Origin of the sequence: Neobacillus jeddahensis, assembly GCF_000612625.1 — a bacterium.
Lineage (GTDB): Bacteria > Bacillota > Bacilli > Bacillales > Cytobacillaceae > Neobacillus > Neobacillus jeddahensis.
Genome location: NZ_CCAS010000033.1, coordinates 1 through 50,616, shown reverse-complemented (window position 1 = coordinate 50,616; position 50,616 = coordinate 1). Strand labels below are relative to the sequence as shown.

The 50,616-nt window shown below is 39.6% G+C and carries 45 protein-coding genes and 1 pseudogene; 7 read left to right on the top strand and 39 right to left on the bottom strand.

The window, feature by feature from the left end:
• The 30 genes from TY15_RS14635 to TY15_RS14495 form a co-directional block, all read right to left on the bottom strand.
• A partial coding sequence (locus tag TY15_RS14635) for a hypothetical protein (RefSeq protein WP_042374910.1) occupies positions 1 to 297 on the bottom strand: 297 nt, incomplete at its 3' end.
• Complete coding sequence (locus TY15_RS14630) at positions 290 to 1,000, bottom strand: DUF5081 family protein (protein WP_040205551.1); 711 nt, start codon at positions 998 to 1,000, stop codon at positions 290 to 292. The genes TY15_RS14635 and TY15_RS14630, both read right to left, overlap by 8 nt.
• Complete coding sequence (locus tag TY15_RS14625; RefSeq protein WP_040205552.1) at positions 997 to 1,296, bottom strand: WXG100 family type VII secretion target; 300 nt, start codon at positions 1,294 to 1,296, stop codon at positions 997 to 999. Before TY15_RS14625 ends, TY15_RS14630 begins: the two co-directional genes overlap by 4 nt.
• Positions 1,283 to 1,687, bottom strand: coding sequence for a hypothetical protein (locus TY15_RS14620; protein ID WP_052353793.1), 405 nt, complete (start codon positions 1,685 to 1,687; stop codon positions 1,283 to 1,285). The genes TY15_RS14625 and TY15_RS14620 overlap by 14 nt, the downstream gene beginning before the upstream one ends.
• Positions 1,680 to 6,215 (bottom strand): type VII secretion protein EssC, encoded by a 4,536-nt coding sequence (gene essC, locus TY15_RS14615; RefSeq protein WP_040205556.1) that lies wholly within the window; start codon positions 6,213 to 6,215, stop codon positions 1,680 to 1,682. The genes TY15_RS14620 and essC overlap by 8 nt, the downstream gene beginning before the upstream one ends.
• 51 nt (positions 6,216 to 6,266) lie before the next feature.
• Positions 6,267 to 7,562 (bottom strand): type VII secretion protein EssB, encoded by a 1,296-nt coding sequence (gene essB, locus TY15_RS14610; protein ID WP_040205558.1) that lies wholly within the window; start codon positions 7,560 to 7,562, stop codon positions 6,267 to 6,269.
• 63 nt (positions 7,563 to 7,625) lie between these two features.
• Positions 7,626 to 7,877 carry an EsaB/YukD family protein gene (locus TY15_RS14605; RefSeq protein ID WP_040205560.1) on the bottom strand — a complete coding sequence of 84 codons (252 nt, stop codon included), beginning with the start codon at positions 7,875 to 7,877 and terminating at the stop codon, positions 7,626 to 7,628.
• 12 nt (positions 7,878 to 7,889) lie between these two features.
• The gene (essA, locus tag TY15_RS14600; protein ID WP_040205562.1) at positions 7,890 to 8,402 is read right to left on the bottom strand and encodes a type VII secretion protein EssA; all 513 of its coding nucleotides are present in this window, start codon (positions 8,400 to 8,402) and stop codon (positions 7,890 to 7,892) included.
• Entirely contained in the window at positions 8,377 to 11,709 is a 3,333-nt protein-coding gene (esaA, locus tag TY15_RS14595; RefSeq protein WP_052353792.1) for a type VII secretion protein EsaA, read from the bottom strand. The genes essA and esaA overlap by 26 nt, the downstream gene beginning before the upstream one ends.
• A gap of 189 nt (positions 11,710 to 11,898) precedes the next feature.
• Entirely contained in the window at positions 11,899 to 12,195 is a 297-nt protein-coding gene (locus TY15_RS14590; RefSeq protein WP_040205564.1) for a WXG100 family type VII secretion target, read from the bottom strand.
• Between the two features lie 600 nt (positions 12,196 to 12,795).
• Entirely contained in the window at positions 12,796 to 13,167 is a 372-nt protein-coding gene (locus TY15_RS23220) for a hypothetical protein (protein ID WP_052353791.1), read from the bottom strand.
• Positions 13,168 to 13,403: 236 nt separating this feature from the next.
• Positions 13,404 to 14,240 carry an ABC transporter ATP-binding protein gene (locus tag TY15_RS14580; protein WP_040205632.1) on the bottom strand — a complete coding sequence of 279 codons (837 nt, stop codon included), beginning with the start codon at positions 14,238 to 14,240 and terminating at the stop codon, positions 13,404 to 13,406.
• Between the two features lie 84 nt (positions 14,241 to 14,324).
• Positions 14,325 to 15,368, bottom strand: coding sequence for a FecCD family ABC transporter permease (locus TY15_RS14575; protein ID WP_040205565.1), 1,044 nt, complete (start codon positions 15,366 to 15,368; stop codon positions 14,325 to 14,327).
• 53 nt (positions 15,369 to 15,421) lie between these two features.
• Complete coding sequence (locus tag TY15_RS14570; protein WP_040205634.1) at positions 15,422 to 16,492, bottom strand: FecCD family ABC transporter permease; 1,071 nt, start codon at positions 16,490 to 16,492, stop codon at positions 15,422 to 15,424.
• Between the two features lie 5 nt (positions 16,493 to 16,497).
• Complete coding sequence (locus TY15_RS14565; RefSeq protein ID WP_040205566.1) at positions 16,498 to 17,502, bottom strand: iron-siderophore ABC transporter substrate-binding protein; 1,005 nt, start codon at positions 17,500 to 17,502, stop codon at positions 16,498 to 16,500.
• A gap of 420 nt (positions 17,503 to 17,922) precedes the next feature.
• On the bottom strand, positions 17,923 to 24,837 hold the full coding sequence (locus TY15_RS24940; RefSeq protein ID WP_052353790.1) for a 5'-nucleotidase C-terminal domain-containing protein: 6,915 nt from the start codon (positions 24,835 to 24,837) through the stop codon (positions 17,923 to 17,925).
• Between the two features lie 605 nt (positions 24,838 to 25,442).
• Positions 25,443 to 25,760, bottom strand: coding sequence for a PTS sugar transporter subunit IIA (locus TY15_RS14550; protein WP_040205568.1), 318 nt, complete (start codon positions 25,758 to 25,760; stop codon positions 25,443 to 25,445).
• Between the two features lie 30 nt (positions 25,761 to 25,790).
• Positions 25,791 to 26,108, bottom strand: coding sequence for a PTS sugar transporter subunit IIB (locus TY15_RS14545; RefSeq protein WP_040205570.1), 318 nt, complete (start codon positions 26,106 to 26,108; stop codon positions 25,791 to 25,793).
• A gap of 24 nt (positions 26,109 to 26,132) precedes the next feature.
• Positions 26,133 to 27,218, bottom strand: coding sequence for a DUF871 domain-containing protein (locus tag TY15_RS14540; protein ID WP_040205571.1), 1,086 nt, complete (start codon positions 27,216 to 27,218; stop codon positions 26,133 to 26,135).
• Between the two features lie 71 nt (positions 27,219 to 27,289).
• A complete protein-coding gene (locus TY15_RS14535; protein WP_040205574.1) occupies positions 27,290 to 27,724 on the bottom strand; it encodes a DUF3284 domain-containing protein in 435 nt (144 codons plus the stop codon).
• Between the two features lie 9 nt (positions 27,725 to 27,733).
• Positions 27,734 to 27,910: a DUF3188 domain-containing protein gene (locus TY15_RS24315; protein WP_096911852.1), complete on the bottom strand. Its 177-nt coding sequence runs from the start codon at positions 27,908 to 27,910 to the stop codon at positions 27,734 to 27,736.
• A 15-nt stretch (positions 27,911 to 27,925) separates the two neighbouring features.
• Positions 27,926 to 28,147 carry a hypothetical protein gene (locus tag TY15_RS14530; protein WP_040205575.1) on the bottom strand — a complete coding sequence of 74 codons (222 nt, stop codon included), beginning with the start codon at positions 28,145 to 28,147 and terminating at the stop codon, positions 27,926 to 27,928.
• Between the two features lie 77 nt (positions 28,148 to 28,224).
• Positions 28,225 to 29,664, bottom strand: coding sequence for a PTS sugar transporter subunit IIC (locus TY15_RS14525; protein ID WP_040205576.1), 1,440 nt, complete (start codon positions 29,662 to 29,664; stop codon positions 28,225 to 28,227).
• Positions 29,665 to 29,920: 256 nt separating this feature from the next.
• On the bottom strand, positions 29,921 to 30,085 hold the full coding sequence (locus TY15_RS24310; protein ID WP_157042263.1) for a hypothetical protein: 165 nt from the start codon (positions 30,083 to 30,085) through the stop codon (positions 29,921 to 29,923).
• Between the two features lie 399 nt (positions 30,086 to 30,484).
• The gene (locus tag TY15_RS14520) at positions 30,485 to 31,501 is read right to left on the bottom strand and encodes an oxidoreductase (RefSeq protein ID WP_040205578.1); all 1,017 of its coding nucleotides are present in this window, start codon (positions 31,499 to 31,501) and stop codon (positions 30,485 to 30,487) included.
• A gap of 85 nt (positions 31,502 to 31,586) precedes the next feature.
• The gene (locus tag TY15_RS14515; RefSeq protein ID WP_040205579.1) at positions 31,587 to 32,498 is read right to left on the bottom strand and encodes a PTS system mannose/fructose/sorbose family transporter subunit IID; all 912 of its coding nucleotides are present in this window, start codon (positions 32,496 to 32,498) and stop codon (positions 31,587 to 31,589) included.
• Positions 32,499 to 32,516: 18 nt separating this feature from the next.
• Entirely contained in the window at positions 32,517 to 33,317 is an 801-nt protein-coding gene (locus TY15_RS14510; protein WP_306454189.1) for a PTS mannose/fructose/sorbose transporter subunit IIC, read from the bottom strand.
• A gap of 39 nt (positions 33,318 to 33,356) precedes the next feature.
• Positions 33,357 to 34,328 (bottom strand): mannose/fructose/sorbose PTS transporter subunit IIA, encoded by a 972-nt coding sequence (locus tag TY15_RS14505; RefSeq protein ID WP_040205582.1) that lies wholly within the window; start codon positions 34,326 to 34,328, stop codon positions 33,357 to 33,359.
• Between the two features lie 434 nt (positions 34,329 to 34,762).
• Positions 34,763 to 35,137 (bottom strand): DUF956 family protein, encoded by a 375-nt coding sequence (locus TY15_RS14500; RefSeq protein WP_040205583.1) that lies wholly within the window; start codon positions 35,135 to 35,137, stop codon positions 34,763 to 34,765.
• A 434-nt stretch (positions 35,138 to 35,571) separates the two neighbouring features.
• Positions 35,572 to 35,898: a hypothetical protein gene (locus TY15_RS14495; protein WP_142305366.1), complete on the bottom strand. Its 327-nt coding sequence runs from the start codon at positions 35,896 to 35,898 to the stop codon at positions 35,572 to 35,574.
• Positions 35,899 to 36,166: 268 nt separating this feature from the next.
• On the opposite strand from TY15_RS14495, the gene TY15_RS14490 reads away from it, so the two are divergent.
• The 4 genes from TY15_RS14490 (at position 36,167) to TY15_RS14475 (ending at position 41,273) form a co-directional block, all read left to right on the top strand.
• The gene (locus tag TY15_RS14490) at positions 36,167 to 37,564 is read left to right on the top strand and encodes an alpha/beta fold hydrolase (protein WP_040205587.1); all 1,398 of its coding nucleotides are present in this window, start codon (positions 36,167 to 36,169) and stop codon (positions 37,562 to 37,564) included.
• Positions 37,565 to 38,063: 499 nt separating this feature from the next.
• Positions 38,064 to 39,332, top strand: coding sequence for an ABC transporter substrate-binding protein (locus TY15_RS14485; RefSeq protein WP_052353789.1), 1,269 nt, complete (start codon positions 38,064 to 38,066; stop codon positions 39,330 to 39,332).
• A gap of 233 nt (positions 39,333 to 39,565) precedes the next feature.
• The gene (locus tag TY15_RS14480; protein WP_040205588.1) at positions 39,566 to 40,450 is read left to right on the top strand and encodes a carbohydrate ABC transporter permease; all 885 of its coding nucleotides are present in this window, start codon (positions 39,566 to 39,568) and stop codon (positions 40,448 to 40,450) included.
• 13 nt (positions 40,451 to 40,463) lie between these two features.
• Complete coding sequence (locus TY15_RS14475; RefSeq protein ID WP_040205590.1) at positions 40,464 to 41,273, top strand: carbohydrate ABC transporter permease; 810 nt, start codon at positions 40,464 to 40,466, stop codon at positions 41,271 to 41,273.
• Between the two features lie 244 nt (positions 41,274 to 41,517).
• Here TY15_RS14475 and TY15_RS14470 read toward each other — a convergent pair whose 3' ends face one another.
• From TY15_RS14470 to TY15_RS14460, 5 genes are all read right to left on the bottom strand, one after another.
• Positions 41,518 to 41,868: a YecA family protein gene (locus tag TY15_RS14470; protein ID WP_244440937.1), complete on the bottom strand. Its 351-nt coding sequence runs from the start codon at positions 41,866 to 41,868 to the stop codon at positions 41,518 to 41,520.
• Between the two features lie 123 nt (positions 41,869 to 41,991).
• Positions 41,992 to 42,099: a DUF6398 domain-containing protein gene (locus TY15_RS24935; protein ID WP_244440936.1), complete on the bottom strand. Its 108-nt coding sequence runs from the start codon at positions 42,097 to 42,099 to the stop codon at positions 41,992 to 41,994.
• Positions 42,100 to 42,107: 8 nt separating this feature from the next.
• The gene (locus TY15_RS14465) at positions 42,108 to 42,380 is read right to left on the bottom strand and encodes a hypothetical protein (protein ID WP_074432816.1); all 273 of its coding nucleotides are present in this window, start codon (positions 42,378 to 42,380) and stop codon (positions 42,108 to 42,110) included.
• Between the two features lie 539 nt (positions 42,381 to 42,919).
• Positions 42,920 to 43,069: a conserved phage C-terminal domain-containing protein gene (locus TY15_RS23695; protein WP_082025075.1), complete on the bottom strand. Its 150-nt coding sequence runs from the start codon at positions 43,067 to 43,069 to the stop codon at positions 42,920 to 42,922.
• Positions 43,070 to 43,383: 314 nt separating this feature from the next.
• A complete protein-coding gene (locus tag TY15_RS14460) occupies positions 43,384 to 44,214 on the bottom strand; it encodes an SDR family oxidoreductase (protein ID WP_040205593.1) in 831 nt (276 codons plus the stop codon).
• 102 nt (positions 44,215 to 44,316) lie between these two features.
• Between TY15_RS14460 and TY15_RS14455 the strand changes: the two genes are divergently transcribed.
• Positions 44,317 to 44,721, top strand: a complete 405-nt coding sequence (locus tag TY15_RS14455; protein ID WP_040205595.1) for a MerR family transcriptional regulator — start codon at positions 44,317 to 44,319, stop codon at positions 44,719 to 44,721.
• Positions 44,722 to 44,803: 82 nt separating this feature from the next.
• Here TY15_RS14455 and TY15_RS14450 read toward each other — a convergent pair.
• A pseudogene (locus TY15_RS14450) lies at positions 44,804 to 44,956 on the bottom strand (zinc ribbon domain-containing protein); the annotation flags it as partial.
• Between the two features lie 215 nt (positions 44,957 to 45,171).
• On the opposite strand from TY15_RS14450, the gene TY15_RS23210 reads away from it, so the two are divergent.
• Both TY15_RS23210 and TY15_RS14440 read left to right on the top strand, forming a co-directional pair.
• Positions 45,172 to 45,615, top strand: a complete 444-nt coding sequence (locus tag TY15_RS23210; protein WP_052353788.1) for a MerR family transcriptional regulator — start codon at positions 45,172 to 45,174, stop codon at positions 45,613 to 45,615.
• Between the two features lie 161 nt (positions 45,616 to 45,776).
• Positions 45,777 to 46,433 carry an NAD(P)-dependent oxidoreductase gene (locus tag TY15_RS14440; protein ID WP_040205598.1) on the top strand — a complete coding sequence of 219 codons (657 nt, stop codon included), beginning with the start codon at positions 45,777 to 45,779 and terminating at the stop codon, positions 46,431 to 46,433.
• 309 nt (positions 46,434 to 46,742) lie between these two features.
• Here the strand turns inward: TY15_RS14440 and TY15_RS14435 are convergent, their stop codons facing one another.
• From TY15_RS14435 to TY15_RS14425, 3 genes are all read right to left on the bottom strand, one after another.
• Positions 46,743 to 47,498: an ABC transporter permease gene (locus TY15_RS14435; RefSeq protein WP_081799424.1), complete on the bottom strand. Its 756-nt coding sequence runs from the start codon at positions 47,496 to 47,498 to the stop codon at positions 46,743 to 46,745.
• Position 47,499: 1 nt separating this feature from the next.
• Positions 47,500 to 48,690, bottom strand: coding sequence for a quaternary amine ABC transporter ATP-binding protein (locus TY15_RS14430; protein WP_040205599.1), 1,191 nt, complete (start codon positions 48,688 to 48,690; stop codon positions 47,500 to 47,502).
• Between the two features lie 828 nt (positions 48,691 to 49,518).
• Positions 49,519 to 50,259: a Fic family protein gene (locus TY15_RS14425; RefSeq protein ID WP_040205601.1), complete on the bottom strand. Its 741-nt coding sequence runs from the start codon at positions 50,257 to 50,259 to the stop codon at positions 49,519 to 49,521.
• Between the last annotated feature and the right edge of the window lie 357 nt (positions 50,260 to 50,616).

Sequence of the window (50,616 nt, the reverse complement as noted above, 5' to 3'; positions counted from 1 at the left end):
AGCAATCGCTTCGTCTGCCTGCATCATCGTATTTAGGATATCTATTACTAACGTCGCCGCGCGGGAGTAATTGTCATATAAATCATTGACCTTTTGATTAGCCTCCGCGTATACTTCCATTGCTTTTTTGGCTTTTCCTTCTGTGTAATAATCAATGTTACCGAGCTTTTCTATATTTGGAGTGGCATTGGTCTCTAGCTCCGTAATAATTTCCTGTAAAAATTTAAAAATGGTTGTCATTTCATCAGGATCAATATTAATAAGCAGACTCGAACCGCCACCATCAGCTTTAAGCATAAGACTTCGCCTCCTTGTAAGGGAAATCCATTTCATCAAAAAGGACCTTCAAGAACCAATATTGGCTGGCATGATAGTATTTCTTATTTACGGTATCCACCATGATCAACTTTTCGTCCTTCGTAAAAATGAGCCATTGTTGATAATAGTGCCAATTAAATCGATCTCTATGTTCCTCTTTAAGATGAAAGAATTCTAGATTCATAAACATCTCTTCCGGTTCAAAATTCTCTGTTTCCCGTCTTTCCTGATGTGATAATTCTTTTTTTAAAAACGTTTTTTCCTTCTCCCCTGGTTCCCTTACAATCAAAGGAAATTGTCCAGATAACATTTTTAACACGGATGCTTTCGACACAACCCGTAACTGATAGCGGCCCATTTCTTTGAGTTCTACCAGTATAATTACTTCATCCCTATCCCGTTCACGAAAAGCAAACAGAAGATTATTGATACGAACATATTTTTCACTTTGATGATAAAATTCAATAACGCGGATGATCATGGCCCCAGCCTTTGTTATTTTTCCATCGGGTGTGATAATCTCCTTCTCAATCAACCGGTCATGCGCCTCTTTAAATACCTCTTCACCCTGTAGTTGGTAAACTTCTTTCTCAGGTAAGCCAAAAAGAACAGTCCCACCAAAGGCTGCCGCTAAAAGGTATAGTTCAGCCACGGAAAACGTATCTGTTGATGATTCGATCATAAATTCTTCACTTCCCTTACTGAACCGTCTTGAAAGAAATCATCTAAGTAGCCGTCGAGATTGTTTAACGCTTTTGTTTGTTTTGCGACAGCAGACTTCATATCATGATGATATTTCTGAATGATTTCCAAATAACTTAAAAAGGAATCCCTAGATTTCCCGCTCCATTTAGCCGAATGAAGGTAAGCGATTAATTGCTCACAAGATTCATAGGTTTGTTCAATCGATTGCTCTAATCCTATAGCCGCGGCCTTCGCTTCATTTGCCTTATCACCGTCAATTCTAACGCTCCCCACTGATTAATCGCTCCAATCTCTCTTTTAACTCATTTAATTCCTTTTCTCTTCTGGCCCTTTCCGCTTCTTCCACTTTTATAGCTAAATTCTTATAATGCAGATATCTTTCATACGCCTTATTTTTAGCCGCCACAAGTGAGCTTCGCTTATCTTGATCGAGCTGGAAATACCTCTTTAATTTTTCATTTAACTCCTCGCGGCTTATTTTAAAATCATTTGAGGGTATTTTCGTATTGGATAAATTCGGAACCGTACCAAGATAAGAACTATAGGCTCCATTTGCATCTGACACCTTTTCATCGTGCTCAGAAATAGCATCTTTTAGTTTTTCATACAACTCATGGTAGTCATCTCTTTTTTTCTCCGTATCACTTTTAAACCAATCAAACATGGACATTCACTTCCTCTCTTTTAAGGTAAGGAGCAGCAATTTTGATCTTCTCGGCTTTGCCCTGTTTAATGTAGTAAGCTTCATATGGAAGTAAGCTTTGCTCTTTATACGGTCGGTTTAAAACATCAAGGATGCTCTGCTCCGTAATTCTTCCAATTAACACGCCCGTCTTTTGTTTCTTCACCGTTGTCGCGATATCATCGTATTGTCTTTCCAATGCGCCATGAACAGCACCGATCACAAAATAAATTCCAACTCTCGCACCTGTTTCGATTAAATTTGCCAATGCAGATTGGCTAGTAAATGACATCGATTCGATGAGGAATGATACATCAGTGATGAAGACAACCATTGGACGAATTTCTTTTAGAAAATCATTCCTAGTTGCACGGCCATTGGTAGCCGATTGTACTTGTCGGAAGGCGTCTTCCCTTGTTTCAAGTAGATGCTGCAGCCGCTCGACAAAGACATCCATTGTTTCACTATGGTCTGCATAAAGATTGACACTTTCCTTATAGACTCTAAATCTTGATGAACTATTATCGATTAAACCGACATCAATATGGTGATTAACTGAAATACTGGCAATCAGAGTTAGATACGTTTGTTCAACCGCATCGATGGTATCACTTAAGATGAGCGTGGTTTGATCTTTCACGACTGATAACTCGATTGGTTCTACCTTTTCAAAATCGACGGCAAATGGAATACCGCCATTGTTTAAAATGGTTTGGGTTACTTGATTTTCAATAAAAGTAGTAAACTCAATGACCTCCGGAACCATTGGAATCGGCAATGGCCACTCCCCATTCCAATCATTCCGCATCTGGCGACTCTCTTCTTGGATTCTATTAATAATGGACAGGGTATCGTCACCTACGACAGGCAGAGCCGTTTGAAATAAGGTGGGCTGCTCTAATTTAACCAAGCCTCTTCCAGGAACTTCTTCAATGAGTAATTCCGTTCTGCCAACAATATTGCGCGCCTCCATGCCATCAATCATAAATAAGGAGATTTGATGTTTAATATTGGCAAGAACTGGGGCTCTCAGCACACTTTGACGACCGGCACTAATCACCATATGAATGCCTACACTAACACCTTCTCTGGCAATTTGGGCCAAGATCTTTTCAAAGTCATCGCGATAAGCAGCATCAGTAACAGAATCGAACGTATCGATGATTAAAAGAATCACAGGGACTTCTTCTCCACTTGCTTGTTCATACATCTGAATATTGGCGACACCGTATTTGCTTAATCGTTGTTTACGCTCCTTCAATTCCTGTTGCAGGCGTCGAAAAAGCTTACCTAGTTTGATTTCTTCATCGACCATAATCGTATCTGCTACGTGTGGCAGTTCCCTCAATGGCAGCAATCCATTTGTTCCAAGATCAATCAAATAGAAATGAACCTGCTTAGGGCTGTGGTGTCTAGCAATATTCATCGCCGCACTTTGTAAAAAGGTAGACTTCCCGTACCCAGGACTTGAAAAGACAGCAATATGACCGTCCTTGGAAAGATTCAATGAAAGTGGTCTTTGTGCCTGCATTTCCGGAAGGTCGAGAAAACCAAACATCACTTCCAACGGTTTCTTTTCCTCAACCCAGGCCTCTTTATAGGCCACTTCATCTAAATCGGGAAGGAAAATCCGCTCCGCTAACGGTGGCAGCCATGGTCTTGGAAGGTCTGCAATCCTTTTTTCCGTTGCATATGCATGAATATAATCCACAACTGCGTCCAGTTCGGTTGGAACCTTGGTAATTTCCCTTTTAGTCGATAGACCACTTAAGTCATCCGAGATGATATCATATTGACCCAAGTCGTTAATGGCATAAATCGTTGTGTCCAATAAGTCCTGTTCATTTTTATCAGGGATATAATCGGCACCGCTCCAGGCACTTTGAAAAAGCTCATAGATTTCATTGTTGCCGACCTGTAAGTAGGCACGCCCTGGAAGCGTAATATTGGCGGCATCCGGCGTCTTCAAAATCTCCGTCGAATCACTGGCGTTTTGTACTTTGAGTGCAAGCTTAAATTTAGAGTTGGACCAGATTTGGTCATCGACGACCCCACTTGGTTTTTGTGTGGCCAAAATCAGATGAATCCCCAGCGAGCGCCCAATACGGGCCGTCGACACCAATTCTTTCATAAATTCTGGCTGCTCGGATTTGAGCTCGGCAAATTCATCTGAGATTAAGAATAAATGTGGCATCGGCTCACGAGCCTCACCTAATTTATATAGTTTTTGATATTGGTTGATATGGTTGACATCATATTGGCCAAATAAACGTTGACGTTTTTGTAATTCTGCTTTAATAGAAGCTAATGCCCTTAATGATTGAGCCCCATCCAAGTTTGTAATCGTTCCTAATAAGTGTGGGAGATTTTTAAATAAATTGGCCATTCCTCCGCCTTTATAATCAATTAACAGAAAAGCAGCTTCATACGGATGAAAATTGACGGCAAGCGAGAGAATATAGGACTGAATGATTTCTGATTTCCCTGAACCCGTCGTACCTGCAACTAAACCATGCGGTCCATGGGCCTTCTCATGCAGATTTAAATTGACGAGATCCTCTTTCCCCCGCAATCCAAGTGGAACAGCGAGGCTTTTATAGGTTTCATTTTGCGTCCAGCGCCAATCAACCCCCAGATCCTCGACCTTCTCTACCCCGTACATTTCAAGAAATGTCACGCTTTCCGGAATCGAGTTCTTTAGATTTTGTAAGTGATGGAGTGGTGCTAATGCCCGCGATAAATCTTCTTTATTGAAACCCTTCGGAAATCGATCTGGTATAAATTTCCGATTGACCAATTCTCCTTTTTCAAGGATCATCGTTCCACTTGTCGTATCACGAATATCAATAACCGTGTTAACATGCTCCGGAAGTGACTGCATCACATCCTGCACGAATACAAGGGAAATACCTAATTCACTTGGGTCTTCATTAAAATATTCCATGACCGAATGGTCTAGGATCATTTTTTCATCGGTAATCAGTACCACGAAATGCGGAGTGAAATATAGTTTTTCATTTTTATTGCTTTTCTCATTGATGGCCAGCTTGCGTTCTTTAATGATTTGATAAAGGGAGTTTAGGACTTGCTCGCGCGATCGTTCGTGATAGACAAAGCCTCTCACGTTTAGATCCCGTAAGCTGGCGTGGGGAAGCCAGCGCATCCATTCCCATTGCCCTTTTTCCTCTTCTGGAAAAATAGTCACAAACTGTACATCATGATAACTATGAAACAAGGCGGTCTGCATCACGAGTAATTGCAACTGTTCCAGCACAAGCAGCCGCTGCCCGATGTAACCAACCGGACCATTCATTAAGGACGTTACTACTGGCACATTCTCAATTGTCAAATACTGTGACTGAAGATTCCGCGCTGCCTCCACCAATTCATCCTTATCAAGGGAAAATTCCTCGGTATTGAATTCAACCTCAAAGCTGGAATGAACTCTCCCTAATCCAAGACGATACATCAGAAAGTCGTGATGGATATTAGTCTTTTCAAAAATACGAGAATCGACTTTCATGGCCATTTCGCATAGTTGTTCTACATTAGGAAAATGATAGTGTAGGGCATGCTGCTGTTCTTGACTTGCTTGATATAATTGCTGTGTTTTCTGTTTCAAATAGTCTCGGTAACTTGTATCCCGCTCCGTTCTATCCAAACGGTATTTCTTTAGGCTTTTAAGATAGGATGTAATGGAAAAGATAACGGTTGTTAAGGTCATCGCTAGCATGATGATGATATAAAAACCATTTGACAGAAAAAAGGACATAATCACCATCGCAGCAATCATCACAAGTGGTGGAACAATCACCCGTGCCAGCTGTTCACTTGGTTTCCCTGGTTTATTGGAAGGTTTAGCAATTCTCTGTTTTTCATTTGGCTCACGATAAATAATTCTGGGTGAACGATGATAATCCGGGTAATGGCTGCCGAAATCCTGTTTCACTCCAAACAAACGACTTAGTTTCACTTCCGTGATGGAGCCCACCCCCTGAAAGGCAAGATCCTCCTGTCCGATCCTCAGCAAAATTCCATCAAAAAACAGCAGATCACCCGGTTCCAGCACCACTTCTTTTGTCCTAACAAAGTTGTGGTAGACTTGACCATCGTAGACTTCAAGTTTAAATGGACTGCCCGAGTGCTCCCTAATGAAGACAAAGTCAAGGGGGGGATTCTCTACCCTGACATCATCGCAGTCATTCGACCCAAACGTAATATGCTCATTTTGGGTCGTATCATAAACACTCCACTCCTGTTCTTCCTGCAAATAAATGTTAATGGGACTATCATATTGCGTTAATGTAAGGCATTCATTTACCCGCAGCTCCCGCTCACCAATTAGGCACACATCACCATTCCAAAATATAGACAAAGCCGGAAACAACTCTAAAAAAGTTAGCGTATGCGCCTGATCATTTCCAGCCGTTACTGTTTTGGATTCATTTATGGTTAAATGGCATTTGTGCAAGTGATCTTTATAGCTCATCAGTAATAATCGTTGTGCCATTCTTCTCTCCCTCTCTACACCTCTAAACATTCATCTGCCTTTTTCGTACTCTTAATTCCCCTCGGCCGCTTCCGTTTCTTTTGCATCTTCAGGCTGTTCCTTAAGATCTTGATTTAATACTTCTTGGCTGCTGGCTTCGTCTACTTGCTCTTGCTCGGCGTGTTCGAGTTTTTCAGGTTTTAGTAAGGAGTCCAAACCATATTTTTCGGCATATGTATCATATTGTTCTTGATATTTTTGGACCTTTTTTTCACGTTCCGTCCCCGTTAATTCCGGGTCATTTTTCGCACTTTCTATTTGTTTAATCAGTCCATACATAATCAATTGAGGATCATCAATAAACTTGGCAAGATCAACGGTTCTGTCAAAAGCACCGCGACCGTTGTAAATCCAATACAACAAATAATTAGGGTCACTTTTCATGCTAATGTTTTTCAAGATGGCCTCTTTTTGATCATCTGATAATTTCTCGGATTTAATAAACGAGTAGGCCAGGATGTATTTACTTGGTTCTGGTAACTTTTCTGGCTTCTGACCTTCTAAATCAGTAATGACATTCCCATAATCTACTGATAAAAAATGACGATGTGCTTCCAGGAGATGTTGTTGAAAAGGTGTTTTGACAAAACTGAGATAGACGAGTGGTACGGCTAAAATAATCGAAAGAGCCATCATGATAAACGTTAATTGTTTGAATAGAAGAAATCGCTTTTTCGGTACAACTAATAGGCTTTTTTCGGCCTCAATTTTTTCCTTGGTGAAATTGTCTTCTAAAAGCTTGATCAAAGACTCCCAATCGTTTGTTTCACTTATTTGACGTTCAAAGGAGGTATCCTTGGCATTTTTCAAAGAACCCGCATAAAGCTCTTCAAAGCTATATTTCTTTGAAAATAGCGCAATAATAAAACATTTATATTGGAGAATAAATTTGTCTTCATTCAGTTCATACGGGGGAATGACATCCCGGATACCACGAAACACAATGGCTGGTAAGAGATTATCATCGAAAATCAGATTATCCGGATGTAAGAAGAATGTCATGCGTGTGGTTAGGATTTTTTTTAAGCGAGCAAGATTACATAACAGGCGCAATTTATCTTTTCGATTAAGCTTTCGTACATCTTCCCACATCTGCGCTTGTGAATGGACTTTAAATGAAAAGGTAAAAATAGTCTCTCCTTCTTCAACCAATACGGGTACGAATAAATCTGAGTCTTGATTCATTAATGCCAATTGTCGGTCATCTTTCACGCGCGTTTGGGATTTCGGCAGCTTTAGCTGCCATAGATCATCATGAATGAGAAACTGGTATGTCATGGACTCCAATTGGATCGTTTTTTCGATCATGTGTATTGACTCCTTTTGAGAAACAGGCGCCAAAGGCAATACAATGGTGCCTGTTTCTATATCTTATAAAACAAGTAAAAGATCTCCATTTGTCACTGGATAATCGATAAGTCGGTCATCATCCGTCAATAAAAGTTCTTTGTGAGCTACCTTAACGGCAAAAAGGGATGCCTTTGTCAGATCAAGATTCAAGGTTTCTGCCAAATTCACCAGAAGTTGTTTAATAGGTTGGTACACAGGGATTCTTACATCATATTGACCTTGATCCCACTTCCCAAAATCAACAGTTACGTTAACATGTGTTTGATTAGGCATGGTCTCTCTCCTTTACGCCAGCATTTTTCTCATCATGGTAAAAATCCCGCCACAGCCAAGGACAACCATTCCAAAGAAAGCTGTTAATGTTTTGGAGTCTAACAAATCATCATTATTTGTTTCGGTAGTCTTCTGAGTGGGAGCAGCTGTATATTGAACGGTATAATCACTCGAAAACAAAACCTTTTCAGTATTTTGTATGGTTAGATTTGGCGCTCTTGGTATAGTAAAAAGTTCTTGTTCCACTACCTCTGTTGACCGTTCCATTTCTCCTTGTTTAGCTTCTATCGCCGCCCGCGTTTGTTCCTTGAATAAATCAGGCGCTATTTTTTCCAATTCCGTCTCTTTATAATCTTGTGTTTCAAGACTCTTCCTTTCAATCGCATCTTGGCCAATACGTTCTGACTGCACGCGTATCTTTCCACTATGGTCAAGGTTTGTATCGGCCAAGGGGTGAAGAGAAAACAAAGTGTGAATGCCTGCAATAAAGACGACACTACTAAAGAGCTTCACTAATTCCTTCATCACGAACCTCCTTGCTTTTGGCCACACGATGTGAGACGAATAAGTGGCCCACCAGACTGACAACCACGATAGCGATTAGACCAATCATGATTAATTTACTATCTGATGCCCGACTACCAAACTCCAGCAACAACTTCTCAATATATTGCAATGGTGAGTACGCTCGTAATTTAGCAGCGACAGAGAGTTTGTCGATCCGAAGTCCAAGCGCTTCTGTTAGGAATAAATACAGGCTCAAGATTACCAATAGAATAAACATGCCAAACATTTTTAATTGCCGTAATAGATAGGTAGCTACCAGGAGAATCGTGAACATAACTAAGGTAATGTAACCAGTCCATTGCAGGAATTTCCCTTCACCCATTTGCAACAGATACGCCGAAACTATGCCAATCACTAAACCCTCAATTAGACCAATACTAGCCGTAATAATGGTAATCGGAGTATTATGACCAAAAATAGTTCTTTCTTCAGCAAATGAATCCTTTTGGAGACGTCTTCGCTCATTAGTAGAGATGACATACGCTGTGAATAAGGCAACAATGAAGCAGATTAATACAACGAAATAAGGCGTAAATGTGTCGCCTGCAGCCATCACTCCAGCATTTTTAGTCTCGACCGGATTAGATAGAAAACTTAACAGTTCTTCATTTGGCCGTTCGCCAATCCGGCTGTTGGCAAGCACCTGTGCAAAATTATCCGCGAAGCTTTGATCCTCTGCCAATTTATTCGTTAATTCATTGGACAGATTTCCTGCCTGTTTTACTAGAGTCGTGCCACTGGCCTGAATTTCCTTTGCTTGTTGATCAATGGCATCAAAGGTATGATAAACCGTTTCGGCAGAAGCTAGATTGTTCTTCGACTGATCCGCAAGCGATTGACTTGCAGCAAGCAAAGTATTAAATTCATTGCCCAATGACAGAACAACCTTTTGTTCATCCTCTCCATTCATCAAGATTTTCGTTTGTTCAGTTTGTAAATGAAGACTTTCTTCCCGCCATGCCGCCAAATCCTTTAACGTTTCAGCCAGATGGGTGTTCAGCAGTTCAGCTTGTTCGGTTGTTCCCTTAATCCTCTCGGTCAATTGTACTGAATTTTGATTGGCGTTCGTAACAAGTTGAATATACTCATCCACTTTGCTTTTTACATCCTCTGTCTGCTGTCGAACTTCTTCTGTAATTTGTTCGGCTATATAATTTGCTAACACGTCGACAATATCTTGTTTATTAAATAAATAATAAAGAGAATCCTCTCCGGACAGATCGCTTAAATTAGTCTGTCGCAAATCATTTACGAAATCGGCACGATTGAATTGGTCCATTGTGATGCCGAAATAGCTTCCATATAACATTTGCAATTTCTGATAATCACTGACCGTATCACTTGCAGCGTTGATTAAAACATTGGACACATTACTCATCAATGGTGACATCACTTGGTGGGTAATATGATTATTAAAAATCGTCAATTTTATAATTGGGTTGGGATTTTGGTTATCATCCTGTTCTGTCGTGCTGCTTGGATCTGCAGGAATAGCTGGATCAATAATGCTAGTTCCTTGTTCACTGCTTTGAGCTGGATCAGTAATGCTAGTTATTGTTTCCGTTATCCCATTTACTGGTTCCGTGGCATTAATCACTGGGCCAGCAGTTTCTGGCTGGTCAGGAGTATCCACATTGGTGACATCCTTTTGGTCCAGTTCCCAATTCCATGTAACCGGTTGGAAAACATCAATTTTGGTATCCGCTTCTTTCAGCCTAACCTTTAGGTTCACCTTGAATTGTCCTTTATCGGTGGCGGGAAGAACCAGCTTCTGATTTTGAAGAAATGGCTCAGTGTAATCCATTTCATCGCTATTTGGTAATGTCAGCAACACTTGAGTTACTTCAAATGCCTTAGGAATCGATAAGGTAAATTCCTGTCCTGTCTTCTTATTCCTTGGCAGGCTTACCGTGTCTGTTAAAGTGACACCTTCTGACTGTAACGCCGTTTTGAGTTGGTTCACTCGTTCGGACAATGGAATGCTAGTTGAATGGTTGTTAGGAATATAATCAAATTCGTTATTGTATTTATTTGTAACAGCCAAGATATTTTTCAACTGTGTGAGCGTTGGCTCATTTAAGCCTAAACCGTCTAAATCACTGGGATTTAACGAAGGCAGTTGATCAATTTGCTTTTGGATCGTGTTCCTGGCACTTTCATCCGGCTTTGCAAAAATTTGATTTAAGTAGACATTCTGCTCTTCACCAGATTTATTCTTCATTTCCTGTTTTAACTTTTCACCAATGGATTGCTGCATGTCAGAAGCCAATGTTTCCGTCAACTTTATGTTCAGTTGATCGATTTTTTCCTTCGTGTTCGTAAGATATGCTTGCAGGGCAGCTGCTTCTGACAAGATTGTTGCAGTTTGTTCATCATTTGGCTGGAACTGATCATTGATGGCATTATTTGCGGTAGATAAATAATCTAATTGCTGTAGAACAGCGTCATCATTCATATCACGATCTAACAGGCTAAGCTGGTCGGAGAAGTCTTTTGACGTAAGTCCATTGGCAGCTAGCAGTTTTGTATACTCCATATAACTGGATTGATGCGTGGTGCCAGCTTTGACCCCCTCGCCAAGGCCCGTTTCAAATTCCTTTAAAATACCCTGTAAGCCTGTGAAGCTCTCTCTGGATAGATTTGTATTACTCTCCACCGCTCCAAACTGGGCAGTGTATCCGTCTAATGGACGGTGGACGGCATTTTGATAGAAATTGGTATAGTCTTTCTCTTTCTTTACCAATGTACCAATATTGTCTTGGGCATCGTGCAAATTCCCAATTACACTGGCAAAATAGACATCTATAATTTGGCGATTAAAATCCCCTAAGATCGAGCTTGCCGTTTTCTCTGCCATCGCCTTCATATTGCCGTTTTCGGAGGCATTAATCTTGTAGCTCAATACCACCTGTTCCGGTGATGGCGAATCAATCGATAACGCCTTCTGGGTAAAGTCATTCGGAATGACAATCATCATATTGTAGACATTCCGCTCTAGGCCGCTTTCCGCAACGCCACGGCTGACCACATACCAATTATGTTCATCATCATTTTCTATATTCTTGATAAATTCAGCACCGAATTCATAATTCTTGTCATTAAATTTGGCCCCTTGATCCTCATTGACCAATGCTACTGTCATCTTTTGATCATCTTTGCTGGCATTACTTTTTGTCGCATGATTCAATGCCAAATACGTGATACCAGAAGATAGTACAAGGACCAATACCAGAAATAACAATACCCCCCGCTCAAACCTTTTCATCCAATCAACCCCTGAAGATGTATTTATGTTCTTTTTCTCTCTATATAAAAAAGTAATTTACTATGTAAGAAGACGTTTGGTGTATAAAGAACAAAAGCCACACAACGATTGTCGCGTGGCTTTTATTGGGAACATAGTCCCGAATGACTCATTCCACTTCATAATCTTGCAATCTACTAGAGGATCGGACTAATTAAGCCCAAAATTTTGTGATAACTGCTCATCCTGTTGAGCCACTGCATCCGCAGTTTTGTTCAATTGTGTGTTAATTTCTTGCATTAATTGAGCAAAATTTTGTACCTTTGGCTTCAACTGGTTGAACTGATCATCAAATCTTTGGAAGGCACGACCTTCCCATTCACCACGAAGTTCATTTTGTAAATTAGTTAAATCCTTTAAAATTTGCTCAATTTGTTGTGAGCTTTGTCCATAGCGAGTCGCTTTAGCTTTTAACTCCGCTGGGGTCATACGAATTTGTCCAGCCATTTTTCTCCATCTCCTCTACCTATATATTTGTCCTTAGAAAACAGACAATTTTTATCATATTAATTTCATGATAAACATCGTAAGCTTTACTCGTATTACCAATGTGATGAAAATGTTAATTCGCTTTTTTCCAGACCATTTACACTGTTTTGGAATTAAATTCCTATCTATTTATTTAACATAGGTTCCAGAAACATTCAAATATGCCTAGTATCAAGCGGCTTTTTATCTAGTACTTTCTTGCCTAATTTACATTGAAACTAAGATTTTCTGGGTGGAAATGAGGAGAAAATGATTCTTTCATAACGAGGCAAAAGGATGGTTTTTTAGGAATGAAAATTTCAAATATTAAAAATCGTAGAACTTTTTACCTGTTTTTTTAGTTAATCATGGATCTTACAGTAATTAAAAATTCATAATTTTCCCTTGACAAATATTAGGGGAATTTATTTGCGCTTAAAGTTTATCCTTTGACCAACACAAAAAAGGTCCCCCCAACTAGTTTAAGTCAACTGATGAGGGACCTTTTTTAATTTTAAGTCTGGCCTTTATTATCTTCGTAGATGTCAGTAGGCCTACTTGACCATTAAGGCAACTAATTTATAGTTTTGTTTCTTCTTGACTACTTTGTTGATCACTAGCTGCACTATTTTGTTGTTCATTAAATAACTTTTGGGCTTCGGAGCTAATTTCGACCGTATCCTGTTGCTGTTTAGCTGTCTGTTGTTGAGTTGCTCCGCTCTTGTTCTCGTTTGATTGTAGTTGTTGAATCTGGATATCAATCTGTTGAATTTCTTGCTGGTACTCCTGTACTTTTTTCTGCTTTGTTTTTTCATCATCCTTAGAGAGATTTTCTTGTTGAATCTCTTGCTGAATCTTTTGTTTCTGCTTTTGTAAATCCTTGATGGAACTGGATGAATCATTGGATGTTTGCGTCGTATAGTTTGAATTACTTACAGATGAAACTTGCATATTGCATCCTTCTCTCTCGTTTATAAATCTGCTTTTTTAATGAATTTCACAATCTATATTTGATCATATTTCTTCAACCTTAATATTTACTTAATGAAAGGTCACCTAAAAAAAAAACAAAGGCACAACTAGCTAAAATCCGCTAGTTGTGCCTTTGTTTGTGCAAAATGTCCGATTTATTCTATATTATGAACATTCAATACAATGAAATACACTGAGCCAGTTCAAAACACGCCCTATTTAGATCGATCCCTACCTAGTGGGACGATAAGCGGTGTATGGGTGACCGGGTCTTTGATAACCTTGCACTTTAGACCAAAAACTTCTTCAACGAGTTCTTCGGTGACGATGTCAGATGGGTGGCCTTGGGCAATAACCTTGCCCGCTTTCATAGCGATCAGATGGGTGGCATAGCGGGCAGCATGATTTAAATCATGGAGCACAGCCACTAAAGTATTTCCTTGTTCATTAAGATCTGTAAATAATTCGAGTAACTCAATTTGGTGTGAGATATCTAAGTAAGTCGTCGGTTCATCCAAAAGAAGCAATGGGGTTTGTTGAGCAAGCACCATTGCGACCCAGACTCGTTGACGTTGGCCTCCAGAAAGCTCATCTACAAAGCGGTTGGCAAGCTCTGTTGTATTGGTCAACTCCATCGCGGTCATAACGGCATGTTCGTCTGCCTCTGTCCATTGCTGAATGAGATTCTGATAAGGATAACGTCCATGTGCGACCAAATTGGCGACAGTAATTCCATCAGGAGCAGTTGATGATTGTGGCAGAAGACCAAGCTTTTTCGCCACTTCCTTTGATTTATACGTACTAATTTTTTTTCCGTCTAATAGCACATGACCCTTTGAAGGTTTAATCAAATTGGAAAGGGTACGCAAAAGGGTAGATTTCCCACATGCATTAGGTCCAATAATAACCGTAAAGGATTGGTCCGGTATCTCAATCGAAAGGTTTTGGGAAATCACTCGATGATCGTATTGGGTGGTGACATCTTCTACTCCTAGACGCGAACGTATAGGCGAAATCGTTTGGCTTTGAAGTTCTGCTTTTGTTATGACCATAATCAATGACAACCTCTTTCAGAATATAGGAATAGTCAAAAGTCCTATAAAAAAATGACTCTTATCTTAATTAGTGTTTGTTTGCTAGGCAGAGCGGGCTTGGTGAAACAATAACCAAACTAAGTACAAGCCTCCAAGGGATAAGGTTAGCACCCCTACAGGCAGAATCATTCCGGGAATCATTCTCTGTGCCAGAACATCAGCACTTAATAATACAAAGGCACCGACAGCTGCCGTTGGAGCTAGGCTTTCAGCCGTATTTGTAAAGCGCAGAGCAATTTGCGGAGCAGCTAATGCCACAAAGGTAACCGGCCCCATTATGGCTGTCGCAGATGCTGTTAAGGCCACGGCAATCAAAATCAATAAAAATTGTGTCCGATCGAAATGGACACCATGGGACTTGGCCGCATCCTTGCCCAACTCCATTTCACGGAGAGGCCGATTCATGATCACCGCAAATATAAGCAACACCAATACAAACAGGATGGCTGGCAGCACATGGGACCAATCGATTCCATTTAAGGACCCTACTCCCCAGGAACCCGCTGTTAACGCAACCTCAGCTTGACTTTGAAGAAGCAGCATCGAATTGACACTGCCTAAAACGGTCGAAATGGCAATCCCGACAATAATTAATCGGAAGCCCTGTGTCCCTTTACGAAATGCAAATAGATAAATGACCAATGCTGTCGCAAATCCGCCGATAAGCGCACCCATTGCGATAGTGGTAAAGGACATCGACTTGATGACTAGCATCACGACCAAGGCACCTGTATAGGAGCCTGAAGTAAAGCCTAGAATGTCAGGCGATCCTAACGGATTCCGAGTAATCGATTGAAAAATCGAGCCGCTTACCGCCAGACCCGCTCCAAAAACAATTGCGGCTAATACTCGCGGCAACCGCCAATCGATAACAACCGTCCGTTTGAATCCTGTCATGTCACCAAAAAGCGCAGAAAACACCTCAGCAACACTTAATTTAAGTGTTCCAACCATGAGGGAAAACATGGCAAGGCCTATTATAGCTGCGAGGAAAATCGCAGTAATACTCATACTTCTTATATCTAAGCGCAGCTTCACTGGTCCTTTTAGCTGCAAATATTTCCGTCCAAAATCAATACGACCCATGTGATTCACTCCTTTTACCGTTAAACCCTGATATCACTGTTCTTGTCCCGTCATCATAAACTACTCACTTTTCGTCTCCTCACAAGGATAAGAAGAATGGGGGCACCGACAAATCCTGTGATAATGCCGACCGGAACCTCTGCTGGAGACATGACGATCCTTCCAATAATATCAGATAGAAGCAAAATCAACGGGGCAATGACCAAGGAATAGAGAAAAATCCATGGTTGGTCGGGACCGATAAACCAGCGCACACAATGGGGAACCATTAATCCGAGAAAAACGATTGGGCCCGCAATCGCTGTTGCTCCCCCCGCTAATAGCGTAATGGAAATAAGACCAAAGATTCGAATCATCTTCACGTTCACCCCAAGGGAGGAAGCTCGATCGTCACCATAGGCTATCGCATTTAATGATGGAGCAATCACTAAGGCTACTAAAATACCCAATACGAGAAATGGGATAATCGGCCAAAGATCCTCAAGACCTTTTCTAGCTAACGAACCCACTCTCCAATTCAACATTCCGGCAAATGCTCGGCTATTCATCAAAGATAACGCAGTCGTTATTCCGTCCAATGCCGCAGCCATAGCCACTCCGGCAAGGGTAATTTGTTCAGGAGTGGGAGCTTTCTTGCCTGCGCCACCACCGATGAAATAGATGGCAATGGTTGCGAGTAATGCCCCAGCGAGTGCAAACCATATATAGCTTGACGTTGATGTAATAGAAAAAACGCCTACTGCCAATGCAACAGCAAAGGCTGCCCCTGCATTCACGCCAAGAATGCCAGGGTCAGCCAGTGGATTCCGTGTTAATGCCTGGATTACAGCTCCTGCCAGACCAAAGGCTGGTCCAACCGCAAGGGCAATAATGGTCCGAGGTATACGGGACTCATGAATAATCGTATAGTCATAACTATTGGCGGAAGAAAACAGAGCATTCCAAACGACGCCAAAGGAAAGTGGCTTCGCTCCAATCATGAGACTTAGGAAGACAACCACCGCTAAAAGCAATAGGGCGAAGACTAATCCTATAATCCGTTGCAACCGTAAGGCAGTAATTGGCTTCCTACTCTTTTCAACTACTTTTTTGGGTTCACCATTTGGCTGCTTACTTGCTGTCACTAGTTTCACTCCCCGCCTTCTAAGGCCTTATTAAACATAGCTGGCAATTGATCAATTGCCCATAGTAAGGCTGGTACTGTACCTGCTGAGAAGGCATTTGCATAATCGCCATCAATAATCATGGATCTTCCATCAGCAACGGAAGGAATTTTTTGATAAAGGGCATTGCCAGTTACTTCTTTTGTACCAACAAAAATCGGTAAAATAACGGTTAAGTCAGCATCTAAAAGTTCTAATTGTTCGTCTGCTACTTTAATATAAAAAGCACCGTTTGCTTGTGTTTCAATTTCCTCTTTATTTGTAAAGCCTAGCTTGGTCATAAAATCAACACGGGAATCACCGTTTACATATGCTCCCCAACCTTCAGCTGTGTATGCACCTACTGCAACAGTTTTACCAGTAAATTGTGGGTATTTTTCCTTTGCTTTTGCAAAAGCCGTGTCAACATCTTTCAATAATTGTTCTCCTTCTTTTTCCTTACCAAAGGCTTTCGCAATCATTTGAACTTGTTGTTGATAAGAGGTCAAGTAGTTATCGCCACCTTCAGGAACACCGATAGTTGGGGCAATTTCAGAAAGACGATTGTAACGCTCTTGATCACCGGAAGATCTAACATCGAGTATTAGGTCTGGCTCAAGTGACGCAATTTGCTCATAATCAAGTTCCATCGTTCCAAGAATGGTTGGGGCAGTCTTGTATGCTCCTTTTAACCAAGGACCTACACCTTCGCCACCAAAAGCAAGCCAGTCACTAGCGCCAATAGGTTCTACTCCAAGGGCTAAAGCGGTTTCAGCATCACCCCAGCCAAGGGCAACAATACGTTTAGGCTCTTTCTTTATCTCTACTTTACCGAATTTCGTTTCAATGGTAGTACTAGTAAAGTCATTTGTTTCCTTATCTGATTTAGTCTTAGGCTCTTCACTAGTGTCAGAACCACATCCAACTAATCCAATCGCTACAATCAAAACCATAATAAAGCTTAACAGTTTGGTTAGACTTAAACTTTTCATCTTTGATGTATTCCCCTCTCGACAACTCTATTTATTAATAGTAATTTACTGATAATGATTATCATTTTCTTATATTATTAAGAAATTCACCCATTTTGTCAACCATCGTCCAGGCAGGAAGGAATAAAGAAGGAATAACACACAAGTCCCATTTTATGTAAAAATATTGGAAGTGGTCGAGTATACGAATCCCGTTTTCATCATAAAAATGGCAAAAAAATTGGAAATACAATTTCAATATCTCCCCTAATTTATATCGTTTCCCTTATGTATTGTAGATATTTACGACTGGTAGTTAAAAATATTGTCATAAATTGTTCATAGAATACTGAAAAAAGCCATCCACCAGTAAAAACTGATGAATGGCCTTCCTATAATAGCTATTCTTTTATGTTTTAACATTGAGGCTACTACTAATCATTAAAGCTTAATACTTCTTCTCTTAACAAGATATAATATCCCACCAGCTAGAACTAGCATTAATCCTATTAATAAGATGTTAAAGCTATTTGTTGCTGTATTTGGAAGTTCTACTTGACCAGCCTGTGATGGAGTCTTAGTAGGTACTGGTTCACCTTCGAATACACCATACGTGCTGAAATGATCAGTATAGGCTGAGATTTCCCCATTTTTGTATTCTCCACCGATAAGCTCCCATTTTTTAGCTTCTTCATTCCAATAATACACTTTCACATTATTAGCATTTTTAATTAACTTTTGATCAATTTTAAAAGTAAGTTTTACTTTGTCACTGAACTTATGATACGCTTTGCCATCCGCTTCCATTGTAAAGTCATAGGCCACTAGTGAACCACTTACTGCTATCTTCTTCACTTTAATGTCCAGATTTTGAGCTAATGGAAGGATGGAAGCCGGAATTTCTACTTCTACATCTCCATTACTTACTACAAGGGTAGCACCGGCATCTTTTAAAGCTTGAATTTGTTCTTTAGTAAGTGTTAATGTTGCATTTGTTTTGTTATCCACTTCAACAACGACAACGGCATTTTCTGGAAGATCTTGAAGTGCATCTTCCCCAAGTTTATACTTGTTACCTTCTTTAATCACTGATGGTTTAATCTCTTTACCCGGATTATTGCCTGGCTCCTCGCCTGGTTCTTCACCCGGTTCCAAACTTACATCAACGATTCGACCTTCAACGTCAGTTGGAATACCATCACTGCCAACGCTGATTAAATGATCACGGAAGTTTTCCCAATCAGAAAGACCTAAATCTGTGACACGGCCTTCTTCATATGCTTTCGCGAACATGCTATAGCCGTCTCCACCTTTAGCTGTAAAAGCATTTGTTGCGATAGTGTACATCTTGTCATCTTGGACTTCTACATACTCTCCATTTTCATTCAAATACGAGACGGATACGACACGTTCTCCTGCTGGTTTCGTAGAATCAAATTTCACTTTACCACCGGATACATGCAAGAAGCCGCCAAATTCTCCAGGGTATTGACCGAAACTAGTTTCGAATGCTTCTTTGAGCTCTGCACCTGTCACATCCATGGTTGCCAGCGTGTTATTAAATGGCAATACCGTGATCACTTCACCAACCGTGATCGGGCCGGCATCGATTGTCGCACGAATACCACCGCCGTTTTGGAGTGCCATAATAACATTTTTACCTGTAAATGATTTTGCTTTTTCCAGCATCCCGTCTGTAATCAAGTTACCCAAGATTGTTTCGTTTTTACGTACACTTGGTTTTGTATTGTCCCCGTCTGTACGTGGGCTTTCCAAAGCAATTGGAGTGGATACACCGATTTCTTCTTTCGCCACCGCATCAATTTGTGCTTTGTATGGTGCCAATACTTCTACTGCTTCTGGATCAGCCGTTTGGGAACCGATGGCGATTAACTGGCCATCACTGTCAGTTATCACACCATTTTTATCAAACTTAACATCTAGTACACCCAAGTTGCTGTTCGAATTACCTGTTTGGACGATGACAGTAGGAGTCACATCTTTTGCCACAACAACAGGCTGGCTCAATGTTGTATGACTATGTCCGCCAACGATCACGTCAATGCCTTCCACTTTTTCAGCCAGGGTCAAGTCATTATCGATTGCGGCGTTATCGTCATAACCAATATGCGTCAAAGCCACAATTTTGTTAATACCTTGTGCTTCGAAAGATTCAACAGCTTTTTTAGCTTCTGCAAGATAGTTCTCAAATGTAACGGAGCCAGGGCTGGAAATATCAACTGTTTCCGCAGTTGTTAAACCGAAGATCCCAACTTTCTCCCCGTTTATTTCTTTGACAATTCCATTGTAGATTTCGCCATTTTCAAAATCAGCTTCGATTGAATCGTTGAAGAGTCCATCAAATTTAGCATCCTTTGAAAAATCAACGTTTGCACTTACAAATGGGAAGTTAGCTCCTTTAATAAAGTCAGCCAATGCTTGATGACCTTCTGGTGAAGAACCTAGGTCAAATTCATGGTTTCCAAATGTCATGGCATCAAAGCCCATTAATTTCAGCAGGGCAAGGTCTGCTTTACCTTGGAATTCATTAAAATACAAAGTTCCAGTAAATTCATCCCCTGCATGCAGAAGAAGTGAATTAGGATGTGCTGCTCTTACTTCTTTTACAGCAGTTACGGTCTTCGGCATGTTGTCCAAGGCAGCATGGACATCATTAGTATGCATAACCGTTAAATCGAATTGATCCGCTGCATCAACGATTCTGCCCTCCACCTCAGTTGGAATGCCGTCATTGCCAATGCTGACTAAATGATCACGGAAGTTTTCCCAATCAGAAAGACCTAAATCGGTAACACGGCCTTCTTCATAGGCTTTCGCGAACACGGTATAGCCGTCTCCGCCTTTAGCTGTAAAGGCGTTTGTGGCAACAGTATACATCGTTTCATCTTGGACTTCTACATACTCACCTTTTTCATTCAAATACGATACGGATACCACACGTTCTCCTGCTGGTTTCGTAGAATCAAATTCTACTTTTCCACCAGATACGTGCAAGAAGCCGCCATTTTCTCCAGGGTATTGACCAAAACTAGTTTCGAATGCCTCTTTTAGCTCTGCCCCTGTCAAATCCATGGTTGCTAGCGTGTTATTAAATGGCAATACTGTGATGACTTCACCAACCGTGATCGGGCCGGCATCGATAGTCGCACGAATACCACCGCCGTTTTGGAGTGCCATAATAACATTTTTACCTGTAAATGATTTTGCTTTTTCCAGCATCCCGTCTGTAATCAAGTTACCCAAAATGGTTTCGTTTTTACGTACACTTGGTTTTGTGTTGTCGCCGTTTGTACGTGGGCTTTCCAAGGCAATTGGCGTAGTTACACCGATTTCTTCTTTCGCCACCGCATCAATTTTTGCTTTGTAAGGTGCCAATACTTCTGCTGCTTCTGGATCAGCCGTTTGAGCACCGATGGCAATTAAGCGGCCATCCTGAGCTTCAATTACACCATTTTCATCAAATTCAACATTTAAAACACCAAGGTTGCCATTCGAATTACCTGTTTGGACGATGACAGTAGGAGTCGCATCTTTTGCCACAACAACAGGCTGGCTCAATGTAGTGTGGCTATGTCCGCCAACAATAACGTCAATGCCTTCCACTTTTTCAGCTAAGGTTAGGTCATTATCGATGGCAGCATTGTCGTCATAACCAATATGGGTCAATGCGACAATCCGGTCGACACCCGCTGCTTCGAAAGCTTTTACTGATTTTTCGGCTTCTGCCAGATAGTTTTCGAATGCGATCGAGCCCGGGCTGGAAATATCAGCTGTTTCCGCAGTTGTTAAACCGAAGATACCGACTTTCTCCCCGTTTACTTCTTTGATAATCCCATTGTAGATCTCGCCATTTTCATAATCGGCTTTAATCGATTCATGGAAGAGCCCCGCAAATTTAGCATCCTTTGAAAAATCAACGTTTGCACTGACAAATGGGAAGTTAGCTCCCTTAACAAAGTCAGCTAATGCCTGATGTCCTTCTGAAGAAGAACCAAGATCAAATTCATGGTTTCCGAATGTCATGGCGTCAAAGCCCATTAATTTCAGAAGAGCCAGGTCTGCTTTACCTTGGAATTCGTTGAAATACAAGGTTCCAGTGAACTCATCCCCTGCATGAAGAAGTAGGGAACCAGGAGTTACGCCTCTAATATCCTTCAAGGCTGTCACTGTCTTCGGCATATTGTCTAAAGCAGCATGTACATCATTGGTATGGATGATAGTCAAGTCAGGAAAATCCAACTGAACCAATACAGGGTCATGGTCAGATGCTTGTCCCTGTGCTTCCGTAAAGTTTGCATTAATGTGAATCATATCCGCTTTAGCAGCATTTACTAACTTATTCGTAACTAGGATTTGGTCTAATACTTGGTTGTTGCCTTGGAAGAAATAAGAGAAACGATCTTCCGCAGGAACTTTTTCGACCATATTTGTTAAAACATTGCCTTTTAATGTGTCAAGAACTGGTGTGAATTCAAAATCATTCATATCGCCAGTAACAACCACATTCAAGTCAGGATTTTTCGCCAGACCTGCATCAATGAAGTTATTGACCTCTTGTGCCAATTTGAGGCGTTCAGCTTCTGAACCCAATTTAGGCGGCTGGCTCGATCCCCATAGAGATTCGTCTCCACCTTTAGAATTCAAGTGATTTCCGATCACGACGACACGTTGGCCTTTGAATTCAAATTCGGCAGCGATTGGTTTGCGTGTTCCGGCAAATTGTTCAGGATTAATCACACCTGGGTTCAGTGTAAGATTCCCCGCTTCTGTCCAAGCGTTTGCTTCCGTTCCTGTACCTTTTGTTCCTTGTACCAAAGTAACACGTTCCGGATTATAGAGATAGCCGACACGGATATTCCCGCCAGGCGCACCGCCGTTATCGTTATTAACCGGAGCAACATCTGTCCATTTATACGCAGGGCCGCCTGCCGTTTTGATTGCTTCAATTAAGCGTTGATAGCTTTGGGTGGCATCGGTGTTTCCAGAATTTGTTTCACCGTCATTATCCTGCACTTCGATTAGAGTGATAATGTCTGGTGATTTCATATTGTCAACAAACGACTTTGCAATCCTCGCTACTTTCGCATCTGGTGTGTTGGCTGTGTTGTTCGAGAAGTTTTCCACATTGTAAGATGCTACGGTCAATTTATCTTCTGCAGGTACAATATGGGTCACTTCTTGTTTTAAGTTCGACTTGATGACAGCAGGCAGCTTAGTCTTATCTGTCACTAGCTGATAGCCAGCGCTTGCATAGGTAAGGACACCGACTACATCGCCATCAAACTGGTCGCCCGGCTGGAAGTTACTGCCAACATTGTCCAGGAAGATCTTTTCAGGGTTGTAATCGTCTTTGGCGATATTGAGTCCGCCCTGTTTATTTAATTCATTATTAGTTGTGCTTTCTACAATGATTGGAACATCGTTAGAATACGGTGGTCCCACTACAAGGGCATCTGGGAAGGAAACTCGCATGTATTCAACGGATTCCCAGAAGTCAATTCCATCTTCTTCTGGATCAAATGACTTCATTTCATCATTATCGATGATTTTGTTAGGAGGGATGATATCTTTCCCCACTACAAGCGGTTTAGGCAATGCTGCCGTTCCCGTTTTCGTCACAGCGGTTCCCGTGATTTGTGTTCTGGACAGGTCTGCCCCGCCGCCATATTCTGTAACGGTTCCATTCACGGTTACCTTATCTCCAACTTCAACGCCATGTGATGGCTTGTACACTTCAATTGCTTCCGATGTTGCAATATCCGTATCCGCACCCTCTACATCCTGCATGACAAAGCTGGTTGTTCCGAACACGTGCGTGACAACCCCCGTGATGTTCGTAACGGAAGATCCAGTATAGTCGGAAATATGCCCTTTTCCTTGGATATCATGGATTGAAATGCCTTCCGTATTTAGAATTTTATACGTAAAGCTAAATACTTCACTTGCATTTCCACCCGTTACAGCAATCGCTTTAATGGTCGTTTCGCCCATTTCCAAGGCGATTGGCGAAACATATTTTGTGCTCTCAACCGTTGGGGTTGAGTCATCAGTTGTGTAATAGATTTCAGCGCCTTCAAGGCCTGATTTCAATTCGATCGTAGTTCCAGCGGGAACAACACCCTCTGCCTGTGTGGCATAAACGGCAGGCTTGTTCACCAAATCATAGCTACCAAGACCGGTAGTTTTTAAGTGAAATCCAGTTTCATCAATAGACCCAATTCCGGTTAGATGAACTTTATCGCCCTCTTTGTAATGCTTCACTAGTTCATCATAAGTAGAGCCTGTACGATTATCGTGGATCACCCTTACCTTTTCGCCGTTTTCAAACACTGCTTGGAAGGTAGCCGTTCCATAACCATCTTTACTCAAATCAGTGATGGTCACATTCTCTAATTTGAGCAGCTCTCCTTGGGTAGCATCGGTTACTTCTGTTACAACCTGTGCTGTTGGTAGGGCATTGCCGGAGGAAACGATGTCAAGACTATCTGGTTTTATTTCCAGTTCGTTTTTATAGGTCTGTAATTTCCCAGTTAGTTTAACCTTATCTCCTGGTTTGACAGATTTTGGACTGCTAAAGATGAACATCCCTGCGGTTTCATCTTGCAAATAGAAGGTTTCGCTGCCCCAAAGACCTGAACTGGTTGTCGCAATCCCTTCAATTGTTACTGTTTCTCCAACTGCCTGTTCACGTGCATCGGCAATGGAGATCGCTGGGACAGGTGTTTCCGGGTCTCCAGGATCGGTACTTCCGAAGGAATGTGTTCCGAGATTTGTAAAATTATCCTTACCTAAGTTAGTCCATTCCTTATTTTTATCAAAAGCATCATTAATAATGGTATCTCCTGTTGTCACATTGCTATTTCTAACAAGAGAGACATCAGTTAGAACAGTGTCTCTCGATCCAACTTGGCCAATGGAATCAATGACGGTTTCTCCCTTTTTCAGAACAACAGGGTCATCCCCATTAAAATTAATTACATTGGAATCTTCGAGATTCCCTTTGCTTTTGATGTCTGCACTAGCCTGTCCATTATATAAAACGAACGTGCTGCCACTTTTTAATGTACCTGTTAAGGTAACCTTTTTTGAAGCGGTGACTGCGCCATTTGAATAAAGTTCAAGGCTATACTGGCTTAAATCAACATCTGCGCCTGTTCCGTTATATAGCTCAATTGCCTTATTAGAACTAGAACCCTCAATATATTCCGAGATAATCAAATCCGTCGCTACAGCAGTCTCAGCCTTAGCATTACTATTAGCTACTGGCGAAAGTAAGCTGATTAGCAAGACAAGCATCGTGACAATATTCAGACTTTTCTTATGTCTTCTCTTCATATTTCCCCTCCGTTTTGAGTTAATCAGCACAGATGTAGATTAGCTTTTGGAATGATTTGCGTTTTTCTTCTAGGTTTTCGCAGGACAAGACAAGGAAGTGATATCTATTAGTACTTGAAGTTAAATTTTTTGGGATGGATTTGCTGAAGGAACAGTGATTTGTTGGAAGTACGGTTTTTCATTTCACCATAAAATACTAGGCTTATAGACGCTGCTTTGGACAGATCATTTTCCATCAAGCAGCATGGTTCGATATTACTTTTTAAATGTACAAATCTTATTTTGTCTTAATCTCCTTTCTTTATATTATTATGTTAATGAGGCATATTTCTACGGAGTTAGTTAACCTTTTACTGCAAGAATCACAAAACCAAGTTCCATCCATTTTATGTATTCAGCAAATGTTTCCCCGAAAAAAATTATAAAGTCCTACTATTAACCTACCATTAATTTAATGTAAAAATTTGTAGAATTGCAAATGTTTTTAATTATTTTTGTTGAAAATAATATTTTTCTTACTGAAAGGAGCATAAAAATGAAAAAAAGAGGCCTCCCGGAAGTTCTGTGAACTTTTGGGAAGCCTTGGTTATGAGTCTTTTAAAGTATTACTGACCAAATCTCTTATACATTTCAATCATTTCTTTCACTAATTCAGTAGTGGTTTCTGTACTCATTAATTGGTCTTCAGCGTGCATAAAAAGTAAGGAAAATTCAGTCTTGTCTCCAGCAGCTTCTTTTTGAATGAGGGAAGCATGTACTTTATGGCCTTCAACAAAATATTTTTGAGATTCCGTCAATCTTTCTTCTGCCAGTGCAAAATCCCCTTCCTTTGCTGCATAAAGGGCTTCCATTGCCAAACTTCTTGCTGACCCGACATTGCTAATAATTTGAAAAGCGATCATGTCTAGGCTTTCATCACCCATTTTTATTACACATCCTTCTAGTAGCAGCAATTATTTATTTTCAATTAATTTTAAAGCCACTTCTAATACCTTCTCGCCGTTCATCAACCCATAATCTTGCATGTTGATCGAGTCAACTGGAATGTTTTTTCCTTGCAGTTTTTTTTCAAATTGCGCTTTCATATAACGAACTTGTGGACCAAGCAATAATACATCAATGTTCTTCTTGCCCAAAGCATCATCAACCTCTGAAGCTGAAACGGCGAAAATATCTGCTTCAATATTTTGGGCCGCAGCTGCTTTTTGCATTTTTGATACTAACAAACTTGTACTCATTCCTGCAGAGCATACTAACATAATGGTTTTCATAACTTTCCCCTCCTACAGCTTATTTTAGTGTGAAAGTGTAAATGTTGACCAAGGCTTAAGGTAATCTAATAAAAAGGTCGAGTCCTTTTTAAGATGGCCAACAATATTCCGATTCCCCTCATTTTCCATATCCTTTAAAGCAATCTGTGTTTCTCCTTTGTATTGGCCAAAATCATCATTACAAATTAAAATATCACCTTTTTTGATTGGTTGCGTATGATGCGCCGGAATACTTTCATCTTTATACTTAATCCGTGTAGAAGTGGAACGGATCATATATTCCGAGCGATCTCCTCTATATAGATGGACCTCATCAAGAATGATTTTCTTTTCTACATCAGAAAGACCATCAATGAATTCAATTTCAAGGTTAGGATGTGGGCCAAAAAATGCTTTTGACATGGCGTTTAATTCTTCCTCCGTTGCATAAGCATTGCCAATTAATAAATCGTCAATTGTATCCATTAACCGATAATGGGTAACTTGCGTCTGCACAGATAAGGTTCGATGTTGTTCCAATGTACATAAGCCTGTTTGAACTGGCCATGGTCCGAGGTTACCCTCCTTTGATGTAACAAAAGCGGCTGTATGGATATTATGTTTCGTAAATTGAGCGGTAGTCTCTTCAAAATGAGACTGCGAAATACCTGTGTATTTTTGTGGATAAAAGTTATGTGACGCGCAAAAATTCTCCTTGTTGGGATGGTAGCTTATGATATTTTCAATATAGTTTGTCCCGCTGCTCATATTGACTTCAATTTTCAAATCAAACGAATTCTTTGTCATAAGCGATTCTTCAAATCCAGTAAAGCCAATATCCAAACGAATTCCTGCCGCGCCCAATTCCTTAAAGAAACCGAGGTTGTCATAACTAATATTTAGTTGTTTAAATAATCCAGGGTTGATATCCAGGATTGTTTCCATCCCAATGGAATGACCATACTCAATGATTCTTTTAAATTTTGTAATAACTTCCTCTGTATCTCCATCAATTTCCAATAAACTCGTGAAAATTCGAGAGAAACCATTTTTTCTCGCAAGATCCAGATATTCTTTATCCTGTTCAAATGTACTTTTTTCCGGGTAAATAGATACACCAAGATTCCCCATCTTTCTTCCTCCGATTAAATGATTGTTTTATATGAAGGTGGTTTATTTTTCAGTTTCGCTTTTCCCTCGAATTACTTTCCATCGACTTCCTTTACATAAGCCGCTTCTATTTGATTCAGCATTTCTCTAAATCTTCTTTTTTTCAACGGAGACCAAATAATGCCAATAAACGTATCATTTAATTTCTGAAGATAGTCAAAGGACTCCATTTTCTCACTATAGTGCAATTCACAGCTCTCATCCGTAAGCGGACGAATCTGATAAGCTACTAAAAAATCATGTTTATTACTAGTTGTTCGATATTGATAAGATTGGTTATTGGTGATTTCTTCGATCTTAATGGTAGCTTTGGCATTTTTTGAGAACGTCTTGACGTATTCGTACCCTGCCAGTTGTTTCTCCGATACTTTTTTTCCCGTTTGGGAATGAATATCCGACAAAACCGATTTTAGAATCGTCTCATAAAGAAATTCTACCGGCACCTTCATTTTTCTTACTATTTCCATAAGATTCACCTAATCTTTTTCTGTTTTATTTCTTCTCTTTTCCTTCACAAGAATAAAGGCACCAACGATAAGAAGAAAGAGGGCTGTGGTCAGATTAAGAATATCGTACTTCCCTGTTTTAGCATTTGCGCTAAATAGTAATAAGAGACAGCCGATGCTAACGATAAATAAACCCCATTTTGCCATATTCATCATCCTTTTTTAGACAGGAGTGGAACGGAAATAAAGAACCGAACCCCAAGGCTGATTTTTTATCGCTGATTTGACCAATCTCGCTGCCTTTTCCAAATCGTCTGCGGTTGTTTCAAAATAAAGATTGATGCCCTTTTTTTCTTTAAAAGTAAATTGAATCCCCTCCTCGTCTAAATGATTCAATAGGTCAATAATCTTGTCATGATGGACTGCTGCACTAATTTCAATCATTTTTTCAACTCTCCTTATGAAAAGAGGGCTGAGTCACTTCACTATGAAAGTGACCCTACCCGGTTAACTGTTTATTCTTAAACAGACTTGCCATTCCCTACATCTGTCGTGATCTTGTTTTCATGTCCCAAATCCGGATCCAACTTGTTTGCTGCGATGACAAATGGAATCCAAATCACGAATGATACTACCATGGCGACCAATGTCACAATTGGGGCTCGCCAGTCTGACCCTGTTGCCAAGAAGGATAATATGAACGGCGGAGTAACCCAAGCTACTGGTACAGAGACCGGATCGACCCATCCCCACATCGTCGCCCAGTAACCGATCGAAACAGATATAACTGGTGTAAGCAAGAACGGAATGAGCATCATCGGGTTCAAGACAATTGGCAAACCGAACATGATTGGTTCATTGATATTAAAAATCCCCGGTCCTACCGACAAATTGGCAACAGTCCGGTAATCTTTCCGTTTCGAAAAGAGAAGCAGTGCTATAACCAAAACAATCGTTCCGCCGGAGCCGCCATACCAGGCATAAGCATCAAATGATCCACGCACCCACTTGTATCCTTCAGAAATGACCAAATCAGCTCCACCCTGTTGGAACAGGTTAACGTTTTTCAATTGGGCAACACCGAAAACCCCTTCCAAGATCGGTGCAAGAACGTTCGGTCCATGGATCCCGAAGAACCAGAATAACTGAACGAACAAGGCAACCAGGACAACTGCTCCAAACCCTTGCGATACCCCAATAAGCGGCTGAGCAACTGTTTTTTGCAACCATTGTAAGAAAGTCATATCCGGCACAATCTTGGAGAAGACAAAATAGAAAATAGCAACAATATAGAGAGCAACAGTTGCCGGAATGATCGATGCAAAGGCTTTCGAAATGGCTGGTGGTACAGAATCCGGTAACTTAATCGTAATATCCTTCAACATCAATTTGACATATATCATCGTCGCTACAAAACCGATAATCATAGCCGTAAAGAAGAAATTAGCATCCAAGTTGTTCAATGGGAGCCAGCCCCAGCCAGCTGCTGTAATACTATCGCCAGTTGCCGACCACCCGGCCGCATTGATCGCATCTACTGTAGCTGCGTCCAATTTCAATCCTGAAATTCCACCGGAGAAAGAGAACGTAATTCCAGCAAGTGAAGCAGCTGTGGAAACAATACCCCCAGATAGCTCGTTTACTCCGTAAGCTCTGGCAATGTTATATCCCCAGGAAAACACAAAGATCAGACCAGCAATTGCGAGTGTTCCATTCCATACATATCCATTAATCGTAATAATTTCTCTAATGACCGGAATCGTGCTTCCGTCATAATTGTCAAAGAATTGTGGCGGCAGATCTCGTATAAGTGCATTAATCATAACAGCCACAGAGCCAGCCATCGTTGCCGGTATAGTTCCAATAAAGGCATCCCTTAAAGCTACTAGATGCTTTTGGCCCCCAATTTTACCCGCAAGAGGGAGAAAATACTTCTCCAACCATGCTATTAGAACTTGCATGAACTTTACCTCCTTAAAGGAATGAAAAAATGTGTTTATGCAGCCAAAGACCGGGTCAAAAACGGGCAGCTTTTTCTTACATGTCCTTTTGTGTTGACTCGATCGCATTCCCCCCTTCAAGTTTGCGCCTAAAATAACATGATGCTTCATCCAGTACTAATAGAGCTCTGGGTGAATCAGCCTATAAAGATTCTAAAGATGGAACCCTTTGTAATGTGAAGGCAATAAGAAGAAAGTCTATTTAACTAGTATTTATTCATTCGATGGAACAATAGAACAACTCATTCAGCAATAATGCCGCCGCTCCAAGTACTGTTATATCATCGCCTAGTTTACTTACTTCAATAATCGTTTCCTCTCTCAGTTTGCCTATCAGTACTCGCTCACCGGATGAGCCCAAGATGTTTGATAGCGCTTTCATTCCTATGCCAATACTCTCCAAGCGTCATTGCCCGTGAATTATTTTCCACCAAAACCTGTAAGTCAAATCTCTTCTCTAATGTTTGTTTAACTATACTTTACAAATATTTTTTTATACCAACCTTTCTGCATTTTCAGAAAAATAAGGACCAACAAATTGTTAATTTTTCCTAAAGGGGGTATTTTAACACTGTCTATACATAAGCCATCTATTTTTGAAAAAGTTTTATCCAAAGGTGAAATTCTAAGCCAGATATACTTTCATTCAATGTGGTTCTAAAAATGTCTGTCATCCAGAAAATCTTGATAAAAAAATGGTCATAACACAAAAAACCACTCCCTCATTTTTAGGAAGTGGTTTTTGCAATAAACATAGCCGCTACAGATACAGCCTTTAATTTTACTTTAAGTTTTTAACTCCAGTTTCTAATATTTCCATTTGCAGCAGTGTCTGTTCGTCTGTAATGGTCTTTTCTTTACCATTTATGATCGCTTCATATAAATCATCATATACTCGTCCATAATCACCATTTACGGATTTCACTGTTTCTTCGTGGATAGTACCTTCTTCATCAATATATGTCAGTACACCATAATGTTTGATTGTATCGATACCAAAATCTTTGTTATCAGGCATGTAAAACATCTTTAAGTGTTCTTCCTGACGATCTTTGGTTTCTTTCACAAAGCATCCTTTTTTGCCATGAACGACGAAGCTAGGTCTTTCTTTCAGTCTAAAATAACTGGATTTTACAGATACTTTTAACTTACCGTAATTTAGATCTAAATCAAAATAATCATTCATTCTTCCTTGTCCTAATAATTGCCTTACATCATAATGGATATGATCAGGCTTGCCAAAATAGCTGATCACCTGATCTAGGGTATGACAGCCATGTCCATATAAGAATGACGAAATAGGATCAAAAGAATGAACAGACTCTGGTACTTCGGGACGATAATAGTCATAATGCATTTCCACTTCCAGCAAGTCCCCTAGTTTCCCTTCTTCAATGACCTTTTGAACGGTTAAAAAATCACTATCAAAACGTCTGTTTTGATATGTCTGAACAAGTAATCCTTTCTCTCTTGCCAGTGCAAATATTTCTTTTGCCTGTTCTGAGGTTTCCATAAAAGGTTTTTCCACCAAACAGTGTTTATTTTTGTTTAATACTAATTTTGCATATTCATAATGACTGTCATGTCTTGTACAAAGCACAATGAGCTGAATGTCCTTATCATTTAATAGTTCAGCTAAATTAGAAGTATAATTTACTCCTGCAATCCGATCCCAACTTTCATGGTTAGGATTTCTTTGATAAATGGTTTTTACCTTTATATTCTCTCTTTGCAGTGCGAACGGCAGATGATATCTGTTCGTGCTTTTCCCGTTTCCAATATAACCAATAGTAAGCATAGCAGCCCCCTTAAATATATATTAATACAAAGAGCACCTATCCACGTTAGAGTCAGAGATAGGTGCCTTTGCTATAGTAAATTTATTACATTAAGTGGATTAAGTGGAAGACGATACCCACCACGAACAATCCAAGGATCATAACGATTGGAGAAACTTTCTTCTTAAGCAGCCACATGCAAAGGAATGTGATTAAGAGTCCAGCTAAACCAGGAATTAAGCTGTCCAAGTTGGCTTGTAAAGTAGTTACTTTAACAGGTTCTAATGAAAGACCCGAAGCTTGCTGTTGTAATGCAGTTTTAATACCTTCTGCTCCGGCGGGTAAATTTTTCCAGTCGATATAAGCACCTTTGGAAAGATCAACTTCTGATACAACCGGCGCAAATTTTACAGATACCCAACGGTTAACTAGTGAACCAAGGATGAACATACCTAGGATAGATGCACCTTTTGTAATATCTTGAAGGACTCCACCAGATAAATCGTCCGTAATTTTAGAACCAGCTTTGTAACCAAATTCTTGCGTATACCAAGTGAAGCCCATACGAATGAGATTCCATAAAACGAAGAAAATAATCGGGCCAAGGATGTTACCAGTCAATGCAAGAGAAGCGCCTAACGCACCAAGGATTGGTCTAACCGTGAACCAGAAAACTGGATCCCCGATACCTGCTAAAGGCCCCATCATCCCAACTTTAACCCCTTGAATGGCTGTGTCGTCAACCGGTGCACCATTTGCACGTTCTTCTTCAAGCGCTAACGTTACACCAATAATTGGTGAAGCTACATATGGGTGAGTATTAAAGAACTCTAAATGACGTTTTAGTGCAGCAGCACGATCTTCTTTACTTTTATATAATTTTTTGATAGCCGGAATCATCGTATATGCCCAACCACCGTTTTGCATACGTTCATAGTTCCAAGAACCTTGAAGGAAAGTGGAACGCCACCAAACAGAAATACGATCTTTTTTTGATAATCTCAATTCATTTGCCATTTTTATGTTCCCTCCTTCTTAGTAACTATCAATAATATCGCCTAGTGGATCACCAGTGTTTCCGTTTCCGCCATTACCTGAACCACCTTGTTTAGAAAGCGCTAAATAGATAAGTGCAAGAGCCACACCGATAGCACCTAGACCGATGAGTGTGATTTGTGAAACTGTCGCTAATACGAAACCAATTGCGAAGAATGGCCATACTTCTTTTGTAGCCATCATGTTAATAACCATTGCATAACCGACTGCTACAACCATTCCCCCACCGATCGCTAAACCTTCTGTCAACCAAGTTGGCATAGATGTGAGTAAGTCTCTAACCGGATCTGCACCAATAGCTACGATTAATGCAGCTGGAATGGCAATACGTAACCCTTGCATGCAGATAGCAACAATTTGCCAAAATTCAACTTTCTTGATGTTTCCTTCTTGAGCTGCAGCATCCATAAAGTGGACAACTGCTGTTGCTAGCGTACGAACGATAATTGTTAATAAAAGGCCAGCAACTGCAAGCGGAACAGCAATCGCAATTGCCGAAGACACGCCGGCTTTACCTTGTCCACTTAAAACTAAAATAATTGCAGAGGCAACTGATGCTAACGCAGCATCCGGTGCTACGGCAGCTCCGATGTTTGCCCAACCTAAAGCGATCAGTTGAAGCGTACCACCTAAGATAAGACATGGTACTAAGTCTCCTGTAACTAAGCCGATTAACGTACAAGCAATGAGTGGTTGGTGGAATTGGAATTCATCCAAAATACCTTCTATACCAGCTAAAAATGCGACGATAACGACTAATATTATTTGAATCATATTCAAATCCATGATATTAATCCTCCGTTTTCCCTGATAATAGGATTATTTTTGTTTTTTAAGCTCCTCTTGAGCCTTCTTGACAATTTCATCCATGTTTCCTTTTGAATCGTTCGGAACTTTACGTACATCGAAGTTTAATCCAATTTCTTTTAACTTATTGAACGTATTAATATCCTCTTGGCTAAAGGCCAACACCTTATTCGGTTGAACTTTACCAGGTGAGTGTGCCATAGAACCAACGTTGATGGTCGTAAGTGGAACGCCGCCTTCAACCGCTCTAAGCGCATCTTGTGGGTTCTCAAAAAGAAGCAACGCGCGCTGGCCACCGAAGTGTTGATCATCTTTTGCAAGTTCGATCATTTTATCGATTGGAACAACGTGTGCCTTTACACCTGGAGGAGCAGCCTGTTGGATCAATTTCTTACGAAGGTCATCCTTAGCTACTGCATCAGATACAACGATGATACGTGTAGGCTGTGTCGTTTTGGTCCAAGCAGTTGCTACCTGTCCATGAAGAAGTCGTGAGTCGATACGTGCTAACACGTATTCAAATTTACCAGGGGCTCCTGCATTTGATAACCCGGCAGCAGCTTTAACAGATGTTGCGGCTGGTTCTAATTCCTCAGGTTGTACTTTAACCCCTTCTTTAGCTGTGCCCAAAATATGAGCGGCAATTTCATGTGCTGTGTTCATTGAGAAGCGCGATGCATAAGCTTCAATCACCATTGGTAAGTTCATACCAGCAACGATTGCCCATTTGTCTTTGTGATCTTCAAGCAAGCTGTTGGCTTGGTTGAAAGGAGTTCCACCCCAAAGATCGACTAAGAATAATACTTCGTCTTGGTTGTCGAAAGAGGCGATTGCTTCTTTCATTTTTGCCTTTACATCATCAGGTCCTTCGCTCGGCATCAATGTAACAGCTTTTACATTTTCTTGCTCTCCAAAGATCATCGCTCCAGATTGCAAGATACCATTGGCAAATTCACCGTGACTAGCAATGATAATCCCTACCATCTTTTTACCTCCTATTATTATTGTGATAGCTTAAATAAACATGGTAAATCTACTTTCCAGCTCATCTAAAGCGGTTACAGTTTCAACAAAAAAATAAAAAAGGCATGAGCAAAAAGTAGATTTAATGAAGATATGGGTATAGAATTCCCCTTATTCTTCATTTCAATCAATACTTTTCACTCATGCCTGATCGAATCAGTAACACGTAAAAAATAATGGCTATTTAAATTTATCTTGCAAACGCTTTAAACGTAGTATAAAAAAAGCTTCTGCATCACTTTAATGAGCTTGCAGAAATATTATAGCATACCGGATATTTCTCTTTCAAGAGGGAAATTATTTTTTTATTTTTGTTTGCATTTATATTTCAACGTCACTGTTTTGGATTTGTCCCAACAAAATAATACAAGTTTCAACTCATCTTGTATGTAAAACTATTTCTTCGTAAATGTACTCTTCAAGCCGCGTTTGATAATATCAAAGAAACTTAAGGATTGGACCATACGATTCGGATCAACGTATTCACGAATGGCTCGCAAAACTTTTTTCTGCTCTTTAGAAGAAAATGTATACGTCCCATTTCGCTTAGATTGGATAGCATAACGTGGGATCCATTTCCCTTTGAACATGACTGAAGCGATCACGTAATCAACTTCTTCCCAAGGAATTTGGATAAACTTACGAGCATCACGATTATTGAAGAATTCAAATCCTTTGTCTCCAATCATAATTTTACCATAATCTGTCATCCCTGCATGTGAGGTTGCATCTATAACTAAATCGACTTTTGTATTGATTGATTGGACCATTTGATGTACTCCATTTCTTTCTTTAATAAATCATTATTATACTCTTTTTATCACTTTAAGCAAAAAATACTTGGGACTTGTTCGAGCATTATCTTCAAAATTATTATTGACGATTATGTGTCCGACATTATTGAATATTTCACTTTTAGCAGAGGCAGGTGAACTCTTCCACAACTTATATAACGACTAGGGCAAAAAGATATGTAATAAAAGAGATGAAAAAAGAGGCTTCCAAAAGTTCAAAGAACTAATGGAAAACCTCTAATTCAGATCCTTATTAGCGAAAATGTTACATTTTGTTACCCTTAGGTAATTTCCTAGCTATTTAAGGTACTATAATCCCTTGTAATAAAGGGATCCTGGGGACATGATTTCACCCTTCTCATCAAATAAAAAGGGGGGCCAGTCAACAGTGTTCCATTATTTTCTCGGGTTCATCGATTAACTACGGTTTTAGGCGTCGGCTGTGGCGCGCTATTAGGACGTTGCAGATTTTCTCTGTTAAACATTAGTTGCTGACTCTCTAACGCTGTTCCTGCTCTCTCCATCAAAGCTTGCTTCTTTGCCTCTCTGGCATCCTCAGATGCTTTTTTCTCCGCTTCGATTCGAGCAAGCGCTGCTTCTACTGTGTTCGCCGCCACTCTTTCTTCTCTTTCTTTAGCCATTTGCTCCGTCTGAACTTGCCTTGCATCATCAATTGCTTTTCTCTGCGCTTCGAGTTGGTTATACCGTTCTTGGTCTACGCCTACTGTCTTTTCCAAATTTGACGGCATCATGGAAGATGCCGAAGCGGGAGCTGCTACTAGTGCCAGGCTGAGTACGGCAGCTATTGAGCAAGAGAAGGACCATAGTAACCTTTTCTTCTTCATGTCCTCACAATCCTTTCAGTTTCATTGTATTTGAAGCAGTCTGGCTACTTCTAGTTCATTGTAACTAATCGCAGGTAACAAAAAGGTAACAAAAAAGAGGAAAATAACCATTATTGTCGAATGAATTATAACTAAATATGTAAGAAAAGGAGGGAAAGAAATGCCTCTAGACTCAGTGAACGGCCACAACATGTATTATGAATGGAGTGATAGCAGCAGACATAGGAATAAAGAGGTCCTTTTGCTCATTCACGGACTGGCACTTGATTCTTCATGCTGGGGGCGATTTAGCGAATTTCTTGCTGAGCACTTTTCCGTTGTGCAGTACGATATCCGCGGGCATGGACAAAGCCATGATGGGGAGGAGCCTATCACATGGGACGTGCTGTGTGAAGATTTAAATAGACTTATAAAAAAATTGGGGCTATCTGAAGTTCATGTACTATCATTTGGTTATGGAACACATGTGGCTGTGAAGTACGCCCTTACGTATCCGGAACATGTCAAGGCCCTTACACTCATGTCGCTTCCGTATATGTCGACAAATAACGCCCACTCCCACTTAGCCCGGCACGTGTTTCCACGTATGAAACAAACGATGGAAGCGAGGCATCCCCACTTTCTCCGCCAGTATGAAGAACTGTTAAAAGGATATACGACACTAGGTCCAGATGATTTGGGTCTCAGCCATTATTTCCACGTATTGCTCGGTTATCCAGCAGAGCATTTTTCTAAAATGGTTGAGCTGACGTCGAATTCAACACTTCTTTTAGAACTTGCAGAAGTGTCGTGTCCAGTCCTTATTTTAACGGGCGAATTAAATATGACAAGTCCGAATGCCTTTCTAAATGCAAGTTCTTTTCTATTGAAAAACTGTACACTTATAACAGTGTCCAATGCGTCGTTTCTTCTGTTTTTGGAGCAGCCTGAGCAAGTGGCAGACTGGGTGCGGCTATTTGCTACGCAAATAAGGGTTGATAGCTTTTCCCGAAAAGATATACAGCAATTTATTCAAACGATTTTTCATCCTGAAGAGCAAAAAGAATCCCGACGAGTTCCCATTCTTGACATCCATCTATTGCACAGATTCCGTGTCGAAGTTGATTCTATTCCAATCGAATCCGGCTGGAATCAGCGCCATGCCAAGAGACTACTAACCTATTTAGCCTTTCATCCGGTAACTACCCGTGATATATTGTGTGAAGAATTATTTCCTCATCTTGCTCCGGACAAAGCAAAGGCTAATTTAAAAGTGTGCCTCCATCATTTAGGAAAATTGCTAAGGCATCCAGTCGGTTCCGTAAATGGCTTGGTGTTTCAGAAAGGGACCGTTTCAATTCAATACAAAATAAAATGTGATCTAGTCGATTTTGTTGCCATTGTCCGTCAGGCGTTTCTGGAGAGTGATCCAAAGATTCGATACGAGTTGTGCAAAAAATTGCCAACGTTGATGTCCGGAACGGTATTAGCAGACAACTACGATGATTGGGCAGTGTCATTACGAAATGAAATCGATGCTCAATTGAGTTACCTGAAGGAATGGATGAAGGATCAGTAATTTTTTCTTTGGTAGTATCATCAGGATTTCTGATATTCATTATTTTTGTCATTCCATCAAACCCTTTTACAATGCAGCTTTGCCAGTTTTCCAGAAAATTTTATTGTCGAAGAAATCTATGGTATTGCCTTGGGCTTCGAACTGATACTGAGATCATCGAGCAGAAAAGAATGAATAAAATTTAAGCCAACCCAAAATTGTCATTTTCCATACACCCAATAAAATAAAGAATGTGGAATTTGAAAGATAAAAATGTATTGAAAAATTCTAACTTTTATATTAAAATATGTGTGTAAACGATTACATAAAAATGCACATAAAAATTATCTAGACTAGTAAACGGTTGCATCATGAGAAATAGAAGTTTTTTTGTTGGTAATTAAGAATACAACGATTATATTCTATTAATTTCCGAGAAAGGGGGGATTTTTAAGATCTTGTGCAATCGTTTACACATTGGCGGTTTTAGATTTGATTTGATAAAAAGGGGGCATTTATAATGAAGTTTTGGAAATCTTTTGTTGTAATGGCAATGGCCTTAACCCTTATTTTAGGGGGATGCAGCTCATCCAAAAGCAATGGAGAAGCTAAAGACGGCGGTAAAGTTACCGTTACATTTTGGGACAATCATATTGATGCAGAACAAAAGTATTTAAAAGATCTTGTAAATGAATATAACAAGAGCCAAGACAAAGTAAAAGTTGTATACAAAGGTTTTAACGCAAATGATTATATGACAACAAAATTGCCTGTCGCTTTTGCAAATAATGAAGGACCGGATGTTTTTATGATAAGCCCTGGTGATTTCACGAAGTATGCAAATGCAGGAATTATGGCAGACTTGAATCCTTATTTCCCTGATGGAGCGAAGGCTGATTTCCAAGAAGCCGCTATAAATGCTGTAACGATTGATAATAAAGTTCTAGCATTACCTTTTGAATCAGAATTAGTAGGTCTTTACTATAACAAAAAAATGTTGGCTGATGCGGGTGTAGAGGTTCCGAAAACATGGGATGAACTACAGGCAGCTGCGAAAAAATTAACGACTGATAAAGTATCAGGAATTGTATTGCCACAAGAAAAGGATGCTTACTTAAACTTCATTTGGTATCCATTCTTATGGCAGCAAGGCGGCAATGTCATCAGTGAAGACGGCAAAAAATCTAACTTTAATTCACCTGAAGTTGTAAAAGCACTAGACTTCTGGGGATCATTCTTCCAAAAAGGATACGCACCAGCTAAGACACCATTCGGATCTTCCGATATCGGTAACTTAGGTACTGGCAAGACGGCCATGCAAGTTAGTGGAACATGGGCCATTTCAGCAATCGAAAGTAAGTACAGCAATATGGATATTGGTTTAGCGCCGCTTCCAGTTTCAGAGGGCGGCCAAGCAAAAACAGTTGCCGGTGGTTGGAAGCTTGCTGCAAATGCACATGGTAAGCATGTGAAGGAAGCATCTGATTTCATTATGTGGGCTTTTGCTGAAGATCCATCACGCCCATTGAAATGGGCAACAGAAGTGAAATTCGCTTATCCAGCAAGAAATTCAGTTATTGAAGCAGGAGAAGAGATTTATAACAAAGGTTTACGTAAAGTATTCACAGATGAAATGTATGATACTTTAACTCCTGAGCCTTTCTATGGACCAGAAATTGTTGATGTTGTCGGCGATAGCTTGCAAAAAGTCATGTTCAGCAAGGCAAAAGGCAGCGATGTCGTGAAAGAAGCAGATCAAAAAATCCAGGATGCTTTAGACAAACAATAAGTTTACCAATCCGCATGGCAGAAATAGGGCTTAACGAATAAATATATTTTCTGCTGTGTCTAACACAGTGCCTCGAATAGCGAATCTATGGTCTTCACCTCAACGTTTAAATCAACATTGATTCGCTTTTCGGGCTCATCCTTTGTCTCAAACGAGTTGTGTAACTATCGTCATTGGTGGACAAAGCACCTAGAGCTTTGCTAATAACCTCGAATACGAGGAGGAATGTATTTGTGAAACGTAGAGGAAATCGGAAGAAACGAATTGAAGCACTAACGGCATATGGATTTTTATTACCCAATTTAGTAGGACTAACGGTTTTTGTTTTTGTTCCGATGGTCTATGCATTTTATGTAAGTCTTAATGATTGGAACTTGTTAACCCCAAAAGTATTTATTGGTTTTGACAATTATATACAAATGTCTCACGACAAAGATTGGTGGCAAGCTGTAGGAAGAACGTTCAAATTCACCATCATTTACGTACCATCTCTGTTCTGCTTATCTTTATTTTTTGCAGCAGTTTGCAATAGTTTAAGCCAAAGGGTAGAGAACGTCACGAGAACGTTGTTTTTGCTGCCGTTCGCGATTACTTCTGTTATCTCTGCAGCTATTTGGATGTTTTTATATGATCCTAAAGATGGGATTATCAATCAATTTCTTAATCTAGTTGGAATCGATGCTCAACAATTTCTTGGCTCTACTAGTCAAGCAATGATTTCCATCATCGTTGTCGTTATTTGGATTAATCTAGGCTATAACATGATGATTTTCCTAGCATCCATGAAGGAGATTCCCGGGGAGTTTTACGAAGCGGCAAAAATTGATGGCGCAACTGGCTGGAAAGCTTTTCAACATATCACATTTCCATTATTGCGTGAGACAAGTGTATTTATTTTAGTTGTGACAACGATTGGGTCGTTCCAGGTCTTTGACCAGATTATGGTTATGACAAAAGGTGGACCAGCGAATTCAACACAGGTTGGTGTACTTTATATATATCATCAGGCATTTGAAGTATTAAACATGGGATATGCTTCCGCATTATCGGTTGTATTATTCTTGATTATTTTTATCCTTTCACTTGTTCAGTTAAGACTGACTGCGAAGAAAGATTAGGGGGCAAAACCTAATGGGAACAAAACGAAAAATTCCTTTATCTATTTTTGCGATTATTTGTGGTATTTTCATGATCTTGCCCATTTACTTTTTGGTTATAGGCTCCTTTAAAATGCCAAATGATGTTTTTGAACTAGAGGTTAATTTTTCACATTTGACTTTCGACAATTTTCGAGCTGCTTTTGAAACACCCATTATACGGTCTATTTGGAACTCTTTACTTGTTTCAACAGTCGTGACCGTGGTGGCATTGATATTCCATGCAATGTCAGGATACGCACTGGCACGATTGGAGTTTCCAGGTAAGACCTTTGTGTTTGGTTGGATGATTAGTACATTAATGGTTCCATTTACGGTCATCATGATTCCGCTATATATGGTGACAAAAAATCTTGGGATGGCAAACTCGTATCTTGGATTAATCATTCCAATGATCTTTAATGCTTATGGTATTTTCCTTTTCCGCCAGTTTTACCGGGACTTCCCAAAGGAACTAGAGGAAGCTGCCTATATGGAAGGACTGTCGATCGCAGGCGCGTTTTTCCGAATTGTCCTGCCATTATCAAAGCCTATTATTATTCCATTAACAATTGGTTTCTTTACGGCGAACTGGAATAACTATTTGTGGCCTTTAATCATCAATCAAAATGAAAAGCTTTGGGTTGTTCAAGTGGCATTAGCAAACGTCATTGGTGCTGAACATGAAACACAGTGGACCCTTGTATTGGCTGCTGCGTTGGTTTGCGCCCTTCCCATGTTTATTCTATTCTTTATCATGCAGAAGTATCTTGTTGAAGGTGTAAAGATGACAGGAATTAAGTAGCACTTCAATGATTTATGTCTGTATGGCAAACAAGCACAATTTTTCAAATACCCATTATCATACTATTTGGTGGGAATCTGAAAAATTGTGCTTTTTTTATCTACACTGTTAAGATTCTGCTAGTCTCCGCGAAAGAATCTGCTGAAGAAACTCCTCAAAATTCCCGTCTACTAGTCCATTTGTCGGCTGATTCGTATGTTCAGAAATAGAATAGTTTCCCTTATTGGATTTTAAATATATCTTATCAATTCCCACAACATTTCTTAAATTTCTTCCCGCTTCCACATAGACAAAGATCGTTTCTACCGATCTTTTGACGAGTTTGGAGACTTATGTCCTCTCCCTTTTTATTAGGCAAGGAAAGTAATGCCTTCTTCTCTTGCACGGATAGCTCTTCTGATGTATAACCCTTTAAAAACCATTCCCTTGTATTATTCATAAGAAGAACAAGTGCATCCATCAGCTTTTGCACAGCTTCTAAGCTTTCGAATGTCAGTTGTGACTGTAAATATTGAAGAAGCTGACTAGGTTGATGGCCTAATTTCACATGCATTATACAGTCCTCAACAAGCTCCATCGCCTCTTGTTTTGGCATCCGATACTCCTGCATAAATAGCGCGATACAAGTTGAGAATAACCCTTTGGACGCTCCACATAGTCCATGTCACCTGCTTCAAGGAGCTGTTTCTTCGAGAAGGGATAGTAATCAATATTCTTTCTAGATGCCTGCTCCTCTACTTTGCTTTGTACCAAAATACTCAAAAATGTCTGGCGCTGACACATATGGTTGATTAGATTTATCAAATAAAAAATTAATCGTACCCAAGGCATGGATTACTGCTGCAGCCCAGATTTCAATGCGGCCTTTTTTCTTATTTCTTTACTGAGAGCAGACTTAACTGTTAGGACCTTGCCAAACTTCTCCTCATATAGATCATGAATCCAACCTTTTACAGGTGCTTTCCATTGCTGATTAGATCCAGGGAGATTTTTAATTAAACTCTTTGGTGTCATCCCCAACTCCTTAGCCATTTGTAAATCAGTCTCATTCAAACGGCATCGTTTCTTGGCCTCTGCCCAAGCTTGTGAATTTTTTTTTGTCGCCATCACCATATCCACCTTTTACCATTATATAATTTCTGGGTATTCTGCTGATATTCTTAATTCTATCATGTGACAATTATATTTTCTTGCTGCCTCTAACACAGCTTCATGCATTATTTTTTATTTTACTTTCTTAATAGAAATAAAGCTTCGATACCTGCAAAAGCTTTCCACCATTTTTACTAGATCCTCTTCTCGACAATATTCTTGATACAAAGGAGGATTAAACACAGGCTTGACAGCCATTTAAGCTTTTCTAATCAAACGATTAATTAAAGCTGATTAAACTAATTAATCGTTTGATTAGATACCCCCTAAGTCCTTTTAACAAACAAACTTTGGGCTGTTTTCAAGAGAATTAATTGTCGTAAAAAAGTTATGACTGGTAATGATTTTTTTCAAAACTTACAATAGAAACTAACAAAATACATATTCAGACAAATACAAACAAGTTGTTATACCAACTAATCGTTTGATTAAAGATACAGTAAACTCTTTCATAATAGGCTTGTATAAGATCCATCAACTTATAAATCTCCTTCTTAGTCATCAAGGTTAAAATCCTCAAGCGTAAAACCTTCTCCATATCTGGCATGAATCAGTTCCTTCGTTTTAATAGAACTTAGTTTGAAGTTCTTGCCTATTTTCTCATTCAAATACCCAATAATCTCTGGATATGGGATTTTTTCCATTGCTTTTATTCATTAGATGATCATGACACAAATAATGAACAAAGCTATTTCAAAAACCAAAAATCTTATCTATAGATCATTGGTCTGACAAGTCAGTGGACAAGTCTTGATATTTAAGGTGTTAATTCTCCTCCGATATGATCCGCTTTTAAATAAGATTGATTTTAAAATATTTGCTTCCATCTCATTAATTTATCACACACCATAAGATATTCAGACTTGGAATGCCCAAAACTTATAAATTCTTATATTACAAAAAAGACGCGTTAGGAGACAAACGCGCCTTAAATGACTTATTATCCCAAACTCATACTTCAACTGCTGAAGTAGTGACCTTGCTCGAGATCATCGATGAGCCCTAGATGGATCGGTTGCCATCCCAAGAGTTTCTGAGTCGCTTCGCTCGATCTTGGAATGTCAAGTGCCGCAATAGTGCCCAGAAATCCGAAATGATCATTTGCCTCTTCATGTGAAATACTCTCTACGGGAACATTCAAGAACTGACCAATGACGCTCGCGATGCTGCGAAATGGCACGCCTTCATCTCCTACCCCATCTAACTGTGATCCAGCTGGTGCCTTTTCCAATGCTAGGCGGTAAAGTTGGGCGGCATCAAGGCGATGAATAGCCGGCCAACGATTGGATCCATCGCCAATATAGGCAGATACACCCTTTTCGCGGGCTATTTTGATCAATTCTGGTACAAATCCCTTATCTCCCGCACCGTGGACAGATGGCGCAAGCGAAACGATTGCTGTTCGGACTCCACGCTTTGCCAGCGCTAACACCTCGTTATCCGATGCTGCCCCATTTGCATGAGCAGTCGTTATGAACGGCTTGCCTGAGCCTTCGAGCACCTCTCCTATTGTCTTGATGGCAAGTAAATCCGTTGCAAGCGAGTGAGCAAAGTTCGAGAAATCGTGGATAAACGCTAGGTGAATCACACCGTCCGCATTTGCTGCACCGCTACGAAGGCTATCTAGGTCATCAAGACTACCATGATGCACCTCGGCCCCCGCTTTTTTTAATTCTGCGGCACCCTTGTCTGAACGTGAAAGACCAATGACTGTGTGCCCCCCATTTATAAGTTCACTGACGACAGCAGAACCGATATAGCCTGTTGCTCCTGTTACAAAAACACGCATCATAATATCCTCCTAATGTTACTGATTTGTAGAATGACTTGAACAATTGGAGTATAAACTATAGAGTTAACTATAAGGCAAGTGTTTTTGAGGAGGGTATACATGAAAATAAAAGAATTAGCTGAAAAAACAGGATTAACAGCCTACACCATTCGTTATTATGAAAAGGAAGGTTTATTGGATAGTCGTCATTTCCAAAGAGATGAAAATAACTATCGTAACTACAATGAAAAGGCAATCGAACGTCTAAAACTTATAAAGAAGTTTCAAAGCGTAGGGTTTTCATTAGTTGAACTGAAGGAATTCTTTCAAGAACATACTACACATTCAGCGACCAATCTGGAAGCCATTGAGTGGATTCGCCAAAAGATAGGTGAAATCGAACGGAAGAAGGATGAATACGATCAGATCATTGGAAAGCTTAACTGGATGCTAGAATACAAGTTAGCATTGGTGAATGACCCACAAAAGGCAAATTCTATGTTAATCAATCCACCTTTTGATTAAATCGAGTCGTCGTAAGTTATCCATGCAGAGAAACGTTTCACTAAATAAAGAAAGAGACTTCTCAAAAGATTGGGTAACTTAGGTGATGGGTCTTACATATCGGATAGTCCCATTCAAGCAAATGAAGATTTTTAACGTCTTTGTTTTGATAGCCACAGCACGAACACAATTGACTGGAGGCAAAGGTTTTAGAAACAGCCACCACTTGTTTGCCGCGCCATTTTGCCTTATCTTCATCCCAATGATGACCCAACATGAAATCAATCCGCTCTACTAAAAAGTAAAATTCCATCCATCTATCTTCTAATTTTAAAGTAAATATTTACGCGACAATCTCTATCGCGTATATCCCGGAACACGATTTGGAGACGGTATTAATATTGAAGTTTTAAAAGGCTTGACGTTCGAGCATACTCCAACGATATACTTTACCTTAAAGGAGAGGATACAGTGGGTGAAAATTATTCTATCAGACAAGCATCAATTCTTTTGCGCATACCCAAGGATTCATTGAGGTATTATGATAAAATCGGCTTGGTCAGTCCAAAACGAGGAAAAAACAATTACCGCTATTACGATGACCAAGATCTGGTTGATTTACGCTATATAGAAGTATCGAAATTTTGCGGGTTCACATTATCGGAAATTAGTGATTTTTTTCAACTCAGAAGGAAACCTGACGAAAAAAATCATCCTGTTTTTATCAGAATATTAGCAGAAAAAGAGCAGTATTTAGACCAAAAAATTGCTATATATCAATTGGGAAAAGAATATTTTGAAAAAATGCGAGAAGTGCTGTTACAGAAAAAAAGTATTGAAGACGTAGTTAAGGTTGATAGATTAGTTTCTGAAATATTCGCAGCACTTCGCGAAGGAATAGAAACGCATCCATAAATATTAGTAACATCTTAGGAGATACACATACACACCATAATGTGATCTACTTCAGCAGGCAGCACAGCTGTTCCGGAATTTTATAAGTAATAAAATATGTACCTGGTAGTGAAATCTACGATAATAATGTATATAACAAATTTCATATTGGAGTGGTGTCAATGGAATATTCAAAATCTACATTTTTAGTATTTGGTGCAACCGGTCGAACTGGACAACCTTTTGTTTCTATCGCTCTAAATGAAGGTCATAAAGTGAGAGCCTTAGTTCGAAATCCAGAAAAAGTTGTGCAACGAAGTACAAATTTAGAACTAATCAAAGGTTCCATCTCAAATTTTGAAAATATTGACGAATTATTAGATGGAGTCGATGTTGTAATTTGTATGCTTGGTAACGCTCAGGAACAAAATAAGGCACCAATCAATACTATATTCATTAAGGAGCTTATCCCGGCTATGCGGCGACAAGGCGTAAAACGTTTCCTATATCAAGCAGGAGGACTTACGCGTCGATATAAAGAAAGACTCCCTTTTATGACATGGATTCTTAGGAATACTATTGCTAGATTTAGTGGTCTTCTCGGTCAGCATAAGGATAATGAGACTGTAATTGAATATTTAGTTGAAGAAGCACAAGATGTGGATTGGATTGTTCATAGGGCAGCCATAATCTCAGACGGTCCTTCGAAAGGAATATTGAAAAGAGATCGGAAAAAGTCCAGTCTTGCAACACATGTAGATATTGCTAAATATAACTATCACATCGTGAATGATGATTCTGCAATTCATACTTACGATTTGAGCTACTATGAAAAATAATGAGTTGTTTGACATTTGCAGTTGTTTGGCTTTGGATAAACTGGCCTCTTGCTCGAGAAGATTGTCTTTTATAGACTGCTTTACTTAAGTTGCATAAAACCTCCAGTGAACGTGTTTTTTAAAAATTCATCCTTCAAATCCAGAAAACAAAACTCCCCTGTAATTAGTTACAATTACGGTGTTAGCGTTCCGTCCCCTTCTTCTTCGTCCTAGAAAGCCCCTTTTGCTTCTGATCCTATTTAAGCTTCAACAGACACTCAGCCATATGGGCAATTTCTACTATCTCTTTAGTATTGCAAATGTTCCTGGCTACCCTATTTTCACCAAAACTGTGGAAAGCACTTCTCTCCCTAATCCAGGTGCACCAATCATTGATGCGATAACTACCATAGATAGTGATAACATTACTGTTTGGTTAATACCTGCCATAATCGTATTTTTTGCCATTGGTAGTTCAACTTTAAATAGTTTCTGAGAGCCGGTACTACCGAAAGCCTCAGAAGCTTCAATTAATTCCCTTGAAACTTGTCTAATACCTAAATTTGTTAGTCGAACGGTAGGCGGTGTAGCGAATATTAAGGATGAAAAAACACCTGCTACCATTCCAATACTGAAAAAAGCTACCGCTGGAATAAGATAAACGAATGCTGGCATTGTTTGCATAAAGTCTAATACTGGTGTAATAATATTTTGAGCAGTCTTACTTTTAGACATTAAAATTCCAATTGGAACTCCAATAATGACTGATAATATACTCGATATTAATACGAGTGCAAAGGTTAACATCATTTCTTCCCATAAACCCTGATTATAAATTAGCCAAAGTCCAACTAGAGAGAATGCAGCTAAACCAAAACGTTTTCCACTTACAAAAAATGCTAAGATAACAACAATTAATATAACTAGGATAGCAGGAATACCCGCTAACCCTTCAGCTAACCATTCCAAAGAGTCGTTTCCGCCATTTTTTATTGGGTCAAATAAAAATGCAAAAGTATCTTGTATTTTTTCTGTAATGTACTCTACCTTCTCAGGAATAGGAATTCTAGGTGTAAAATCAAGCATTTTATAAATTCACCTCTCCTTCGCCAGCCAATGCAGCGATTACTGCTCCTCGTACGATAATTCCATATAGCTTACCGTTTTCAACTACAGCAATTGGTACCGAAGAGTTATGGATGATATTAAATATTTCATTCATTGATGTATTTTTAGGTATAGTCCGAACGTCTGTTTTTAAAATTTCATTTACATCGCGAACCTCTTTTTTTATTGCGGCTGACGCGTCATCTGCAGTAACATATCCCTTTAAATTACGTTTCGTATCGGTTACATAAATACTAGAAATACCGGCTTCTTTCATGCGCTCTAAAGCAACACGTGGTCCATGCTTTTCAATAGTAATTGTCTCTGGTCGTTTCATAATATGTTCGGCAGTTAATATTTTTGAGCGGTCCACATCTTCAACAAACTTCTCTACATATTCATTAGCAGGATTGACAAGAATTTCCTCTGGTGTACCAATTTGAACAATTTTACCATCTTTCATTAATGCGATTCGATCCCCAATTCGGAGCGCTTCGTCTAAATCATGTGTAATAAAGATGATTGTTTTCTTCATGTTTTCTTGTAATTCCAATAACTCATCCTGCATGTCTTTACGAATTAATGGATCAAGTGCAGAGAATGCCTCATCCATTAGTAATATTTCTGGATTATTGGCTAGCGCACGTGCTAATCCAACACGTTGTTGCATCCCCCCTGAAAGTTGCTCAGGATATTGATTAAGGTAACTAGCTAATCCTACAAGTTCAAGCGATTCTTTAGCTCTTTTGCTTCTTTCTTCTTTTTTCATCCCTTGAATTTCTAGTCCGTATTCAGTGTTTTCTAGTACTGTTCGATAGGGAAATAAAGCGAATTTTTGGAAAACCATACTTAGTTTTTCACGGCGAACACGGCGCAGATTCTCTTTATTCATTTTGGCCAAATCTTCTCCGCCTACCCAAACACTACCTTCCGTAGGATCTATTAATCTATTGATTAGTCGAACTAATGTTGATTTACCACTACCTGATAAACCCATTATTACAAACACTTCACCAGCTTCTACTTCAAATGAAACACGGTTAACACCAACCGTACAGCCAGTTTCTTTTAGTATTTTAGCTTTAGCTAATCCCTTATCTAAAAGCGCCAAGGCATTACCTGCATTTTTCCCAAACACTTTTGTTAGATTTTCTACTTTAATTATTGGCACTATATTCACCTCATTTTTAATTAATACTATTCCTATAAATTTACTGGGTAAAATTGCGTAAAAGGTGAATACTTCTTTAAGCAATTTATATTCAAAAGAAAAGTAATCCTTTATCCAAATATGTGGTATTTGGTTGGTAACCTACTCAACTGAACCTCTCCCTTAATGAATTTTTTAAAAAGAACCTGACTCGGTCGTAGGACACGAGTAGCCCACCGATTGGTTTAAGTCCTTCACCTTCTATATAGAGATAAAATCAGAAAAAGGACAGGTTCTTAAAAAATATTTTTACTTGATGGGAATGGAAGAGGACATATTATTTTTTTCTTTGAAGTAATCTTTGAAGTACCCTAATGAAGAAATCTATGGTATTGCTTGGGTCAACAAGAATATCTCTACGTATCATTTTGAATCTATCCAAATGTCAGGATGATCAAATCAGTTTGGTCATTTTGTGCTGATGCATGACTTCATTTAGGGAAAGACATGAAAAAGAGGCTTCTCATAAGTTTGTGCAACTTATGTGAAGCCTCTTTCTCTTCTTATATGATATTAGCATAATGCTTTTAGTCATTTGGTGATCGTGACACAAATCAAAAACCAATAATCTAATTTATAGATCAAGGGTCTGACGAGCCGGACGATCAGTCTTGATATTTAAGGGGTGAATTCTCCTTACCGAGATTATCCGCTTTTAAGCGACTTTGACAAAGAGTAAACAATTCGCCAATAAGCTTCTATTTCTGAAGGTGACTTTGGAATGTAAATTTGACGAATGGCAGAACCAAAATGCTTTTTAAAATAAGCCTTTCTCTCTTGGTTCTTTTACTAAGCGTTTTTATTTATTGTACTTACATATAGGTTTAATGAATCTTCTACTTCGTTGGCGACTAACTTTATAAAGTCATCATATTCTTTTTGTGTATGTGCTTTATCTAATGCTTCATAATAAGCTAGGCGATTTTCTACTTTAATAACAATTGGTGGAAAACCGTCTTTCATGAGTTCTAAATTTAACAACAAGCGTGATGTACGTCCGTTTCCGTCAATAAATGGGTGAATTCCAACAAAAATAGCATGTAACATAGCTCCACGATCAACTGGATGCATTTTTTTCGTTTCTGCTTGTTCATACCATACCATCAGCTGCTCCATCTTCTCTTTTATGAGGAAGGGAGCTGGCGGTATATGTTTAGCACCAGAAATAAAAACTGGCTGGTCCCGATATACACCTGCATATTCATCATCAATTCCTTTTAGTACAAGTTGATGCAGATTCTTAATTTGCCATTCTGACAAAGGCTCACCCTTTTGTACAATCTCCTCTACAAAATGAATCGCATCCCGATGATTAATAACCTCCAAGTGTTCACGTAACGTTTTGCCACCAACAGTAATTCCTTCTAGAACTACCTTTGTTTCGTTGATAGTTAACGTGTTTCCTTCAATTGCATTAGTATTATATGTCCATTCAAGTAATAACTTTTCACGTAAACTTTTGACTGTATATTTGGGTAATGGCCGGTTGGAATCTAGAAGAGCTTTTTTTTGATTAATTTGTTCGAACATTGGCTTCACCTCTCTCACTCAAACATATACTTAAATTGAGATACCACCGTTTCTCTGAATATACCCTCTAACCCCATTTTAATCAAACATTTAATAAAAGGTATTTCTAATTCACACCGATCTGATTCCTTAGTTTCATTAACTTTATAGAGTATTACAAGAACAAACAGTAGAATCTTTTGTATAAATGTTTATATCGCTTTATTTATTTCAAACTGAATCAATTTCATAATTGCCTTTTTTAAAAAGGCCTAGATTGTCCCTAACGGGACTTATTCATTTTTTGAAAACTACGCTACTTGTTTTTGCTGACTTTCTAACATTTTTCTGATGCGATCTGCTGCTAATTTTGAGGCG

Bases quoted from the DNA above. Each gene is read 5' to 3' on its own strand.
- TY15_RS14505 (WP_040205582.1), bottom strand. From the start codon at position 34,328: ATGGTAGGGATTATCATTGCTAGTCACGGTGAATTTGCCAATGGTATC.
- TY15_RS14500 (WP_040205583.1), bottom strand. From the start codon at position 35,137: ATGGTCCAATCAATCAATACAAAAGTCGATTTAGTTATAGATGCAACC.
- TY15_RS14620 (WP_052353793.1), bottom strand. From the start codon at position 1,687: ATGTTTGATTGGTTTAAAAGTGATACGGAGAAAAAAAGAGATGACTAC.
- TY15_RS14475 (WP_040205590.1), top strand. From the start codon at position 40,464: ATGGGAACAAAACGAAAAATTCCTTTATCTATTTTTGCGATTATTTGT.
- TY15_RS14485 (WP_052353789.1), top strand. From the start codon at position 38,064: ATGAAGTTTTGGAAATCTTTTGTTGTAATGGCAATGGCCTTAACCCTT.
- TY15_RS24940 (WP_052353790.1), bottom strand. From the start codon at position 24,837: ATGAAGAGAAGACATAAGAAAAGTCTGAATATTGTCACGATGCTTGTC.
- TY15_RS14530 (WP_040205575.1), bottom strand. From the start codon at position 28,147: ATGATTGAAATTAGTGCAGCAGTCCATCATGACAAGATTATTGACCTA.
- TY15_RS14535 (WP_040205574.1), bottom strand. From the start codon at position 27,724: ATGGAAATAGTAAGAAAAATGAAGGTGCCGGTAGAATTTCTTTATGAG.
- essA (WP_040205562.1), bottom strand. From the start codon at position 8,402: ATGAAGGAATTAGTGAAGCTCTTTAGTAGTGTCGTCTTTATTGCAGGC.
- esaA (WP_052353792.1), bottom strand. From the start codon at position 11,709: ATGAAAAGGTTTGAGCGGGGGGTATTGTTATTTCTGGTATTGGTCCTT.
- TY15_RS14455 (WP_040205595.1), top strand. From the start codon at position 44,317: ATGAAAATAAAAGAATTAGCTGAAAAAACAGGATTAACAGCCTACACC.
- TY15_RS14520 (WP_040205578.1), bottom strand. From the start codon at position 31,501: ATGCTTACTATTGGTTATATTGGAAACGGGAAAAGCACGAACAGATAT.
- TY15_RS14440 (WP_040205598.1), top strand. From the start codon at position 45,777: ATGGAATATTCAAAATCTACATTTTTAGTATTTGGTGCAACCGGTCGA.
- TY15_RS24315 (WP_096911852.1), bottom strand. From the start codon at position 27,910: ATGGCAAAATGGGGTTTATTTATCGTTAGCATCGGCTGTCTCTTATTA.
- TY15_RS14580 (WP_040205632.1), bottom strand. From the start codon at position 14,240: ATGGTCATAACAAAAGCAGAACTTCAAAGCCAAACGATTTCGCCTATA.
- TY15_RS14550 (WP_040205568.1), bottom strand. From the start codon at position 25,760: ATGGGTGATGAAAGCCTAGACATGATCGCTTTTCAAATTATTAGCAAT.
- TY15_RS23695 (WP_082025075.1), bottom strand. From the start codon at position 43,069: ATGGAAAAAATCCCATATCCAGAGATTATTGGGTATTTGAATGAGAAA.
- TY15_RS14435 (WP_081799424.1), bottom strand. From the start codon at position 47,498: ATGCTTGATTTTACACCTAGAATTCCTATTCCTGAGAAGGTAGAGTAC.
- TY15_RS23220 (WP_052353791.1), bottom strand. From the start codon at position 13,167: ATGCAAGTTTCATCTGTAAGTAATTCAAACTATACGACGCAAACATCC.
- TY15_RS14540 (WP_040205571.1), bottom strand. From the start codon at position 27,218: ATGGGGAATCTTGGTGTATCTATTTACCCGGAAAAAAGTACATTTGAA.
- TY15_RS14515 (WP_040205579.1), bottom strand. From the start codon at position 32,498: ATGGCAAATGAATTGAGATTATCAAAAAAAGATCGTATTTCTGTTTGG.
- TY15_RS14525 (WP_040205576.1), bottom strand. From the start codon at position 29,664: ATGCAAGTTCTAATAGCATGGTTGGAGAAGTATTTTCTCCCTCTTGCG.
- TY15_RS24310 (WP_157042263.1), bottom strand. From the start codon at position 30,085: ATGAAAGCGCTATCAAACATCTTGGGCTCATCCGGTGAGCGAGTACTG.
- TY15_RS14590 (WP_040205564.1), bottom strand. From the start codon at position 12,195: ATGGCTGGACAAATTCGTATGACCCCAGCGGAGTTAAAAGCTAAAGCG.
- TY15_RS14630 (WP_040205551.1), bottom strand. From the start codon at position 1,000: ATGATCGAATCATCAACAGATACGTTTTCCGTGGCTGAACTATACCTT.
- TY15_RS14470 (WP_244440937.1), bottom strand. From the start codon at position 41,868: ATGCCAAAACAAGAGGCGATGGAGCTTGTTGAGGACTGTATAATGCAT.
- TY15_RS14460 (WP_040205593.1), bottom strand. From the start codon at position 44,214: ATGCGTGTTTTTGTAACAGGAGCAACAGGCTATATCGGTTCTGCTGTC.
- essC (WP_040205556.1), bottom strand. From the start codon at position 6,215: ATGGCACAACGATTATTACTGATGAGCTATAAAGATCACTTGCACAAA.
- essB (WP_040205558.1), bottom strand. From the start codon at position 7,562: ATGATCGAAAAAACGATCCAATTGGAGTCCATGACATACCAGTTTCTC.
- TY15_RS14465 (WP_074432816.1), bottom strand. From the start codon at position 42,380: ATGGCGACAAAAAAAAATTCACAAGCTTGGGCAGAGGCCAAGAAACGA.
- TY15_RS14545 (WP_040205570.1), bottom strand. From the start codon at position 26,108: ATGAAAACCATTATGTTAGTATGCTCTGCAGGAATGAGTACAAGTTTG.
- TY15_RS14490 (WP_040205587.1), top strand. From the start codon at position 36,167: ATGCCTCTAGACTCAGTGAACGGCCACAACATGTATTATGAATGGAGT.
- TY15_RS14575 (WP_040205565.1), bottom strand. From the start codon at position 15,368: ATGGGTCGTATTGATTTTGGACGGAAATATTTGCAGCTAAAAGGACCA.
- TY15_RS14605 (WP_040205560.1), bottom strand. From the start codon at position 7,877: ATGCCTAATCAAACACATGTTAACGTAACTGTTGATTTTGGGAAGTGG.
- TY15_RS14425 (WP_040205601.1), bottom strand. From the start codon at position 50,259: ATGTTCGAACAAATTAATCAAAAAAAAGCTCTTCTAGATTCCAACCGG.
- TY15_RS14565 (WP_040205566.1), bottom strand. From the start codon at position 17,502: ATGAAAAGTTTAAGTCTAACCAAACTGTTAAGCTTTATTATGGTTTTG.